General features: G+C 39.0%; 44 protein-coding genes, 1 rRNA gene, 1 other RNA gene and 4 pseudogenes (1 of these 50 running past the window's edge). 35 read left to right on the top strand and 15 right to left on the bottom strand.

All coding sequences use genetic code 11. The annotated features are described in order from the left end of the window. The 9 genes and pseudogenes from GG9_RS0108850 to GG9_RS02445 all read left to right on the top strand — a co-directional run. Positions 1-326, top strand: a pseudogene (locus GG9_RS0108850) (Eco57I restriction-modification methylase domain-containing protein); its annotated part reaches 29 nt to the left of the window's first position; the annotation flags it as partial. A gap of 14 nt (positions 327-340) precedes the next feature. Further along, positions 341-2,626 carry a sensor histidine kinase gene (locus GG9_RS02410; protein WP_005632182.1) on the top strand — a complete coding sequence of 762 codons (2,286 nt, stop codon included), beginning with the start codon at positions 341-343 and terminating at the stop codon, positions 2,624-2,626. Positions 2,627-2,641: 15 nt separating this feature from the next. Continuing rightward, complete coding sequence (locus GG9_RS02415; protein WP_005632180.1) at positions 2,642-3,259, top strand: hypothetical protein; 618 nt, start codon at positions 2,642-2,644, stop codon at positions 3,257-3,259. A 5-nt stretch (positions 3,260-3,264) separates the two neighbouring features. Then, positions 3,265-3,846 (top strand): HNH endonuclease, encoded by a 582-nt coding sequence (locus GG9_RS02420; protein WP_005632178.1) that lies wholly within the window; start codon positions 3,265-3,267, stop codon positions 3,844-3,846. Between the two features lie 220 nt (positions 3,847-4,066). Continuing rightward, positions 4,067-6,298, top strand: coding sequence for a GTP diphosphokinase (relA, locus tag GG9_RS02425; protein WP_005632176.1), 2,232 nt, complete (start codon positions 4,067-4,069; stop codon positions 6,296-6,298). Between the two features lie 14 nt (positions 6,299-6,312). Beyond that, positions 6,313-6,669, top strand: coding sequence for a diacylglycerol kinase (locus GG9_RS02430; protein ID WP_005632174.1), 357 nt, complete (start codon positions 6,313-6,315; stop codon positions 6,667-6,669). A gap of 82 nt (positions 6,670-6,751) precedes the next feature. Continuing rightward, positions 6,752-7,345, top strand: a complete 594-nt coding sequence (mog, locus tag GG9_RS02435) for a molybdopterin adenylyltransferase (protein ID WP_005632173.1) — start codon at positions 6,752-6,754, stop codon at positions 7,343-7,345. Between the two features lies 1 nt (position 7,346). Beyond that, complete coding sequence (glnB, locus tag GG9_RS02440; RefSeq protein ID WP_005632171.1) at positions 7,347-7,685, top strand: nitrogen regulatory protein P-II; 339 nt, start codon at positions 7,347-7,349, stop codon at positions 7,683-7,685. After that, positions 7,685-8,731, top strand: a complete 1,047-nt coding sequence (locus GG9_RS02445; protein ID WP_005632169.1) for an AI-2E family transporter — start codon at positions 7,685-7,687, stop codon at positions 8,729-8,731. Before glnB ends, GG9_RS02445 begins: the two co-directional genes overlap by 1 nt. Before the next feature lie 39 nt (positions 8,732-8,770). Here the strand turns inward: GG9_RS02445 and priA are convergent, their stop codons facing one another. Further along, a complete protein-coding gene (priA, locus tag GG9_RS02450) occupies positions 8,771-10,963 on the bottom strand; it encodes a primosomal protein N' (protein ID WP_005632164.1) in 2,193 nt (730 codons plus the stop codon). A gap of 84 nt (positions 10,964-11,047) precedes the next feature. On the opposite strand from priA, the gene trmB reads away from it, so the two are divergent. The 10 genes from trmB to ftsN all read left to right on the top strand — a co-directional run bounded on the left by trmB (position 11,048) and on the right by ftsN (position 19,664). Beyond that, a complete protein-coding gene (gene trmB / locus GG9_RS02455; protein ID WP_005632161.1) occupies positions 11,048-11,788 on the top strand; it encodes a tRNA (guanosine(46)-N7)-methyltransferase TrmB in 741 nt (246 codons plus the stop codon). An 84-nt stretch (positions 11,789-11,872) separates the two neighbouring features. Continuing rightward, a complete protein-coding gene (locus GG9_RS02460; protein WP_005632159.1) occupies positions 11,873-12,217 on the top strand; it encodes a YggL family protein in 345 nt (114 codons plus the stop codon). Between the two features lie 214 nt (positions 12,218-12,431). Next, positions 12,432-12,962: a ferredoxin-type protein NapF gene (gene napF / locus GG9_RS02465; RefSeq protein WP_005632156.1), complete on the top strand. Its 531-nt coding sequence runs from the start codon at positions 12,432-12,434 to the stop codon at positions 12,960-12,962. Next, positions 12,955-13,236, top strand: a complete 282-nt coding sequence (locus GG9_RS02470) for a chaperone NapD (RefSeq protein WP_005627031.1) — start codon at positions 12,955-12,957, stop codon at positions 13,234-13,236. The genes napF and GG9_RS02470 overlap by 8 nt, the downstream gene beginning before the upstream one ends. Positions 13,237-13,393: 157 nt before the next feature. Beyond that, positions 13,394-15,877, top strand: coding sequence for a nitrate reductase catalytic subunit NapA (gene napA, locus GG9_RS02475; protein WP_005632153.1), 2,484 nt, complete (start codon positions 13,394-13,396; stop codon positions 15,875-15,877). 54 nt (positions 15,878-15,931) lie between these two features. Beyond that, positions 15,932-16,771 carry a ferredoxin-type protein NapG gene (napG, locus tag GG9_RS02480; RefSeq protein ID WP_005632149.1) on the top strand — a complete coding sequence of 280 codons (840 nt, stop codon included), beginning with the start codon at positions 15,932-15,934 and terminating at the stop codon, positions 16,769-16,771. Next, complete coding sequence (gene napH, locus GG9_RS02485) at positions 16,771-17,634, top strand: quinol dehydrogenase ferredoxin subunit NapH (protein WP_005632147.1); 864 nt, start codon at positions 16,771-16,773, stop codon at positions 17,632-17,634. Before napG ends, napH begins: the two co-directional genes overlap by 1 nt. A 5-nt stretch (positions 17,635-17,639) precedes the next feature. Next, entirely contained in the window at positions 17,640-18,083 is a 444-nt protein-coding gene (locus GG9_RS02490; RefSeq protein ID WP_005632144.1) for a nitrate reductase cytochrome c-type subunit, read from the top strand. Positions 18,084-18,097: 14 nt separating this feature from the next. Continuing rightward, the gene (locus GG9_RS02495; protein ID WP_005632140.1) at positions 18,098-18,700 is read left to right on the top strand and encodes a cytochrome c3 family protein; all 603 of its coding nucleotides are present in this window, start codon (positions 18,098-18,100) and stop codon (positions 18,698-18,700) included. 175 nt (positions 18,701-18,875) lie between these two features. Then, a complete protein-coding gene (ftsN, locus tag GG9_RS02500) occupies positions 18,876-19,664 on the top strand; it encodes a cell division protein FtsN (protein ID WP_005632138.1) in 789 nt (262 codons plus the stop codon). Between the two features lie 113 nt (positions 19,665-19,777). Here the strand turns inward: ftsN and proB are convergent, their stop codons facing one another. Continuing rightward, positions 19,778-20,881, bottom strand: coding sequence for a glutamate 5-kinase (gene proB / locus GG9_RS02505; RefSeq protein WP_005632136.1), 1,104 nt, complete (start codon positions 20,879-20,881; stop codon positions 19,778-19,780). A gap of 101 nt (positions 20,882-20,982) precedes the next feature. Between proB and folA the strand changes: the two genes are divergently transcribed. The 4 genes from folA (at position 20,983) to GG9_RS02525 (ending at position 25,512) form a co-directional block, all read left to right on the top strand. Beyond that, positions 20,983-21,465 (top strand): type 3 dihydrofolate reductase, encoded by a 483-nt coding sequence (gene folA / locus GG9_RS02510; RefSeq protein WP_005632134.1) that lies wholly within the window; start codon positions 20,983-20,985, stop codon positions 21,463-21,465. A gap of 170 nt (positions 21,466-21,635) precedes the next feature. Beyond that, entirely contained in the window at positions 21,636-22,808 is a 1,173-nt protein-coding gene (locus tag GG9_RS02515) for an EmrA/EmrK family multidrug efflux transporter periplasmic adaptor subunit (RefSeq protein WP_005632132.1), read from the top strand. Between the two features lie 9 nt (positions 22,809-22,817). Continuing rightward, the gene (locus GG9_RS02520) at positions 22,818-24,350 is read left to right on the top strand and encodes a DHA2 family efflux MFS transporter permease subunit (RefSeq protein ID WP_005632131.1); all 1,533 of its coding nucleotides are present in this window, start codon (positions 22,818-22,820) and stop codon (positions 24,348-24,350) included. Positions 24,351-24,750: 400 nt separating this feature from the next. Next, on the top strand, positions 24,751-25,512 hold the full coding sequence (locus GG9_RS02525) for a HugZ family heme oxygenase (RefSeq protein WP_005632130.1): 762 nt from the start codon (positions 24,751-24,753) through the stop codon (positions 25,510-25,512). A gap of 116 nt (positions 25,513-25,628) precedes the next feature. Here GG9_RS02525 and GG9_RS02530 read toward each other — a convergent pair whose 3' ends face one another. The 3 genes from GG9_RS02530 to polA are packed head-to-tail and all read right to left on the bottom strand — an operon-like array spanning position 25,629 to position 30,085. Then, a complete protein-coding gene (locus tag GG9_RS02530; protein WP_005632129.1) occupies positions 25,629-26,933 on the bottom strand; it encodes an L-cysteine desulfidase family protein in 1,305 nt (434 codons plus the stop codon). A gap of 18 nt (positions 26,934-26,951) precedes the next feature. Further along, positions 26,952-27,266, bottom strand: a complete 315-nt coding sequence (locus GG9_RS02535; protein ID WP_005632128.1) for a cupin domain-containing protein — start codon at positions 27,264-27,266, stop codon at positions 26,952-26,954. An 11-nt stretch (positions 27,267-27,277) separates the two neighbouring features. Then, positions 27,278-30,085, bottom strand: a complete 2,808-nt coding sequence (polA, locus tag GG9_RS02540) for a DNA polymerase I (RefSeq protein WP_005632127.1) — start codon at positions 30,083-30,085, stop codon at positions 27,278-27,280. 148 nt (positions 30,086-30,233) lie between these two features. Here polA and GG9_RS02545 point away from each other — a divergent pair, with 148 nt between their 5' ends. From GG9_RS02545 to clpB, 4 genes are all read left to right on the top strand, one after another. Further along, a complete protein-coding gene (locus GG9_RS02545; RefSeq protein WP_005632126.1) occupies positions 30,234-30,536 on the top strand; it encodes a cell division protein ZapA in 303 nt (100 codons plus the stop codon). A 235-nt stretch (positions 30,537-30,771) separates the two neighbouring features. After that, a non-coding RNA gene (gene ssrS / locus GG9_RS09355) (6S RNA) lies at positions 30,772-30,969 on the top strand. A 17-nt stretch (positions 30,970-30,986) separates the two neighbouring features. Next, positions 30,987-31,550: a 5-formyltetrahydrofolate cyclo-ligase gene (locus GG9_RS02550; RefSeq protein ID WP_005632124.1), complete on the top strand. Its 564-nt coding sequence runs from the start codon at positions 30,987-30,989 to the stop codon at positions 31,548-31,550. Between the two features lie 128 nt (positions 31,551-31,678). Next, entirely contained in the window at positions 31,679-34,249 is a 2,571-nt protein-coding gene (gene clpB, locus GG9_RS02555) for an ATP-dependent chaperone ClpB (protein ID WP_005632122.1), read from the top strand. A 36-nt stretch (positions 34,250-34,285) separates the two neighbouring features. Here the strand turns inward: clpB and rlmB are convergent, their stop codons facing one another. Together rlmB and rnr are read right to left on the bottom strand one after the other, a co-directional pair. Beyond that, on the bottom strand, positions 34,286-35,026 hold the full coding sequence (gene rlmB, locus GG9_RS02560; protein WP_005632121.1) for a 23S rRNA (guanosine(2251)-2'-O)-methyltransferase RlmB: 741 nt from the start codon (positions 35,024-35,026) through the stop codon (positions 34,286-34,288). A gap of 55 nt (positions 35,027-35,081) precedes the next feature. Continuing rightward, positions 35,082-37,430 carry a ribonuclease R gene (gene rnr / locus GG9_RS02565; protein WP_005632120.1) on the bottom strand — a complete coding sequence of 783 codons (2,349 nt, stop codon included), beginning with the start codon at positions 37,428-37,430 and terminating at the stop codon, positions 35,082-35,084. Positions 37,431-37,615: 185 nt separating this feature from the next. On the opposite strand from rnr, the gene GG9_RS09745 reads away from it, so the two are divergent. Continuing rightward, a complete protein-coding gene (locus GG9_RS09745) occupies positions 37,616-37,750 on the top strand; it encodes a hypothetical protein (protein ID WP_272941226.1) in 135 nt (44 codons plus the stop codon). Positions 37,751-37,832: 82 nt separating this feature from the next. Continuing rightward, complete coding sequence (locus GG9_RS09720) at positions 37,833-39,419, top strand: YadA-like family protein (RefSeq protein ID WP_005632119.1); 1,587 nt, start codon at positions 37,833-37,835, stop codon at positions 39,417-39,419. Positions 39,420-39,569: 150 nt separating this feature from the next. Here the strand turns inward: GG9_RS09720 and yedE are convergent, their stop codons facing one another. Beyond that, positions 39,570-40,628: a YedE family putative selenium transporter gene (gene yedE / locus GG9_RS02570; RefSeq protein ID WP_005632118.1), complete on the bottom strand. Its 1,059-nt coding sequence runs from the start codon at positions 40,626-40,628 to the stop codon at positions 39,570-39,572. Between the two features lie 228 nt (positions 40,629-40,856). Here yedE and gss point away from each other — a divergent pair, with 228 nt between their 5' ends. Next, complete coding sequence (gene gss, locus GG9_RS02575) at positions 40,857-42,731, top strand: bifunctional glutathionylspermidine amidase/synthase (RefSeq protein WP_005632116.1); 1,875 nt, start codon at positions 40,857-40,859, stop codon at positions 42,729-42,731. 14 nt (positions 42,732-42,745) lie between these two features. Here the strand turns inward: gss and brnQ are convergent, their stop codons facing one another. Further along, complete coding sequence (gene brnQ, locus GG9_RS02580) at positions 42,746-44,056, bottom strand: branched-chain amino acid transport system II carrier protein (protein WP_005632113.1); 1,311 nt, start codon at positions 44,054-44,056, stop codon at positions 42,746-42,748. Positions 44,057-44,282: 226 nt separating this feature from the next. Between brnQ and nhaA the strand changes: the two genes are divergently transcribed. Next, positions 44,283-45,449 carry a Na+/H+ antiporter NhaA gene (gene nhaA / locus GG9_RS02585; RefSeq protein ID WP_005632112.1) on the top strand — a complete coding sequence of 389 codons (1,167 nt, stop codon included), beginning with the start codon at positions 44,283-44,285 and terminating at the stop codon, positions 45,447-45,449. Between the two features lie 38 nt (positions 45,450-45,487). Here nhaA and GG9_RS02590 read toward each other — a convergent pair whose 3' ends face one another. Further along, positions 45,488-45,949, bottom strand: coding sequence for an Lrp/AsnC family transcriptional regulator (locus tag GG9_RS02590; protein WP_005632111.1), 462 nt, complete (start codon positions 45,947-45,949; stop codon positions 45,488-45,490). A 119-nt stretch (positions 45,950-46,068) separates the two neighbouring features. On the opposite strand from GG9_RS02590, the pseudogene rarD reads away from it, so the two are divergent. After that, positions 46,069-46,958: pseudogene (rarD, locus tag GG9_RS02595) on the top strand (EamA family transporter RarD). A gap of 61 nt (positions 46,959-47,019) precedes the next feature. Here rarD and guaA (GG9_RS0108835) read toward each other — a convergent pair. Further along, a pseudogene (gene guaA / locus GG9_RS0108835) lies at positions 47,020-48,579 on the bottom strand (glutamine-hydrolyzing GMP synthase). Here guaA (GG9_RS0108835) and GG9_RS0108830 point away from each other — a divergent pair. Continuing rightward, a pseudogene (locus tag GG9_RS0108830) lies at positions 48,528-48,960 on the top strand (Na+/H+ antiporter NhaA); the annotation flags it as partial. The pseudogenes guaA (GG9_RS0108835) and GG9_RS0108830 sit on opposite strands and share 52 nt — an antisense overlap. A gap of 234 nt (positions 48,961-49,194) precedes the next feature. On the opposite strand, the gene GG9_RS02600 reads toward GG9_RS0108830, so the two are convergent. The 4 genes from GG9_RS02600 to guaB form a co-directional block, all read right to left on the bottom strand. After that, positions 49,195-51,948 carry a YadA C-terminal domain-containing protein gene (locus tag GG9_RS02600; RefSeq protein WP_005632104.1) on the bottom strand — a complete coding sequence of 918 codons (2,754 nt, stop codon included), beginning with the start codon at positions 51,946-51,948 and terminating at the stop codon, positions 49,195-49,197. A 461-nt stretch (positions 51,949-52,409) separates the two neighbouring features. Then, on the bottom strand, positions 52,410-53,981 hold the full coding sequence (gene guaA, locus GG9_RS02605) for a glutamine-hydrolyzing GMP synthase (RefSeq protein ID WP_005632103.1): 1,572 nt from the start codon (positions 53,979-53,981) through the stop codon (positions 52,410-52,412). Between the two features lie 13 nt (positions 53,982-53,994). Further along, entirely contained in the window at positions 53,995-54,324 is a 330-nt protein-coding gene (locus tag GG9_RS02610) for a hypothetical protein (protein WP_005632102.1), read from the bottom strand. Between the two features lie 68 nt (positions 54,325-54,392). Then, on the bottom strand, positions 54,393-55,859 hold the full coding sequence (gene guaB, locus GG9_RS02615; protein WP_005632100.1) for an IMP dehydrogenase: 1,467 nt from the start codon (positions 55,857-55,859) through the stop codon (positions 54,393-54,395). A 129-nt stretch (positions 55,860-55,988) separates the two neighbouring features. On the opposite strand from guaB, the gene birA reads away from it, so the two are divergent. Both birA and GG9_RS0108825 read left to right on the top strand, forming a co-directional pair. Further along, a complete protein-coding gene (gene birA / locus GG9_RS02620; RefSeq protein ID WP_032825118.1) occupies positions 55,989-56,897 on the top strand; it encodes a bifunctional biotin--[acetyl-CoA-carboxylase] ligase/biotin operon repressor BirA in 909 nt (302 codons plus the stop codon). A 354-nt stretch (positions 56,898-57,251) separates the two neighbouring features. Next, positions 57,252-57,671: ribosomal RNA gene (locus GG9_RS0108825) — 16S ribosomal RNA — on the top strand; the annotation flags it as partial.

The following is a 57,671-nucleotide window of genomic DNA, read 5'->3' as shown; positions in this document are numbered from 1 at the left end:
AATTAAATAAGCGTGATAAAGATGAAAATGCAAAATGGTTTGAGTTTGGAAGATCACAGGCATTAAGTCGTCTTAATCAAGAAAAGTTATTGTTATCTACTTTGATAACAGAAGAAGTTAAAATACATCACATTTCTCGAAATCAAGTTCCATATTCTGGGATATGTATATATCAAAAAGGAGATTTGTCATTAGAAATTGCAGAAAAGATTTTGAAAAGTGATGATTTTTTAAATTATGTTTATGATATAGGGATTAATGCTAGTGGAACAACAATGAGGATTACAGCAAGAGATGTTATGAATTTTGAATATACTTTGGATTAGGAAGGGAAATAACCATGGCGAAGATATCATTCAATGTAGATGCTTATACAGCTCGTTTAATAGGACGAGAAAATGTATCAAAATTAAACGGTGCCATAATTGAATTAGTTAAAAACACATATGATGCAGATGCTACGATTTGTGTCTTGTATTATGAAAAAACAACTAATTCGTTATATATCACAGACAATGGCTGCGGTATGACAAAGGATGTCATTATAAAACATTGGATGACTATTGGAAGATCGACAAAAAAGAAACAATTTATTAGTAAATCAGGTCGAGTACAAACTGGAGCAAAAGGAATTGGAAGGTTTGCTTTAGACAGGATATCTGATACATGTGAAATGTTTACTGTTTCTGCGGAAGGAAAGTTAATTTGGAAGGTTGATTGGGAGGATTTTTCAAAGAGTGATAATATTACAGATGTAACAGCAGATTTATATGAACCAACTTTATCAATAGATGGGTTTCTTGATGAAGTTATAAATTACGAAGTAAAAAATATAATATTAAATAACTTAAAAAACACGGGAACTATTTTTAGGTTAACTTCTTTAAGAGACTCATGGAATGATAATGTTATAAAAAAAATCAAGGACGATTTAATAACATTAATACCATATGAAATGAAAAATGAATTTCAAGTATATTTTTTTGATGAAAAAAGTTCTGCCGAAGATGCGGAGGTATTAAATATTACAAATGCTTTTTCTTATGATTATAAAATCAGATTTAATGTTCTAAGTGATGGAGACACTCATATTGAGATACATAGAAATGAATTTGACTTTGGAGATAGATTTGATGAAATAATTACACAAGCTGAATTCACCTCAGAAGATGAACAGTATTTTAAAGGAAAATGTATTTGTATAGAAACAAACTTTGCGCAGATGTTACCAAAACGTGGGGAGCAGTTGAAAAATACGATAGGAGAATTTTCTGGAGTTTTGTATTTTGAAAAGGTGACTTATTCCAAAACAGATGCAGAAAGATATTTCTACAAAACATCTAATAATCGTAATATTAAAAGCGATATTTTTGGAGGAATTAAAATATATAGAGATGGTTTTAGGGTGAGGCCTTATGGAGAACCTAAAACATCTGATTATGATTGGCTACTGATAGCGGGTAGAAAAAACAAATCCCCTGCTGCACCTTCCCACCAAACAGGCGCATGGCGTGTTAATACTGATCAAATAATTGGATCAATTTTTATTTCTCGTATGAATATTACATTACCAGATCAATCCAACAGAGAAGGTATTGTAGAAACAAAGGAATTCATATTGTTAAAAGAATTTTTAATTAATGTGATTCAGGAATTTGAAAAAGACAGACAATATGTTTTTCGTAAGTTAGATGCTCGCTATGATAAAATAATGGAAGCTGCAAGGATACAAGATGAAATTAATAAGAAGGCAGAAGAAGCAAAAGCAGCAAGAGAAGAGAAGAAATTTTTAAGTGATAGCAAGGATTTTAATCAAGAGCTACAATTATCTAAAATCTCAATAAATCCAGAAGAGGCTAAAATTGTTTTAGATCATAAAGATACAGTTATTAGAAACTTAGAAGATGAGAATAGATTGCTAAGAACATTAGCTACAACGGGTATAGTCACTAACACTTATGTCCACGAAATTAAAGATATAACTCATAAGCTAAGCAGAAAGATTGTTATGGCTAAAGAAGCTTTGGAATTAGATAGTGACTTGCAAGCTGGGTTAAAATATGTAACTGAAGCTAATGTAATGAGAGAATCATTAAATTCATGGTTCAAGGTAACAATAGGTTCTGTAACACGTGATAAAAGAACTATGAAAAAAACAGATTTAAATCTTCTGATATCACAGACTGTAAAGTTATGGAAAGAAACACTTAAAAACGTTTCAATAGATTTAGAATTTCAAGGATCAGAAATACAATTAAAATGTTTTCCTTATGATATTGAAAGCATTTTTAGTAATCTGATTGCTAATAGTGTTAGTTCTTTTGAATCCTATTTTTCAGACAATAAGAGTATAAAAATTGTAGTATCTGACTTAGAAAAAGAAATTATTATCAAATACAGCGATTCTGGACGAGGGTTATCTCTTGCCTATAAAAATAATCCAAGGAAAATATTAGAACCTATGGAAAGTGATAGAAGAAATGAAATGGGAGAAACTATTGGCACTGGTATGGGGATGTGGATTATAAATAGAACTGTTGCTGACTATAATGGAAGTATAGATTTATCCGATAATTCGAAATATACTTCTGGATTCTATGCCACTATAAAATTAATAAAGAAATAGAAGTGGAGGACTGACATGTATAGAATAGGATTTATTGATGATGATCAAGATTCATATGAGGATTATCGAGTACGTTTAGCAAGAAAAGATATTGAATTACTATATCCAAATGGCATTACTGAAATGCCAGAAATGATAGAGTGGCTTTTATCTAATGGTATTAAATGTTTTATTATAGACTATAAACTTAACAATAAATTTAAGTTTTTGGGAACTGAATTAATTGCTTACATAAATGCGAAAGTCCCTGATTTACCATGCTTAATATTAACTAATTACCCTGAAGAATCAATACGTGAGAATTTAGTAATTATAAATTTGATTGAAGATAGAAATGTTTTAGCTGCAGATGATATAGAAGAATTTGTAAAAAAAATCAAACAGGCTGTTGATGTTTTTGAAAATAGGTTACGTAAATATCATATCGACTATGAGGAACTGCTCAAAGCAAAGAAAAATGGTTCTATATCAGCAATAGAAGAGGAACAATTTATAGATCTGTATAAATTATTACGCGCATATGGTGAAGTAGATGACTTGCCAATTCAGCTTTTAAGTAGCGAAGTTAATCAGAAAATTGATGAAATACTTGGAAGAGTAAATATTTTGGTAGAGAAAGTCGAAAACAGGTAAAAGTTATGCGAATACATGGAGAAAATGAAATTAGTAGAAGCATTGGTGTAAATCAAGAAAATGACTATAAAAAATATGTTCCTCAGTTGAGAGAAGACTTTAAACATATATGCGGTTATTGTGGTAAACCTGAAGAGGTTACAACAAAAGGTTTTGAACCAGATCATTTCGTTCCAGATAGAATAGATTCAAGTAGAAAACTTGATTATTCAAATTTAGTATATTCTTGTTTCACATGCAATAGAAAGAAACTTGGCAAATGGCCAACAAAAAATAAAGATAAACCCAATGATGGAAATGTTGGATTTGTAGATCCGGCATTAAAAGAGTATGACTTACATTTAGGCAGAGATAAAGATGGTAATATTGAATTCTATACAAATGTTGGAGAATATATGTATAAGAATGCGTTTAGGTTTGATATACGGCCGATGAAGGAAATATGGAAAATTAGTCAATTGATTAATGCAAAGGAAAATTTACTTAAAATCAAGGATAAGCTCACATCAGAGGAATTGATAAAATATTTAGAATTAGATAAGGCTATAGAGGAGTTGAAGAAAATATTATTCGAAAAAAAAGAGTAATCAGATATGATTGCTAGTTTTGACTAGCCATTAAAGCTATGAAATTGATGATGTATCATGATATAAATTTATATAAAAACAAATGTTGATATATTAGTGTATATACGATATGTGGAATCGATAACGTTATTCACTACAAAATAACTCGGTTATTCGGTACAATCTCAACCCAAAATAAAAGTGGCAGGAAGCGACTTCTTTTCATTAACAAGGGGGTGTTATGGTTGCTGTTCGTGGTTCTCATTTGTTAAATCCGCAGGATTTTGTGATTGAACAATGGTGCGCTGGCTTAAAACTGGCAGAACAAACAGAAAAAAGTTTGATCGATGCGTGGTATTACGCACGTGACTTAATGAGCACACATCCCGATGAAATGAAGAATGCTACCTTGATGCTCCAGTCTGGCGTGGAAATGGTAGAAATTTTGCACGAACTTAATATGGATGCGGAAACCTTGCTTACTGCAATGTTGTTTCCTATCGTTGCAAATAAATTAACAGACTGGGAAAGTCTAAAAGAAAAGTTTGGTGCGAAAATCACTAAATTGCTTAAAGGCGTGTTGGAGATGGATAACATCCGCCAACTCAATGCCAGCCATTCCGCTAATGCCTTACAAGTGGATAATGTTCGCCGTATGTTGCTGGCGATGGTGGATGATTTCCGCTGCGTGATTATTAAACTTGCCGAACGTATTACTTTCTTGCGTGATGCAGAGCATCGTTGTGCAGAGGAAGACAAAGTTCTTGCCGCCAAAGAATGTTCTAATATTTACGCCCCTCTTGCCAATCGTCTTGGGATTGGTCAGTTGAAATGGGAGTTAGAGGATTACTGCTTCCGTTATCTCCATCCGGAACAATATCGCGCTATTGCTAAATTATTGCAGGAACGTCGTCTCGATCGTGAACATTACATTGCTGATTTCGTCAGTGAGTTGAGCGGTTATTTACGTGAAAATATCGAGCAAGTGGAAGTCTATGGTCGTCCGAAACATATTTATAGCATTTGGCGCAAAATGCAGAAAAAGCATCTTGAGTTCAGTGGTTTATATGATGTAAGAGCGGTCAGAATTATCGTGCAAAAATTGCAAGATTGTTATACCGCACTTGGGATTGTTCATACTCAATTTAAACACTTACCCAAAGAATTTGACGATTATGTCGCGAATCCTAAACCGAATGGTTATCAATCTATTCATACTGTTGTTTTAGGTAAAGGCGGCAAGCCAATTGAAGTGCAAATTCGAACTCAACAAATGCATGATGATGCAGAGTTAGGGGTGGCGGCTCACTGGAAATATAAAGAAGGCAATACAGGCAGTATGTCTGCCTACGAAGAAAAAATTGCATGGTTACGCAAATTGCTAGCTTGGCAAGATGATATTACGGATTCAGGCGAAGTGATGGCAGAGTTGCGTAGCCAAGTGTTTGATGACCGCGTGTATGTGTTTACGCCAAAAGGCGAAGTAGTGGATTTGCCAACGGGATCTACACCATTAGATTTTGCTTATGCAATTCATAGTGAAATTGGTCATCGCTGCATCGGGGCAAAAGTAGCGGGACGTATTGTGCCATTTACCTATCAGCTACAAATGGGTGATCAAATCGATATTATTACCCAGAAAAATCCGAACCCGAGCCGTGACTGGCTAAACCCAAATTTAGGATTTACTCACACTGCAAAATCTCGCGCCAAAATTCAAGCATGGTTTAAAAAACAAGATCGTGATAAAAATATTCCAGCGGGTAAAGAATTACTCGATAATGAATTAGCGCGTTTAAATTTAAGTATTAAGCAAGTGGAACCTTATGTGTTACCGCGCTATAACTTGAAAAATTTGGACGATCTTTATGCTGGCATTGGCAGTGGCGATATTCGTTTAAATAACTTAATCAATTTCTTGCAAAGTAAATTGATTAAAGTGACCGCTGAAGAGGCTGATCAAGAGATTTTGCGTCATGTTGCTAACAAAAGTGCGGTGAATTCTCAGCAGAAATCTGAGAAAAAAAATGGCTATGTGATTGTGGAGGGTGTGGGCAATCTTATGCATCATATTGCGCGTTGCTGTCAGCCGATACCAGGCGATGCGATTGTTGGCTATATTACAATGGGACGTGGTATTTCTATTCACCGAGCGGATTGTGAACAATTCTTAGATTTGCAAGCGGCTCATCCAGAACGCGTAGTGGAATCAATTTGGGGCGAAAATTACGCAAGTGGTTTCCATATTAATATCCGTATTGTGGCAGGCGATCGCAATGGCTTATTACGTGATATTACGACGGTTCTGGCAAATGAAAAAATTAGCGTATTAGGGGTCTCAAGCCGTGCTGATACCAAAAAACAGCTTGCTACCATTGATATGGAAATTGAACTTCATAATGTTGAAAGTTTGAGTAAAATATTGGCTCGATTAGCAAAATTAGATGATGTTATCGAAGCGAAGCGTTTATAAAAATAGGAAAATTTATGTATAAAACGACGGGGCTAACCCATTTAATCAATTCCACGAAATATTCATTACAAGGCTTAAAAAGTGCGTTTAAAAATGAAACGGCTTTTCGCCACGAATGTTTTTTAGCCTGCATTTTAATTCCTCTTACTTTCTTTTTAGGCGAAACAAAAATTGAAATTATATTGATGATTTCTTCTGTTTTGCTTGTGATGGCGTTAGAACTTTTAAACAGTGCGGTAGAGGCAGTTGTTGATCGCATTGGTACAGAACGCCACGAACTTTCAGGGCGTGCGAAAGATCAAGGCTCTGCATCGGTATTTATTGCCCTTTGTATTGTCGGTATCGTTTGGGGCGGAATTTTATTCTTCTAGCCCTTCCAAAGTGCGGTAAGTTTTTACCGTATTTTTGATTTATCCAATCACGTCAAAATCATTTATAAAAATAAGGAAAAATATGACCGCACTTTTAAAAATTGGTCTTGTGTCTGTTTCTGATCGTGCATCTGCAGGCGTATATCAAGATCAAGGTATCCCAGAATTACAGGCTTGGTTAGAACAAGCACTTGTCGATCCTTTCCATTTGGAAACAAGATTAATCCCCGATGAGCAGCCAGTTATTGAACAAACATTAAAAGAGCTAGTGGATGAACAAGGTTGCCATTTAGTGCTGACAACTGGTGGAACAGGGCCAGCAAAACGCGATGTGACGCCTGATGCCACCCTTGCTGTAGCGGATCGAGAAATGCCAGGTTTTGGCGAACAAATGCGTCAAGTGAGTTTGCAGTTTGTGCCCACCGCAATTTTATCCCGTCAAGTGGGCGTGATTCGTAAGGAAAGCTTGATTTTAAATCTTCCGGGTCAGCCTAAAGCGATTAAAGAAACCTTAGAGGGCGTGAAAGATAAAGAAGGAAATGTGCTTGTAAAAGGCATTTTTAGTGCGGTGCCTTATTGTTTGCAACTGATTAACGGCTTATATATTGATACCAAGCCTGAAATCATTGAAAGTTTCCGTCCTAAATCCGCAAGACGTGAAAATCTGGAGAAATAGCATGAAAAAAATCGAAGCAATGATCAAACCGTTTAAATTAGACGATGTGCGAGAAAGTCTTTCAGATATGGGTATTTCAGGTATGACAATCACGGAAGTGCGTGGATTTGGTCGCCAAAAAGGTCATACAGAACTTTATCGTGGTGCGGAATATATGGTGGACTTTCTGCCGAAAGTGAAATTGGAAGTGGTAGTTCCCGATGAGCTTGTGGAACAATGTATTGAAGCGATTATTGAAACGGCACAAACAGGTAAAATCGGTGACGGCAAAATTTTTGTTTATAACGTTGAACGAGCGATCCGCATTCGCACGGGCGAAGAAAACGAGGAGGCGATTTAGTGCAAAATAATTTAAATTTACACCGCACTTTGCGTGGCATTGCTTCGGTGATTATTATCTTAGCTGGCGTTGCATTGGCGGCAGAAATTGTGGTGCCATTCTTGCTATCGCTATTTATCGCGATAATTTGTTCACCGATGATTAAGGCGATGACGCAACGCCGAATTCCTCATTGGTTGGCCATTACTTTGCTTTTCGTCTTGATTTCTTTGGTGTTTTTCTTATTAGTCGGGCTGATTAACAGCACTGCAAGAGAATTTACCCAATCTATTCCACAATATAAAGTTTTGCTTTCACAACGCGTGAGTGATTTAACTGAATTGTTGCAAGGTTTCAATCTGCCTTTCACGCTTTCGCGTGAAACCATCCAAGAAAATTTTGACCCAAGCATCATTATGAATTTTGTGAGCCGAGTATTGTTGAATTTCTCTGGTGTGGTGAGTAATGTGTTTGTTTTGGTGTTGGTCGTGATTTTTATGCTTGCTGAAGCACCAACGATGAAACATAAATTTGCTATGGTGATTAGTTCCACCCCTCATGATGCCGCCAAAGAAGAACGCCATATTGACCGCGTTTTACAAGGCGTAATTGGTTATCTTGGCATTAAAAGTATCACGAGTTTGCTTACTGGCGTTGGTATTTTTATTTTGTTGGAAGCCTGTGGGGTTCAATATGCCATTTTGTGGGCAACCTTGAGTTTCTTGCTGAATTATATTCCGAATATTGGTTCAATCATCGCAGCTATTCCAATTATTGTGCAAGCCTTATTACTAAATGGTTTTGGTGTTGGCTTTGGCGTGGCAATCGGTGTTATTGCGATCAATATGGTTGTCGGTAACATTATTGAGCCTAAAATGATGGGGAAACGATTAGGGCTTTCAACCTTAGTGGTGTTTCTTTCATTATTGTTTTGGGGATGGCTGCTTGGAACCGTGGGAATGCTACTGTCTGTTCCTTTGACGATGGCATTAAAAATTGCCTTGGAGTCGAGCCCCAATACGGCGAAATATGCCTGTCTATTGGGGGATGTCGAAGATTTTAAATAGATTTTATAGAGAAAGTGCGGTGAATTTTCACCGCATTTTTTATGATAAGTCTTGCGGATCGACATCCAAAATTAACCGCACTTGGCTGTTTCTTTCAAGTTCGGCGTGTTGATATTCTCTTAATGCTTTTTGCAACGTCATTCTTGAAGGATGCTGCAATAATAACTGCCAGCGATATTGCCCTGCTTTTTTGCTGAACGGTGCAGGCATTGGGCCAAGCATTTGTAATCCCGTGATTTGCTTCGATTGAAAAAAATCTGCAACCTGGCTTAAGCAATTTTCTGCAAGCTCAGAATGGCGAGCCTGTGCTTTAAATAATGCCTGAAAAGTGAAAGGTGGCAATCCCATTGAATGGCGTAATTGTAAGGTTTCTTTTGCAAAAGCTTGGTAGCCATTCGCTAATAACGTGGTAAGCAAAGGGTGATCAGGATAATGTGTTTGTAGCACGACTTCGCCTTGTTTATCGGCACGTCCAGCTCGTCCAGCAACTTGAATATAAAGTTGAGCTAAACGTTCTTCTGCACGAAAATCTAGTGAAAATAATGCGCTATCTACATTCACTAAGGCAACGAGGGTAACATTCGGAAAATGATGTCCTTTCGCCAGCATTTGTGTGCCAATCAAAATTTGACTTTTGCCTTGTTGAATATCTTCTAAATAACCTTCCAATTTTCCTTTACGCGCAGTGCTATCGCGGTCGATTCGAGCCACAGAATAATTAGGAAATAGCATTTTCAAGGTTTCTTCTAATTGTTCCGTGCCGAGACCTGTGGTGACTAAATGAGTCGATCCGCAATCACCACATTGTCGAGGAATAGTTTTCTGAGCGCCACAATGATGACAACGCAATACATTTTGATGCTGATGATAGGTATAAGGTTTTTCACAATGAGGGCATTGTGCAATCCAACCACATTCATGGCAAAGCAATACGGGCGCAAAGCCACGACGATTCAAGAAAAGCAATACTTGATTGCCTTTTTCGAGGTGAGCTTTCATTCGTTCTAATAAGGGTTTTGAAAGCCCGTTTTGTATGTTTTGATTTTTCAAATCAATGACGAAATGACGAAGTGCGGTAGAATTTCCCGCTCTTTTTGATAAAACTAAATGTTGGTATTTGCCGTTTTGTACATTATTAATACTTTCTAAACTTGGCGTGGCAGAACCTATTAATACCGCAATATTTAGTTTTTGAGCCAGTACAATCGCCAAGTCCCTTGCGTGATAACGCCAGCTGTCTTGCTGTTTGTAAGACGCGTCCTGTTCTTCGTCCAAAATAATTGCACCAAGATTAGAAAATTGTGTGAACAATGCCGATCTTGTGCCAATCACAATGGCACTTTGTCCCGAACGCGCGCGATCCCATACATAAAGCCGTTGCGTATCGGTTAAATTAGAATGTAGCACATCAATTTCTACGTTGAAACGCGCTTTGAAACGGTGCACCGTTTGTGGAGTTAGACCGATTTCGGGTACAAGCACTAATACTTGCTTACCCGATTTTAAAATTTCTTCAATATATTGCAGATAAATTTCTGTTTTACCTGAACCCGTCACCCCATCGAGCAGCCATACATTGAAACCAGAATGAAAGAGCAATTGACTAAACGCTAAGGCTTGCTGCTTATTTAAGGTTAAACGATTTTCAGCATTGATAATTGGGTTATCGCCTAAGTTTTGTTGCCAGCTTAGGGGCTTTGTTTGGATGGTAATTTCCTCAATAAACCCTTTGGCTTTTAAGGCTGACCAAATAGCAGAAGAAAAATTATTATTGCCTTTTTCAAGATCAGCTTCAGATAAGCATTGTAGGGCTTCAACTTGCTTTTTCGAGCGTTTTAACAGGCCTTGTTCAAGCGCATTTTTCCCCTCATCCATAATTCGCCAAAAAGTGCGGTCATTTTTCACCGTACTTTCGCCGTTACGCAATTTCACAGGCAAGGCTTGAAATAACACATCGCCTAATCCCGCATGATAATAATTTGCAGCCCAATGAAGCCAATCCCAATAAATTGGGGTAAAGAGCGGTGCTAAATCTAATGGTTGAAGAATGGCTTTGAGCTTATCCTCTGGCACGTCCGATTTTGTCGGAAAATCAGCCACAATCGCTACGCGTTTTTGCGTACCAAAAGGTACAAGAACACGCATCCCGATTTGTAATGAAACATCATCGGGGACGAAATAATCAAATAAACGAGGAAGCGGCACAGCCAGTGCCACTCGGACAATTTTCATAATCAACCTTGGGAAAAAATTTGCCCTATTATACGAGAAAAATTGGTATAATCGCCGCCAATTTTTTTCACGAACAAGATTTTTATGACACAAACTTTTGCCGATCAAAAACGTAAAACCGTTGAAACCGCAGAATTTACCGAAGATGGCCGCTATAAACGCAAAGTCCGTAGTTTTGTTCTCCGCACTGGTCGTTTGAGCGAATTTCAGAAAAACATGATGAATGATAACTGGGGAACACTTGGTTTAGATTATCAAACGGAACCTTTTGATTTTGCGAAGATTTATGACAATGATAATCCAGTTGTATTAGAAATTGGCTTTGGGATGGGAAAATCGCTCGTGGATATGGCTTTCGCTAATCCCGACAAAAATTACCTTGGTATTGAAGTTCATACTCCAGGTGTTGGTGCTTGTATTGCTTATGCAGTGGAAAAAGGCGTAACGAATTTACGCGTGATCTGTCATGATGCAACGGAAATTTTACGTGACAGTATTGCTGATGGTGCGCTTGGCGGTTTGCAATTATTTTTTCCTGATCCTTGGCATAAAGCAAAACATTATAAACGTCGTATTGTTCAACCGCACTTTGTGGCACAAGTTGTGCAAAAATTAGCTGGAAATGGTTTTATCCATATGGCAACAGACTGGGAAAATTATGCAGAGCAAATGCTAGAAGTATTAAGCGCGAATACCGATTTAGTGAATACCTCGAAAAATGGCGATTATATTCCAAGACCAGATTTTAGACCTTTAACTAAATTTGAAGCCAGAGGTTACAAACTTGGACACGGTGTTTGGGATTTATATTTTGTGAAGAAATAAGCGGATTTTAACTAAACCCAATACCTAATTTATGAATTTAATATAAAATATGCGTTTGAATATAACCTTAATAGGAGAAATACAATGTCTAAATCTTACAATCAACGCCAACGCAAAAAACTTCATCTCGCGGAATTTCAAGAACTGGGTTTTCTTGTAAATTTCCAATTTGCAGAAGGTACTGCGATTGAAACTGTAGATGAAATCGTTGATCGTTTTATTAACGAAGTGATTCAACCAAATGGATTAGCTTATGAAGGTAGCGGGTATTTACATTGGGAAGGTTTAGTTTGCCTAGAAAAAATTGGCAAATGCGATGAAAGTCACCGTGAAACAGTGAAAAAATGGTTAGAAACCAATGGCTTGCAACAAATTGAAGTAAGCGAATTATTTGATATTTGGTGGGAATATCCAGCAAAAGCAGAGTAATTTGATTTAAAAACAGCATGGCATAAATCGCTGTGCTGTTTTATTAAAAATATTAGCGAAATTCACCGCACTTTCGATTTTTTGATCTATCACAAATAAAGCTCAATAATTTAACGATCTACCCATTTTGGGTGGTTTATATTGTAACTGTTGCGTCGCATAATCCTACGCCTTAAAAAAGCATTTGTTTATTTATTCACAAAAGGCACGCTCGATGACCGTTGAAAACTTACCCCGCAGACAGTTTTTACGAGGTAAATTCTTAACGTCTTTACATTCAGAAAATGAGCAAAAACAAGGCGTTGATGGAATTCGCCCACCTTGGGCTGTTGAAAATTCCATTTTTGTGGAGCAATGTACGCGCTGTGGTGATTGTCTTTCTGTCTGTGAAACCAATATTTTGGTGAAAGGCGATGGAGGCTTTCCTGAAGTTCGTTTTGATAATGGCGAATGTACTTTTTGTGGAAAATGCGTAGATGTGTGTAAACAACCTATTTTTCATTCTCGCGATGAAAAACCTTGGTTACACAAAATCGAAATTGGCATGGCTTGTTTAAGCCAACATCGCATTGAGTGCCGTTCTTGCCAAGACAGTTGCCCGATGAGAGCAATTAGTTTTCGTCTGCAAATGGGCGGAGTGGCGCAGCCTTTAGTGAATACGGATGTTTGTAACGGCTGTGGGGCTTGTTTACAGGGCTGTCCGGTGAATGCGATTAAAATTAGTTATCTAAAACAAAATGAGTAATACAAATTTATCTCCGGAAAGCGCAAAAGATTGGCATGTTGTTGGGCTAATTGTTCAAGGTAATCCGGAAAAATTTGCGGCAATTCGAACCGCACTTTTAGCGATTGAGCATACTGAAATTCCAACTTTTGATGAAAAATTTGGAAAGATGGTCGTAGTGATGCAATCGCATGATCAACATATTCTGCTAGATAATATGGAAAGCGTGAAAGACATTGATGGTGTTATTAATGTGTCATTGGTGTATCACGAGCAAGACGAGCAGAAGAAATAAATTACTATAACAATACCTTTATTCTCTTGTAAGCAAGGGAAATGCTTAAAAGATAAAAGAAAAGTTTTTGTCTTTTATCGCAAGGCTACTGCCTTATAGGTGTGTAAAAAAAGTTTACATTTAATAATAAATCAGTGTTTAACGTGGGGGAAACGCGATGAGTTTAAGTCGTCGAGACTTTATGAAAGCCAACGCAGCTGTAGCTGCGGCAACGGCTGCGGGGCTAACCATCCCAGTCAAAAATGTGGTTGCGGCTGAATCCGAAATTAAATGGGACAAAGCAGTATGTCGTTTCTGTGGTACCGGTTGTGCAGTATTAGTGGGTACTAAAGATGGACGTGTTGTGGCATCTCAAGGCGATCCAGATGCAGAAGTAAACCGTGGTTTAAACTGTATTAAAGGTTACTTCTTACCGAAAATTATGTACGGTAAAGACCGTTTAACGCAGCCGCTTTTACGTATGACAAACGGAAAATTTGATAAGAACGGCGATTTTGCGCCTGTTTCTTGGGATTTTGCGTTCAAAACAATGGCTGAGAAATTCAAAGACGCGTTCAAAAAGAACGGGCAAAATGCAGTGGGTATGTTCACTTCTGGACAATCAACCATTTGGGAGGGCTATGCGAAGAACAAACTTTGGAAAGCAGGTTTTCGTTCTAACAACGTAGACCCGAATGCGCGTCACTGTATGGCATCTGCAGCGGTTGCATTTATGCGTACTTTTGGTATGGATGAACCAATGGGTTGTTATAATGATATTGAACAGGCAGATGCTTTTGTTCTTTGGGGATCAAATATGGCGGAAATGCACCCAATTTTGTGGTCGCGTATTACTGATCGCCGTATTTCTAATCCTGATGTTCGTGTTACTGTGCTTTCTACTTACGAACATCGTAGTTTTGAACTTGCTGATCACGGTTTGATATTTACACCGCAAACTGATTTGGCAATTATGAACTACATCATCAATTATCTTATTCAAAATAATGCGATTAATTGGGATTTTGTTAATAAACATACTAAATTTAAACGCGGAGAAACGAATATTGGCTATGGTTTACGTCCAGAGCATCCGTTAGAAAAAGACACGAATCGTAAAACAGCTGGGAAAATGCACGATTCTTCTTTTGAAGAATTAAAGCAACTTGTCTCAGAATATACAGTGGAAAAAGTATCGAAAATGTCTGGGTTAGATAAAGTTCAGCTAGAAACTTTAGCGAAACTTTATGCTGATCCAACGAAGAAAGTGGTTTCCTACTGGACAATGGGCTTTAACCAACATACACGTGGTGTGTGGGTAAACCAATTAATCTACAATATTCATTTACTTACTGGAAAAATCTCAATTCCAGGTTGTGGACCATTCTCATTAACTGGTCAGCCGTCTGCTTGTGGTACTGCGCGTGAAGTAGGTTCATTCCCTCATCGTTTACCAGCAGACTTAGTGGTAACTAATCCTAAACACCGTGAAACAGCGGAACGTATTTGGAAATTACCAAAAGGTACTATTTCTGAAAAAGTTGGTTTGCACACAATTGCACAAGACCGTGCAATGAACGACGGCAAAATGAATGTGCTATGGCAAATGTGTAACAACAATATGCAAGCTGGTCCAAACATTAATCAAGATCGTTTACCAGGCTGGCGTAAAGAAGGCAACTTTGTTGTTGTATCCGATCCTTACCCAACTGTATCCGCACTTTCTGCTGACTTAATTCTTCCAACTGCAATGTGGGTAGAAAAAGAAGGTGCTTACGGTAATGCGGAACGTCGTACTCAATTCTGGCGTCAACAAGTAAAAGCACCAGGTGAAGCAAAATCAGACTTATGGCAATTAATGGAGTTTGCAAAATACTTCACGACTGATGAAATGTGGGCAGAAGAATTACTTGCACAAATGCCTGAATATAGAGGTAAAACTTTATATGATGTGCTCTTCAGAAATGGTCAAGTAGATAAATTCCCGTTAAGCGAACTTGCTGAAGGTCAATTAAACGACGAATCAGAACACTTCGGTTACTATGTACACAAAGGTTTATTTGAAGAATATGCTGAATTTGGTCGTGGTCATGGTCATGACTTGGCTCCGTTTGAAATGTATCACAAAGCGCGTGGTTTACGCTGGCCGGTTGTCGAAGGTAAAGAAACCTTATGGCGTTACCGTGAAGGCTACGATCCGTACGTTAAAGAAGGTGAAGGTGTGGCATTCTACGGTTATCCAGACAAGAAAGCGATTATTCTTGCGGTACCTTATGAGCCTGCAGCTGAGTCTCCAGATAAAGAATATGACTTGTGGTTATCTACCGGTCGTGTTCTAGAGCATTGGCATACTGGTACTATGACTCGCCGTGTGCCTGAATTACACCGTGCTATGCCAAACAACCTTGTTTGGATGCACCCATTGGATGCTGAAGCTCGTGGTTTACGCCATGGCGATAAAATTAAGATTTCATCCCGTCGAGGCGAAATGATTTCTTACTTAGATACTCGCGGACGTAATAAACCACCTCGTGGCTTAGTATTTACCACTTTCTTTGATGCAGGTCAGCTTGCAAATAGCTTAACGCTAGATGCGACAGACCCAATCTCAAAAGAAACCGACTTCAAAAAATGTGCGGTAAAAGTGGAAAAGGCTGCGTAAAAACCATGTAAAAATCAACCGCACTTTATTTTCCCCTATCAATAAAAGAGGAAGATGAAAGTGCGGTTAAAATCTAAAAAGAAAATGAAGAAACCAGCTCTCAATCCTGAACGTAGAAAATTTCTCAAAGAAGCAACCCGTACTGCGGGTGGTTTAGCTGGTGTTGGGATTTTGTTGGGATTGCAGCAAAATCAAAGTCTTGCTCGTGAAGGTGTGCCATTACGCCCGCCGTTTGCTTTGCAAGATGCGAAAGCGTTTTCTGCCGCTTGTATTCGTTGTGGGCAATGTGTTCAAGCCTGTCCTTATGACATGCTGCATTTAGCATCTTTATTATCGTCAGTAGAAGCGGGAACACCGTATTTTATTGCGCGTGATAAACCTTGCGAAATGTGCCCTGACATTCCTTGTGCTCATGCTTGTCCAACTGGTGCGCTTGATCGCAATGCGACAAATATTAATGAGTCGCGTATGGGGCTGTCAGTACTGTTAGACCACGAAACTTGCTTGAACTGGCAAGGATTACGTTGTGATGTTTGTTATCGAGTTTGTCCATTAATCGATAAAGCGATTACATTGGAAAAACAACATAATCCACGTTCTGATAAGCATGCGTTATTTATTCCAACAGTACATTCTGATGCCTGTACCGGATGTGGGAAATGTGAGCAAGCTTGTGTGTTAGAAGAAGCAGCGATTAAAATTTTACCAATGGATCTTGCAAAAGGTATGTTAGGTAAACATTATCGTTTAGGTTGGGAAGAAAAAGCGAAAGCTGGTCATTCTCTTGCGCCTAAAGATATGATTTCGTTGCCAACTCGAACGCCAGAGGGAACTACAATAATGCCTGAACCAGCAGAACCCGTGCTTGCGCCTATTTTAGGGAGTGGCAAATAATGGCAAATGCACCAAAATTTGCAGGGAAAGAGGCTCAAGAAAAATGGGGCTGGTGGTATGCAAACCGCTTTTTGTTTTGGCGTCGATTAAGCCAACTTAGCATTCTTGCCATGTTTTTAAGCGGACCTTATTTTGGCGTGTGGATTTTAAAAGGTAATTATAGTGGAAGCTTATTGCTCGATACTATTCCATTAAGTGACCCGTTAATTACCGCTGAAAGCTTGGCTGCAAGACATTTACCAGATGCTCTAACCTTAATTGGTTCTGCAATTATTGTGTTATTTTACGCAGTACTCGGCAGTAAAGTGTTTTGTGGTTGGGTATGCCCACTAAATGTTGTGACGGACTGTGCTGCGTGGCTACGCCGTAAGTTAGGCATTCGCCAAACGGCAAAAATTTCGCGCGGTTTACGTTATGGCATTCTTGCGCTTATTTTACTAGGCAGTTGCGTAAGCGGAATGTTGCTTTGGGAGTGGGTTAATCCAGTGGCTGCACTTGGCCGTGCCTTTATATTTGGCTTTGGTGCAACAGGCTGGCTATTGCTTATTATTTTTCTTTTTGATTTATTGATTGCAGAACATGGCTGGTGTGGACACCTTTGCCCAATTGGTGCTGCTTATGGTGTGATTGGCGCAAAAAGTTTAATCCGTATCAAAGTGATTGATCGTGCTAAATGCGATAATTGTATGGATTGTTACAATGTTTGTCCCGAAGCCCAAGTGTTACGTTCACCTTTACATGGAAAAAAAGATGAAAGCCTACTTGTGCTTTCCAAAGATTGCATCAGCTGCGGACGTTGTATTGACGTTTGCGCTGAAAAAGTTTTTAAATTTTCGACCAGATTCGATCATTCAGGGGAGTGATTAATATGACTAAACAGGTATCTAAAATTTTAGCGGGATTATTTACCGCACTTTTTGCTGGCTCACTGATGGCATCTGATGCACCAGCAGTGGGAAAAGATTTAACTCAAGCGGCAGAAAATATTGCTCCAGCATTTCATAATGCACCGCGTCAAAGTGAATTACCAGCATTAAACTATGTAAACCAGCCTCCAATGGTTCCACATAGTGTTGCAAATTATCAAGTGACAAAAAATGCGAACCAATGTTTAAATTGTCACAGCCCAGAAAATTCTCGTTTGAGTGGTGCAACTCGAATCAGCCCAACTCATTTTATGGATCGTGATGGTAAAGTGGGTTCAAGCTCATCGCCACGTCGTTATTTCTGTTTACAATGTCACGTTTCTCAATCAAACGTAGATCCGATTGTTCCAAATGATTTCAAACCGATGAAAGGTTACGGAAACTAATTTAAGAGGTCTATATGTCTGAGAAAAAACCAAATATCTTAAAGCGTTTCTGGCAATGGTTTAGAAAACCAAGCCGTATGGCGATAGGTACGATTATTATCTTATCGGCTATTGGCGGTATCCTTTCTTGGGTGGGTTTTAACTATGGTCTAGAGAAAACTAACACTGAGCAGTTCTGTGCGAGCTGCCATACCCAAGATGCTTATCCAGAATATTTGCATAGCGTGCATTATCAAACTCGTACTGGTGTGGGGGCAAGTTGTCCAGATTGTCACGTACCACACGAATTTGGTGCAAAAATGAAACGTAAAATTGTTGCGGCGAAGGAAGTATTTGCTCACTATACTGGAAAAGTGGATACCTTAGAAAAATTCAACGCACATCGTTTAGAAATGGCTGAAAACGAATGGGCTCGTATGAAAGCTAACGATTCTAAAGAATGCCGTAACTGTCATAAAGTAGATCGTATGAACTTCAACGATCAACGTTCTGTGGCTGCACGTATGCATGAAAAAATGAAGACTGAAGGTAAAACTTGTATCGACTGTCACAAAGGTATTGCACACCAACTACCAGATATGAGTGGCGTTGAGTCAGGATTCAAAGACGAGAAATAATTTTTTCAAAATATTGTGAAAAAATACCGCGCTTAGCTAATAAGTGCGGTATTTTTATTTTGTGTTTATACACGATAATCTATTGATGTTAGTCTTTATTTAAAGCCTATTTTTCAGTAAACTTAGCAAGTTTTGTTGAATTACTAAAATATTACTTAAAATTTAGGAATTTATTGTGGCTCACCGAGATTTTGCCGCACGTCGCGGTTCAAATAATAAGAAAAAAACAAAAAAGAATAAGAATATTCTGATCATCCTCGCTTTAGTCATTGTGTTGGCTTTTGGCGTAGGGCTTTATTTGTTGAAAAATAAAAATAGCGAAGCTGTAGTGCAACAGGTTGCTACACAACAAGAAAAAACGCAACCTAAAAGTGTCTTACCTAATCGCCCGGAGGAAGTTTGGAGTTATATCAAAGCCTTAGAAACTCGAACTGTTCCTGTTGATAATAAACCTACAAGCGTAGAGCAAAATATGCGCTTAACCGAAGAACAACGCCAAGTTCTAGTTCAAATGGAAAAAGAACAACAAGCAGCGGAAGAGGCGCGTAAATTAGCGGAGCAACAACGTGCGGTAGAAACAGCGAAAGCTCAACAAGTGCAAGCTACGCCAAAAGTAGAGCAAGCGAAAAAGCCTGAAGCAGTAAAAACAGAAACAGTGCAACCTGAATCTACACAAAAACAAGAACAACCAAAAATTGAGGCAGCTAAAAAGGTTGAACAATCTAAAACTACAGATAATTTGAACGGTGGTAAAAAATTCGGTTTACAATGTGGCGCTTTCAAAAACAGAGCGCAAGCTGAAAATTTGCAAGGACGCTTATCAATGACTGGGTTAAATGCACAAGTACAAGTGAATGGTGAATGGAACCGTGTTCGTGTAGGTGGCTTTGCTAGTCGAGATGCTGCAGTGCAAGCGCAAAGTAAAGCCAAAAGTGTGGCAGATTGCGTTGTGATTGGTATGTAATGCTGATCTAACGTTGTTGAGTTATCTTGATACGTTAAATCTCTATTATTGAAATAAAAAAATCCCAACTAAAAGTGCGGTGCAATTAGTTGGGATTTTTTCATTAAGGATTATTACAAAATAATCATATCATCACGATGCATTGCCACCGCGCCATATTCATAGCCTAAAACATTTTCAATGTCTGCTGATTTTCGACCCTTAATTAATTGTAGGGCATCGCTGTTATAGCGTGGCATACCTAGTGCAATATCTTTACCCGATTGAGTGCGTATTTTGACTACTTCACCACGCGAAAAACGTCCTTCCACGTTAACAATGCCCGCGGGTAATAAGGATTTATTTTGTTCAAGAATAGCGTTTTGGGCCCCCTCATCAACAGTGATAATACCTGCAGATGGCGCAGCGAAAAGCCATTGTTTACGACTTTCTAATCGATCAGATTGGTGAGCAATAAATTTTGTACCAATATTTTGTTCATAAGCAAGATCAGCGATCACATTTGGGCGATTACCTGGTGCAATAATTGTTTCAATTCCAGAGCGAGTAGCAACATCGGCTGCAATGATTTTAGTCATCATTCCACCAGTGCCAAGATTCGTCCCACTGCCACCAGCGATTGATCGAATGTGATCCGTGATTTGTTCTACAACTGGAATTAATTTCGCTTCAGGATTTTTACGCGGGTCACTATCAAATAAACCTTGTTGATCAGTCAATAAATAAAGTTGTTCCGCTTGAACAAGAATAGCGACTAAGGCAGATAAATTGTCATTATCGCCTACTTTAATTTCTGCGGTCGCCACCGCATCATTTTCATTAATTACAGGAATAATGTGGTTATCTAAAAGTGCGTGTAAAGTATCTCGCGCATTTAAAAAACGTTCGCGATCTTCAATATCGGCACGAGTTAATAAAAGTTGTCCGATATGAATATCATAAATAGCAAATAATTTTTCCCAAGCCTGAATTAATTGGCTTTGACCAACCGCTGCAAGTAGTTGCTTTGAGGCAATAGTGGGTGGTAATTGAGGATGATTCAGATAATGGCGACCCGCTGCAATAGCGCCAGAAGTAACGATCACTATACGAAATCCATCATTATGCAGTTTTGCAATTTGACGAACGATTTCCATCATATGTGGCGAATTCAGTTTTGGCGAACCCTGAGTTAGCGTGCTTGTACCGAATTTCACAACAATTGTTTTTTTGTTCATAGTCCTTTCCCAAGTTCTTAAAATTGGTATTAACGTTATCACTAAATCAATGACAAATCACTTAATATCAGGTATAGTAACGGCAAATTTTAGGGGGACTTATGACATTTAGTTTAATTGTAGCGACGACATTAAATAGTGTAATTGGTAAAGATAACCAAATACCTTGGCACTTGCCTGCAGATTTAGCTTGGTTTCGTCAGAACACCACTGGTAAACCTGTCATCATGGGACGTAAAACGTTTGAAAGTATTGGTCGCCCGCTACCTAAACGCACTAATATCGTACTTTCTCGTCAGCCCTTTGAACGAGAAGGCGTGGTATGGAAAGATAGCCTTGAAAGTGCGGTCTATTTTGTCAGAGATTTTGATGAAATTATGCTGCTTGGTGGGGGAGAGTTATTCAAACAATATTTGCCACAAGCGGACAAGTTATACCTTACTCAAATTCAAACAGAACTAGATGGCGATACTTTTTTCCCTCAATTAAATTGGGAGGAGTGGGAAATTGAATTTGATGAATATCGTAAGGCAGATGAACAAAATCGCTATGATTGCCGATTTTTAATTCTTACCCGAAAATAAATCAGATAAATGAAACAATACTTCTAGAACATTCATTAATCTAGCAAACAAAGAGATGATGATTTCCCCTTGAGTTCCCCTTTTTAAAGTTTCATAATGACCTTTCATTTTATTTTTGATAGTTTTAAATATCCCATTTTTAAACATTATCCCAAATCAGGGAAGGCATTATGACGCAAACTGCAACTGAAAACCCATCAACTAAATCTGTATCAAATAAAACTAACCGTAAAAAAAGCTTAAGCATTTTTATTCTTGTCCTGCTTATTATTAGTATTGCTTGTGCTTTGTATTGGTTTTTCTTCTTGAAAGATTTTGAAGAAACAGAAGATGCTTATGTGGAGGGGAATCAAGTGATGGTGTCATCACAAGTTGCGGGTAATGTAGCGAAGATTCATGCTGACAATATGGATAAAGTCCATGCAGGTGATATTCTAGTTGAATTGGATGATACGAATGCGAAACTTAGTTTCGAACAGGCAAAAAGCAATCTCGCCAATGCTGTACGTCAGGTAGAACAACTCGGTTTCACTGTGCAACAATTGCAATCAGCTGTGCACGCCAATGAAATTTCTTTAGCTCAAGCACAAGGCAATTTGGCGCGCCGAGTTCAACTTGAAAAAATGGGCGCGATTGATAAAGAATCTTTCCAACACGCAAAAGAAGCCGTCGAGCTTTCCAAAGCAAATTTAAATTCTTCTAGAAATCAATTAGCAGCCAATCAGGCTTTATTGAGTAACGTTCCATTACGTCAACAACCGCAAATACAGAACGCAATGAGTTCACTCAAACAGGCTTGGTTGAATTTACAACGTACAAAAATTAGAAGTCCAATTGATGGCTATGTGGCGCGTCGTAATGCTCAGGTTGGGCAAGCCGTTTCAGTGGGTGGCGCGTTAATGGCGGTGGTATCTAATGAGCAAATGTGGTTGGAAGCTAACTTCAAAGAAACCCAATTAACGAATATGCGTATTGGCCAGCCGGTGAAAATTCATTTTGATTTATACGGTAAAAATAAAGAATTTGATGGCGTGATAAATGGTATTGAAATGGGGACAGGCAATGCGTTTTCTCTTTTGCCTTCACAAAATGCCACTGGTAACTGGATTAAGGTGGTGCAACGTGTACCTGTGCGAATTAAATTAGATCCACAACAATTTGCTGAGACACCATTACGAATTGGTCTTTCTGCAACGGCAAAAGTAAGAATTGCAGATTCATCTGGCCCAATGTTGCGAGAAAAATCAGAACCAAAAACGTTATTTGCGACTGATACACTTAAATATGATGAAAGTGCGGTAGAAGATTTGATTGAATCTATCATTCAGCAAAACAGCCATTAAGGCGGCGTTATGGACAGTTCCGCAAAAAAATTCCCGCCTATTCAAGGTGGCGCCCTGATTTTATTGACGCTGGCTTTATCTCTTGCCACCTTTATGCAAGTATTAGATTCTACCATTGCAAATGTGGCAATTCCTACTATTGCGGGCGATCTTGGCGCATCTTTTAGTCAAGGTACGTGGGTAATCACTTCTTTTGGTGTGGCAAACGCGATTTCTATTCCAATAACAGGTTGGTTAGCAAAACGTTTTGGCGAAGTGCGGTTATTTTTAGTCTCAACTTTTTTATTCGTTGTCTCTTCTTGGCTTTGTGGGATTGCAGATAGTCTTGAGGCATTAATTATTTTTCGCGTCATTCAAGGTGCTGTCGCAGGCCCCGTGATCCCTCTTTCGCAAAGTTTATTATTAAATAATTATCCACCCGAAAAACGAGGAATGGCTTTAGCCTTTTGGTCGATGACCATTGTGGTAGCGCCTATTTTTGGCCCAATTTTAGGCGGATGGATTAGTGATAATATCCACTGGGGATGGATTTTCTTTATCAATGTTCCGATTGGTTTACTAGTTGTGCTAATCAGTTGGAAGATTTTGGGTAGCAGAGAAAGTGAAATTGTTCATCAACCTATTGATAAAGTCGGTTTAGTTTTACTTGTCTTAGGCGTGGGATGTTTGCAATTAATGCTTGATCAGGGGCGTGAGCAAGATTGGTTTAATTCTAATGAAATCATTATATTAGCTGTTGTTGCTGTTGTTTGTCTGATTGCTTTGGTTATTTGGGAATTGACAGATGATAATCCTGTAGTAGATATTTCGCTTTTCCATTCTCGTAATTTTAGCGTAGGGTGTTTATGTACCAGTTTAGCCTTTTTGATTTATTTAGGTTCTGTGGTATTAATTCCGCTCTTGCTACAACAAGTCTTCCATTACACCGCGACGTGGGCTGGGCTTGCGGCTTCCCCAGTTGGATTATTCCCAATTTTGCTTTCACCGATTATTGGGCGTTTCGGCTATAAGATCGATATGCGAATTTTAGTGACGATAAGTTTTATTGTATATGCAATAACATTTTATTGGCGAGCGGTGACTTTCGAGCCATCAATGACTTTTGCTGATGTGGCTTTACCACAATTAGTGCAAGGTTTAGCGGTAGCCTGTTTCTTTATGCCTCTTACCACGATAACCTTGTCTGGTTTACCTGCGCATAAAATGGCTTCAGCCTCTAGCTTATTTAACTTCTTGAGAACTTTAGCGGGTTCTGTAGGGACATCTTTAACCACATTTATGTGGTATAACCGTGAAGCTGTTCATCATACTCAATTAACAGAACACATTAATCCTTATAACCCAATTTCCCAAAGTTTTTACCATCAAATGAATCAATTTGGTTTAAGTGATACCCAAATTTCAGCTTACATTGCTCAACAAATAACATCGCAAGGATTTATTATTGGCGCAAATGAAATATTTTGGTTATCAGCTATGGGATTTTTAGGATTGTTTATTGTGATTTGGTTTGCAAAACCACCTTTTGGTGGGCGTCATTAGTATCATATTATTCAAAATTTGAATGATTTAGCCTCAAAATGTATCAATGTAAACGTTGTTGACATTACGAATATTGGCAAACCTTGCAAAGTCATTCGGTCAATGTTGGGTGGAATAGCGGCGGAGTTTACTCGGGTATTCGGTGTGCAGGAAATTGCTTGTCAGATGGGAAGCAGCCGCCTCCGCGCGGCTGTGTGTTGGAACTCTCACACTTTAAGCCAAGGGCAACCCTTACAACGCAGCTGTTTCAGCCAGCATATGTTAAAGTAGTTCTGTTTTTTATTCTTTAAATGTTATTTTTTTGTTAAATATATTTTACTTGAGTATAATACTCAACATTATTCCTCACGGAAGAGAATCCGTAGAATAATGAGATTAATTGTAAATATAAGGAACAAAAATGGATTTCAATAGAATTATCACTCACATGAATGATCATCACCAAGATGATATGGCTGCCCTTTGTAAAAAATTTGGGGGCGTAAATGAAATCACGGATGTGACATTAGTTAATGTAGATTTTGGTGGTTTAGATTTTAAATATAATGGCGACAAAACATTACGCGTAGAATTTCCGCAACAAGCTGACGAAGGTTCAATTAAACAAGCGATCATCAATCTTTGTGTAGAAAATAAACCAGTTGCAAATTACGATCGTATCAAAGCTAAAATTGATGAATTTCGTCAAGAATTTAAAAGCTGTGTGCTTGCCACTTTAGATAAAGATGGCTTACCGATGGCATCTTATGCGCCAATTATTTCGCTTGATGGAAAATATTATATTTATATCAGTGCCATTGCAGAGCATTATGACAATTTAAAACGTAATCCTAATCAAGTAGAAGTGATGTTTTTAGAAGATGAAAGCAAAGCTAAATCAATTATTGTGCGTACTCGCTTACGTTATAAAGCAAGTGCACGTTTTATTCCTCGTGAAGATCCAATTGTTGAAAAAGTCTTAGATAAATTAGCAGAAACTATGAATGATGTAGGCGGAATTAAAACAATTCGTGAATTTACTGATTTTGATTTAGTTGAACTTACATTTGGAACAGGTCGTTTTGTAAGAGGTTTTGGCCAAGCTTATTTGATTGATGCTAATGGGGAAATTTCTCATATTGGTGTCAAAGGCAATCCACACGAAAAAGAAAGCGATAAATAATATCGTCTCTTAATGAAGATAAAGGGTTGAGTGTAAATTTATACTCAACCCTTTTGTTTACGATAAATTTGAGTGAAATTGAAATTTCTTTATTTTTTCACCGCACTTTATTTTCATTAAGGACAAGGTTTACTCACCATGATTTCAATAACCTGTCTGTCGATATGTTGCATACTTTTTGATGCAATAGCGCAGAGATTATCAATGGTTCGATCAAGATCGTGTTCAACAATACCTTCATTACCAGTAACGTGGGTTTCATCCATTGCCATAAGTACCGATTTATAGCCTGAAGCAACGCTGGTGGAGACTTTCATTGCACAGCTATTGGCGGCACCATCACAGATGATGCCACTAATATCGCCAATCATACTGCAAATGCCCATACTGGCTGTTTCAAATTTGCCTGTGAGTAAATAAGCAATACCAGCACAGCTTCCCATTGATGCCGTAGTCACAGCGCAAAGTGCGGAGAGTTTTGGTAATTTACTATGAATATAAATGGCCATTAAATGTGATAAGAAAAGTGCGCGGATTCGTTTTTCTTCACTCACCTTGAGATAATCTGCAACGACGACAACGGGCATCGTTGCAGCGATCCCTTGATTGCCCGAACCAGAATTGCTCATCGCTGGCAAAGTTGCTCCGCCCATTCTTGCATCTGATGCGGCGGTGGTTTCAATCATAATTTTGCTTAACAAATCATCAGAAATTAAACCGCTACCCACTTGTTTTCTCAATGTGCGGCCAATATGCAAGCCATAATTTTCTCGTAAACCTTCATCTGAAAGTGCTCGATTAAGCTCTGCAGCTTGGCTAATAAAACGAATTTTTTCTAATTCAACCGCATTGGAAAATCCAAAAATCTCGCGTGCACTAATTTGTTTAAAAACCTCATAAGGATCGCAATTAGTACATTCATCTTCCACTTTCTGAAAAATGATTTCACCATTTTTTTCGATCAAAATAACATTGGTATGCTGATCTTGAATGACTACTTTCACGTAATCATTATCGGCAAACAATGTTGATTCTGAATATAAAATATGCTCGGTTTGATGAATATCTACACTCACTAATTTTTGTTCAAGCATAGATTTAGCGGCAATAACTTGCTCTGGCGTAATATGTTTTAATACTTCTAAACCGCCATCTGGATTACCGCCTAATGCGCCAATTGCCGCAGCAATGGGTAATCCCACCATGCCCGTTCCCGGTACTGCAACGCCCAATCCATTTTTCATTAAGTTTGGCGACACCTTGGCTTCAATACGTTCAGGTGTTTTGCCTAAATATTTAGCCGCTGTAGCAGATGCGAGCGCAAGAGAAATGGGTTCAGTACAGCCTAGGGCTGGCACAACATCATGTTTAACGATGTGGAGTAATGGTTTTTCAATTTCGTTAAGTCTTTCTTGATTCATAAAATTCTTTTTAATTTGTTAAATACTGTCTTCTTTCTCTATGACTAATATACGCGCTTCACCTTGTGGATGAGCAACATGTTCGGTACCGATACCCGCATAAAAAATATCACCCGTATGGAGCAATACGGCTTTCTCTTGACCATCTTCTTTGTAGCGCATTTCCACCGTACCATCCATGACAGCAAAGACTTCTTCACCGTCATTGATATGCCATTTGTAAGGTTTATCTGTCCAGTGCAGACGCACCGAAATACCATTCATATTGGTAATATCGAGGGCTCCCCAAGCACGTTCTGCCGTAAAGTGGCGACTTTTAATAACTTTATTCATGATTAAATTCCTTAGTGCGCTTCATCCCAATTTTGTCCAACACCCACTTCCACAATCAACGGAACAACTAATTTCGCAGCGGCTTCCATGTGTTGTTTAATTTGCTCACGGAAAAACGCGACTTTTTCTGACCGCACTTCAAACACTAATTCATCATGTACTTGCATAATCATTTCAATATTTGGATCGTGACGGATTACTTCATCAAGTTTAATCATCGCTCGTTTAATAATATCCGCAGCAGTGCCTTGCATCGGTGCATTTATCGCTACACGTTCAGCCCCTTTACGACGCATTGCATTGCTAGAATTAATATCAGGTAAATATAAACGGCGACCAAATAGCGTTTCCACATAGCCTTGTGCTTTCGCTTTTTCACGGATATCGGTCATAAATTGCTGTACGCCAGGGTAGCGTTGGAAATATAAATCCATGTATTTTTGTGCATCTGGACGGGAAATACCAAGTTGGCGTGAAAGTCCAAAGGCGGACATTCCATAAATTAAGCCGAAATTAATCGCTTTAGCATTGCGACGTTGCTCACTGGTGACTTCATCTAATGATACACCGAAGATTTCAGCTGCCGTAGAGCGATGGATATCCTTGCCTTGCGAGAACGCATTAATTAAGCCTTGATCGCCTGATAGGTGCGCCATAATACGTAACTCAATTTGAGAATAGTCAGCGGCGACAATCGAATAACCTTCACGCGCGATAAATGCTTGTCGAATACGACGACCTTCTTCATTCCGAATTGGAATATTTTGTAGGTTGGGATCGCTTGATGATAAACGCCCTGTCGCCGTGACCGCTTGATGATAAGAGGTATGCACTCGCCCCGTTTGTGAATTGACCATTTGAGGCAGTTTATCCGTATAAGTGGATTTGAGTTTACTCAAGCCACGATGTTCGACCAAAATTTTTGGTAATTCGTGGCTATAGGCTAATTCTTCCAATACTTCTTCATTCGTTGATGGCGCACCTTTGGGAGTTTTTTGTAAAACTGGTAGCCCAAGTTTATCGAACAAAATTTCTTGTAATTGTTTGGTGGAGGCTAAATTAAATGGCTGCCCCGCTAATGCGTAAGCTTGTTCTTCAAGTGCGGTTAATCTTGTGGCAATTTCGTTAGATTGCATAAAGAGGGCATCACTATCAATCAAAACCCCCGTACGTTCCATGCGAGAAAGCACATGAAGTAATGGTAATTCCATTGTTTCATACAATTCAACAAGTGTTGGTTCTTCTTGCAGTTTCAACCACAGTGCTTGTTGTAATTTCATTGTCACATCCGCATCTTCTGCTGCGTATTCAGTGGCTTGTTCTAAGGGGATTTGATTAAACGTAAGCTGGCCTTTCCCTTTTCCTGCAATGCTTTCAAATGCGATAGTCTCATGCCCTAAATAACGTTTAGCTAAATCGTCCATATTATGACGACCCGTACTATTTAGCATATAAGAAAGCAACATTGTATCAAATTCAACACCTTGTAATTCAATGCCATGACGGGCAAAAATACTTTCATCAAATTTAATATTTTGTCCAATTTTGTGAATGTCAGGATTTTCTAAAATTGGTTTGATAGCCGCAAGTGCGGTCGATTTTTCGAGTGTTTTTGGTGCATCCAAATAATCTAATTGCAATGGCAAATAAGCGGCTTCGCCATTTTCAAGAGCAAAAGAGATACCTACTAAATTCGCAGACATATAATCAAGACTGTCGGTTTCGGTATCGACTGCAATGAGTTTTTCAGCATTGAGTTTTTCAATCCAGCGCGTTAAATCCGTTTGAGTGAGCAAGGTTTCATATTTTGTACGATCGATTTGAATTTTAGGCGCATTTTCCACCGCACTATTTCCCACCGAATTTTGAGCTGGTGATGTCGCTTGATACTGGTTCATTTTCACAGGCTGTTCAGTGGTTTGAGTAATAGAATCTGAGCCATTCATTACTTCATTAAGCCAGCGTTTAAATTCGTAGCGAGCAAAATATTCGATGAGTTGATCATTTTGACTTTCTCCAAGCAACAATTGATCTGTTGTCACGTTAAGTTCAACATCTGTTTTGATGGTTGCCAATGTATAAGAAAGATCGGCATTAGTTTTTTCAGCCAATAATTTTTCACCTAGTTTTTTCGCACCACGAATTGGCAATTCTGCTACTTTTTCTAGATTGGCATAAATTTCAGCCATACTTCCGATGCCTTGTAGTAAACCAAGCGCAGTTTTTTCGCCCACGCCAGCAACGCCGGGAATGTTATCTGCACTATCGCCCATGAGCGCTAGATAATCAATGATGAGTTCAGGTGGAATACCGTATTTTTCAATCACACCCTCTCGATCCAATAAGCTATTATTCATGGTGTTGATGAGCATAATATTGTCATCAACTAACTGTGCCATATCTTTATCGCCCGTACTAATGAGCACTTTTTTACCCAAACGAGATGCTTGTAGTGCGAGCGTGCCGATCACATCATCTGCCTCAACACCTTCCACTACTAAAAGCGGAATCCCCAGTGCACGAATCATATCGTGCAAAGGCTGAATTTGTTTGCGTAAATCATCAGGCATTGGCGGTCGATGAGATTTATATTGTTCAAACATTTCATCACGAAATGTTTTCCCTTTTGCATCAAAAACAACAGCTATATGAGTGGGCTGCACTTGTGAGATGAGGCTTTTTAACATATTTAAAACGCCATACATCGCACCTGTTGGCTCACCTGCAGCATTAGTTAAAGGAGGAAAGGCATGAAATGCACGATATAAATAAGAAGAACCATCCACTAGCACAAGCGGATTTGTTGCAATTTGGGCCATAAAAATCTCGTTTTAAACTGAAAAATGCGGGCATTATAGCGTAATTTATGGTGATGAGCGAACGGCGGATTCAATGTAAAATTTGTGACGAACGTTTTTTGCTATGGCATAATATCAGCCACTCAAATATTTAATTTAAGGAAATCAAATGTCGTTAAAATTGGTCGAAATTTTAGTTTTGGGTCAGGTCTTGCGTTTAAACGTGCCCGTTGAACAAGAAGAATTACTGCGCCAAGCTGCGCGTAATCTAGATATATTGGTTTCCGAAATGAAAGAAAAGACAGGCCTTATTCAGCTTGATCGTGTGCTTTCGATAGTGGCGCTCAATTTGAGTTTTGAATTAAGCCAAGAAAAAAATAAAGCGGCTAAAATTGAAGAGGTATTGAGAACGGGTATCCAGCAATTAGACCATTCGTTAGAAAATATCCGTGTCAATAAAGAACAATATTAAATTGGAAAGTGCGGTGGAATTGAGCTGAGATTTTTAAACTAGAAGACACAGTTAATTCGGTTCAGTAATTAAAAAAATCACCGCTATGTCTTTTAGATAGCCCTTCCGAATATCGAGAAATACCTAAAACTAATTTGTGTTATCACACTCTTTTGCCGTTTTATAAGCAACTCGTTAAAATTGATAAATAAATGCTAGTCAATACTGAGAATTTGGGCTAGTATAAACCTATAAGAATTACCTGGAGTGTTCGTCAGTAGGCTATGTCCCTGAGCCGATACTTTAAATCTTATAAATTGGTTTCCTATCGTTGGTGTGTAGGCTTAACCTTTGACTCGTTCATTGGGCTAAGAAACCTGAAAACGGTATCAACTGATTTCCTTGAACCGTCGGGTTCAAGGACTACTGCCCGCAGCGGCACTCTGGGTCCTATCTTCTCCTTTCATTTCTATGAATACTCAAAAACGCCAGCAAATCCGCGCTGAAATTCGAAAAATACGCGCAAATTTAACCGCACTTCAACAGAAAAAAGCTGAACAATCAGTGACTGAACAGGCGTTAAATCTTATCGATCAACGACAAGCCAAAAATATTGCATTATATTTTTCTTTTGATGGCGAAATTTCTACGAAAGCCTTAATCCAATCCCTTTGGGCGCAAAACAAAAATATGTATTTGCCTGTTTTACATCCTTTTACTAAACATCATTTATTGTTCTTACGCTATTTGCCTGATACGCCAATGAAACAAAATCAGTTTGGTATTTGGGAGCCTAAGCTGAATGTTCAAAATATCTTGCCATTAAATGAACTGGATATTTTATTTACGCCGTTAGTGGCTTTTGATAAACAGGGAAATCGCCTTGGCATGGGCGGTGGATTTTATGATCGCACGTTGCAGAATTGGCAAGATAAATCTTTTATTCCAGTAGGTTTAGCGCATCAATGTCAGAAAGTAGAAAATCTTCCCACTGAGCATTGGGATGTCCCACTATTCGATATTTTGGTGGGCTGAAACCTATCATCAGATTTTTATTGATAGATAAAATCAAAAATATTTCATTTTTTCTCTTGAAATCCTTTCAAACGATCTTACTTAATTTGGGCAAACGGCGAAAGCCAAAACCAAATTAAGGAAAGTGTATGAACATTGAAAAATTTACAACAAAATTCCAAGAAGCGTTAAGCGAAGCACAATCACTTGCTATCGGAAAAGACAATCAATTTATTGAACCCGTACATTTATTGACCGCACTTTTAAATCAACAGGGCGGCTCCATTGCACCAATTTTAACTGCAAGTGGCGTAAATGTGACTTTATTACGTAATGAGTTAAAGACTGAACTAAATAAATTGCCACAAGTGATTGGCAATGGTGGTGATGTGCAATTTTCACGCCAGCTCATTAATTTACTCAATCTATGCGATAAATTTGCACAACAAAACCAAGATAAATTTATTTCGAGCGAATTATTTTTGCTTGCAGCTTTAGAAGAACGAGGAACGATCAGCGATATTTTGAAAAAGTGCGGTGCGAAAAAAGAACAAATTTCGCAAGCCATCCAGCAAATTAGAGGGGGACAAAAGGTGAACGATCAAAATGCAGAAGAAAGCAGACAAGCATTAGAAAAATATACGATTGATTTAACTGCTCGTGCAGAAAGTGGCAAACTTGATCCTGTAATTGGACGTGATGAAGAAATTCGTCGAGCCATTCAAGTATTACAACGTCGTACCAAAAATAACCCAGTGTTAATTGGTGAGCCTGGTGTAGGTAAAACCGCTATCGTGGAAGGCTTGGCACAACGCATTGTAAATGGTGAAGTGCCAGAAGGTTTGAAAAATAAACGCGTACTTTCATTAGATATGGGCGCACTGATTGCTGGTGCGAAATATCGTGGTGAATTTGAAGAACGTTTAAAAGCTGTTTTAAATGAGTTATCAAAAGAAGAAGGTCGCATTATCCTCTTTATTGATGAAATTCATACTATGGTCGGCGCGGGTAAAACCGATGGTGCGATGGATGCGGGTAACTTATTAAAACCAAGTTTAGCGCGCGGTGAATTACATTGTGTGGGTGCAACAACGTTAGACGAATATCGTCAATATATCGAAAAAGATGCCGCACTTGAGCGTCGTTTCCAAAAAGTCTTTGTGGACGAACCAAGTGTAGAAGATACTATTGCGATCTTACGTGGTTTGAAAGAACGCTATGAGATCCATCACCATGTAGATATTACTGACCCAGCAATCGTAGCAGCAGCAACGCTTTCACATCGTTATATTTCTGATCGTCAGTTACCAGATAAAGCGATTGATTTGATCGATGAAGCGGCGTCTAGCATTCGTATGGAAATAGATTCTAAACCTGAACCGCTTGATCGTCTTGAACGTCGTATTATCCAATTAAAATTGGAACAGCAGGCGTTACAAAAAGAAGAAGACGAAGCAAGTCGCAAACGTTTAGAAATGTTAGAGAAAGAATTAGCTGAAAAAGAACGTGAATATGCCGAACTTGAAGAAGTGTGGAAATCTGAAAAAGCCACGCTTTCTGGTTCTCAACATATTAAACAAGAATTAGATACTGCAAAAACCGAACTAGAACAAGCTCGCCGTGCGGGGGATTTGGCGAAAATGTCAGAGTTGCAATATGGCCGCATCCCTGCGCTTGAAAAGCAACTCGAGCAAGCTGAAACCAGCGAAGGAAAAGAAATGACGCTTTTACGCTATCGTGTCACGGATGAAGAAATCGCAGAAGTGCTTTCTAAAGCCACAGGCATCCCAGTATCAAAAATGATGGAAGGCGAGAAAGAAAAACTCTTGCGCATGGAAGATGAACTACATAAACGAGTGATTGGCCAAGAAGAAGCGGTTGATGCAGTAGCAAACGCGATTCGTCGTAGCCGTGCTGGTCTTTCCGATCCTAATCGCCCAATTGGTTCTTTCTTGTTCCTAGGGCCGACAGGTGTAGGTAAAACTGAGCTTTGCAAAACTTTGGCGAAATTCTTGTTTGATAGTGAAGATGCGATGGTACGTATTGATATGTCAGAGTTTATGGAAAAACACAGTGTCTCTCGCTTAGTCGGAGCTCCTCCAGGCTATGTAGGCTATGAAGAAGGTGGTTACTTAACTGAAGCTGTTCGTCGTCGTCCTTATTCAGTGATTTTGCTCGATGAAGTGGAAAAAGCACATGCAGACATATTCAATATCTTATTACAAGTATTGGATGATGGTCGTTTAACTGACGGGCAAGGTCGTACTGTAGACTTCCGTAACACTGTGGTAATTATGACCTCTAACTTAGGTTCTGATTTAATCCAAGGTAATAAAGACGAAAGCTATAGCGAAATGAAAGCCTTAGTGATGTCAGTGGTAAGCCAACATTTCCGCCCAGAATTTATCAATCGTATTGACGAAACCGTGGTATTCCATCCACTTGGTAAAGAAAATATCCGTGCGATTGCAAGTATCCAATTAGAACGCTTAGCAAAACGTATGGAAACTCGTGGATACGAATTGGTGTTTACCGATGCTTTATTAGACTTCATTGGCGAAGTGGGATACGACCCAATTTATGGTGCACGTCCATTGAAACGTGCTATTCAACAAGAAATTGAAAACAGCTTGGCACAACAAATTCTATCTGGTGCGTTATTACCTGGTAAGGTTGTTACCATTGATTATGCCAACGCAGAAGTTCAAGCGAGACAATAGGTGTTAAAAAAGTGCGGTAAATTTACCGCACTTTTCTTATGAACCTAAACGCTGACGTGCAATTTCAAATAAACATACCCCTGTTGCGACAGATACATTTAATGATGAAACTGAACCAGCCATTGGAATGCTAATCAGTTGATCGCAATGTTCACGTGTTAAACGACGCATCCCTTCGCCTTCAGCTCCCATAACAAGTGCTAGTGGACCTGTCAGTTTGCTTTGATAAATGGTTTCAGTGGCTTCGCCAGCAGTGCCAACCACCCAAATATTATGGTTTTGTTGTAAATCGCGTAGTGTGCGAGAAAGATTGGTTACACGAATTAACGGCACGGTTTCTGCTGCGCCACAAGCCACTTTACGCGCGATAGATGTTAATTGTGCCGATTTATCTTTTGGTACGATCACGGCCACTGCGCCTGCTGCATCAGCTGTTCGCAAACATGCTCCCAAGTTGTGCGGGTCAGTCACGCCATCTAAAACTAATAAAAGCGGATTTTGTTTATTCGAAAGAATTTCATCAAGATCATTTTCATTAAGTTCTTTTGCCGCTTGTACTCGAGCAATGACCCCCTGATGAACTTCACCATCGGCTTTTTTATCAAGTGTTTGTCGATTAACGAATTGCACACCAATTCCTAGGGAATAAAGCTCATTTAAGAGTGGCTGTAGACGTTTATCTTCACGTCCTTTAAGTACGAAGACTTCAATTAAACGTTCTGGCGAATGGGTTAAAATACTATTAACAGCATGAATGCCGTAGATTTGTTCTGACATAAATTTCTCTTTTTCTTATTTGAATTTTTAATTCATTCTTACAATGGGAAGTGAATTATTTTCGTTTTCTAGATGTTTTCTTCGAAACGTCTTTCTTTTTTACCGCACTTTTTCGTTTTTTGGAGGCTTTAGACGGTAGTTTTTTAAAGGCTTTCTTAGCTTTTTCTTTCGTGGTTTTTCCTGCTCGACGAGGCTTACGTTCACTCCCCATCAGAGAGAAATCGACCATTTTATTTTCTAAATGTACAGCTTCAACTTTGATGCGAACTTTATCGCCTAAGCGATATTGCATTCCGCTATTTTCGCCAATTAAACGCTGTTTTGCTACATCGAATTGGTAATAATCGTTTTCTAAGGTGGAAATATGGACTAAACCATCGATGAATAAATCATCTAAGCGTACAAATAAACCAAATCCCGTCACAGATGAAATAACACCGTTAAATTCACCGCCAACATGATCTTGCATATATTCGCATTTCAGCCAATCTGCCACTTCACGAGTGGCGTCGTCAGCGCGGCGTTCCGTCATTGAACAATGATTGCCAAGTAAATCCATTTCATCAAAAGAGTAATGATAACCGCCAGTATCCGTTGTTTTACGTTTTACGCCTTGTTCTTTAGCAAGCAAATATTTGATACCTCGATGAAGTGTTAAGTCTGGATAACGGCGAATTGGCGAAGTAAAGTGAGCATACTCTTCCAAAGCCAATCCAAAATGCCCAATATTATCAGCGTGATAGACAGCTTGACTTAATGAACGGAGCAACATTGTTTGAATAAGTTCATGATCTGGTCTTTCTTTAACTTTTTCTAAGAGTGCAGCATAGTCTTTTGTGGTTGGTTTTAAGCCACCTTCTAAAGTTAAACCAAACTCACTTAAGAAAGTGCGGAACGATGTTAATTTTTCTTCGCTCGGGATTGCATGAATACGATATAACGCAGGCTCTTTATGTTTTTCCATAAAATTGGCTGCTGCGATATTCGCAAGAATCATACATTCCTCAATGATTTTGTGAGCATCGTTACGAACAACGGGTTCAATGCGTTCAATTCGCCCCATTGCATTGAAAATAAACTTAGTTTCAATGGTTTCAAAATCAATGGCACCACGTTGTTTTCGGGCGTTGAGTAATGCTTGATAGAGATGATGCAATTCTTCTAAATGTGGAACAAGTCCTTGATAACGAGTGCGTAATTCTTCATCGCCTTCAAGCATTTTTGCTACTTTGGTATAAGTAAGTCGGGCGTGAGAATTCATCACTGCTTCATAAAAACGATAATCTGTGAGCTTACCTCTGGCAGAAATTTTCATCTCACACACCATACACAAGCGATCTACTTGTGGGTTAAGAGAGCATAAGCCGTTGGATAAAATTTCAGGGAGCATTGGTACAACTCGGTTCGGGAAATAGACCGAGTTACCACGATTATGCGCTTCTACATCCAAAGCGGAACGTAAACATACGTAATAACTGACATCCGCAATCGCTACCCAAAGTTTCCAGCCTTTGCCATGTTTTTCACAATAAACGGCATCGTCAAAATCCCGCGCATCTTCGCCATCAATAGTCACAAGTGGCAAATTGCGTAAATCCACACGGCCTTTTTTGGCTTCTTCTGGGATTTCTTCAGTGAATTTTTTTACGTATTTTTCCACCGCACTTGGAAACTTATGGGGAATATCGTGGTTACGCAAGGCGATTTCCACTTCCATTCCTTTCGCCATATTATCGCCTAGAATTTCAGTGATTACGCCAATTGGCTGGTTAAAACTAGCAGAGCGTTCTTGCAATTCGACAACCACAACTTGCCCCATTCGTGCGCCATTACGATGTTCATTTGGCACGAGAATATCACGACCAATTCTGCTGTCATCAGGCACCACATAGCTAAAACCGTTTTCTAAGAAAAAGCGACCCACAATTTGTTTTTTACGACTTTCTAATACGCGTACAATTCGCACTTCACGGCGACCACGACGATCTAATCCAGCAGGTTGCGCTAAGACAAAATCTCCATGTATGACTCTTTGCATTTGATGGTTTGGAATGAATAAATCATCTTTTTTGCCATCGACCTGTAAAAAACCAAAACCCTCGCGATGACCAATTACCGTACCTTTAAATAAATCTAATTTTTCTGGTAAGGCATAGCGTTTACGTTTGGTGAACACTAATTGCCCATCATTTTCCATCGCGCGTAATCGGCGACGCATCGCTTCTATTTGATCTTCATTTTGAATGGAAAGTGCGGTCAAAATTTCATCCCGATTCATTGGTGCATTATTGTCTCGAATAACGCTTAAAATAAATTCACGGCTAGGTATTGGATTGCCGTATTTTTCCAATTCTTGTTGGTAATTTGGATCTTGGTTGATTAAGTTTTTACGTTTTTTTGTCATTATTTTTTACAGTTTTAAAAAGTGCGGAGAGTTTGACACTGTAAGGGGGATAATGCAAGATGGGGTATAGGTTTATTTATCGGCAAAACCAATGAATTTTTAACGTACATATAAAACAATGTCTTTCTTTTTATTTTCTGTTAGAATGACTGCCTCAATTATTTTCTTGACAAAGGAGCAAAACAATGAAAATCATTAAGCAAGCAAGCAAGCAAGCAAGCAAGCAAGCAAGCAAGCAAGCAAGCAAGCAAGCAAGCAAGCAAGCAAGCAAGCAAGCAAGCAAGCAAGCAAGCAAGCAAGCAAGCAAGCAAGCAAAATAGTCTAACTCGCCTTTCTTTAATTAGTCTACTTATTTCCACTTCTTTTTATTCTGTTCAGTCTTTTGCGGCTACTGTTCCTAGTGTGAGCGGTCAGGATAAAACCTATAGCTTCCAAGGCGGTCAGGTCATTACCGGTAATGGAAAAGTTAAAAGTCAAAATAATATTGCGATTGGTAAGGATTCTATTGCTCAAGGTTTTAACTCAATTGCACTTGGGGATAGTTCAGCCGTAGTAAGTGAAGGGGGGCATGGTATTGCTATCGGTTATAAAGCAGAAACAAAAGATAAAGACACATATGATAATATTGTCATCGGCTTTGAAACAAAAGCATTATCTAAAGCCAATAGATCTATTGCTATGGGTTATAAGGCAAGTGTTGCAGATGGGGAGAGTACAGCAGCATTTGGTGAAAGTGCTACAGTGTCTAAATTGCCTGAAAATAAAACAACGCCAATCAATGGCACGTCTAAGCAAGTTGTTACCGACAGTAGTGGTAATGTAATAAATGTTATTGGAACCTCTCAAAAGGAAGAAGCTGTAATTAACAGTTATGGTGCAACTTACGGTAGCCAAGCATTTGGTTATAAAGCTTCATCGCACGGACTACTCGCCAATTCATTCGGTGCGTTCAGCACTACAGGGGCAACAGGTGCTAGCGCATACGGTGCGCAAAGTAGTGCATTAGGTAAATACAGTACAGTCATTGGCTTTAATTCAAAGGCAACAAAAGAGAATGCCTCTGCATTCGGGCATTTTGCTGAAGCCAACGAAAAAGATTCATTGGCATTAGGTGCAAATAGCACAGCAGAAAAAGAAAAATCGGTTGCTTTAGGTAATTATTCTATTGCCGACCGTGCCAACACCGTTTCAGTGGGAAGTAAAAAAGCGAACTATCGTCGCCAAATCGTCAATGTCGCTGATGGTACAGAAGATTATGATGCAGTAAATGTTCGTCAGTTAAATGCAGTAGAAGCTAAAATTGGTCAAGTGAATAATCAATTTACACAAGTTGATAATAAATTTACACAAGTCAATAACCGTTTAGATAATACAGACAATAAACTGGGTCAAATTGATAACCAACTTACGCAGGTTGATAGTAAATTTACACAAGTTGATAATAAATTCACTCAAGTCAATAACCGTTTAGATAATACAGATAATAAACTGGGTCAAATTGATAACCAATTTACTCAAGTTAATAATAACTTTACACAAGTTAATAATCGTTTAGATGGTACAGAAACTAAACTTGGACAAATTGATAATCAATTCACTCACGTAAATACGCGTTTAAATCGAACAGATTTACGTATTAGCCGCGTTGGTGCAAGTGCTGCGGCGTTGGCTTCATTAAAACCAGCGCAATTGGGCGAAGATGATAAATTTGCGTTGTCTTTGGGTGTGGGAAGCTATAAAAATGCACAGGCGATGGCAATGGGTGCGGTGTTTAAACCTGCTGAAAACGTACTACTCAATGTAGCAGGTAGTTTTTCAGGCTCAGAAAAAATCATTGGTGCAGGTGTTTCTTGGAAATTCGGTAAAAAATCAAAACCTGCGGTTTCAACACAAAGTGCGGTCAATTCTGCGGAAGTTTTGCAGTTACGACAAGAAATGTTGGCAATGCAAAAAGAATTGGCTGAATTGAAAAAAGCATTAAGAAAATAATCTTTAAACTAAGTGAGTAAGGGCGTGATGTACGCCCTTTTTTATTTATCTATTTATTCAAATATTATAGATATTCAAATGGATAGATATAGTTAACCTTTTGGGGAAGGATAAAATCTGCACTCGTGATGAGTGCAGATAGAAAGTGAATTAAGCCGATTTTTTGGTAAAGCCAATATAGGCGCAGAATATAAATCCAAGCACTAAAGCGTATGGCGTAAATTCACCAATGCCAGAGCCTGAAGCTGCAAGGCTTAAACGATGCGCCGCGGCTGCACCTAAAAGCATACCAAGCACAAAAATAGCGGAGTCATTATCACCTTCACCAAGGTGAACTAAATGTTTGCCTGGGCAACCACCGCCAAGGGCGAAGCATAAGCCGCACAGTGCCATACCGAGGAAGTTCCAAAGATATTGATTATGTGCACCAGGTTGTTGTTCAAACCCTAAATGGAATTGACCAAGTAAAGCATTGGTAATGGCAGCAAATACCACTAAAGCGATGACACCATTCAATAATGAAGAATCACGGAATAGAATGAAATTGCGGAATGCGCCAATTGAGCAGAAACGTGATTTTTGCATTAATACACCTATGATTAACCCGCCTGCTAAAGATAACGCCCAAAATGCATGTTGTGTGCCAGGGCCTTTTTGTGAGAAATAAAGCGGTAAGCCTTCGCCAAAACTAAATTGGGTGATAACGCCAATAAGTAATAAGCCCGCAATAATGACAGAAATCCAGCCAGTAACAGGAGCTTGTTCTTTTGCTTTGCCGAGCGAAAATCCTCGATTGCTAAAGAAAATTCCACCTAGTACGCCGACAAATAAACCGACAATACCAGCAATCGCAGATAAATCGCCGCCGCCTAGACGCAAATATGCGCGCCATGGACAACCTAAGAAAGTTAGAGCACCAATCATGGCAAATGCCCCTAAAATTAAGCGAATGAATGGCGATGAGCCACCACGAGCACGAAATTCTTTCGCAAATAACGCACTCACTAATGCACCGAAAATTAATCCGATGAGTTCGGGGCGAATATATTGAAGTGGAGCGGCTTGATGTAAGCCAATGGAGCCAGCTGTATCGCGTAAGAAACAGGCTGCGCAGAATCCCATGTTGCCGGGATTTCCGCTATAAGTAAGTAGTGGAGCGATGATACCTAGTGCAGCACCTGCAACCACAGGCCATTTTGATCCTTTCATAATGAAACCCTTGTGATATCTAAAGTTAAACTAAATTGTGTACTCTCGAATACTCGAAAAGCACGTTCATTTTAATCCAAGAAGTTAAATGGTAAAGAATGTTTTGATGAAAAGATGAGATAAATCAAAAATTTGGTAGGAAAAAAGTGCGGTAAAATTTTTATTGATTGTCGTAATGAAAATAAAAGATCTATACTAGCTACATTCATTTTTTACTCGGAAGATACGATGACAGAACGTTCAGCCAATATCATTACCCACGATCCTTTTGGTAGCTTGCTTGGATATGCACCTGGTGGCGTGGCAATTTATTCCTCAGATTATAATACTGCAGATGATAAAGAGTTCCCGAATGATGCTGCATTTCGCAGTTATCTAGGGCGAGAATATATGGGCTATAAATGGCAGTGTGTGGAATTTGCACGTCGTTATTTATATCTCAATCATGGCGTTGTGTTTGCCGATGTCGGTATGGCGTACGAGATCTTTTCTTTACGTTTTTTACGCCAAGTAGTGAACGATACCTTGTTGCCTTTGCAGGCATTTGCTAATGGTTGCAAACGTAAACCTCAAGCTGGTTCCTTATTAATTTGGCAAGAAGGGGGAGAGTTTAAACACACGGGGCATGTGGCAATTATCACTGAGGTATTGGCTGATAGAATTCGAATTGCCGAGCAAAATGTGATTCATTCCCGCTTGCCGAGTGGTCAGCAATGGACGCGTGAATTGCCGATGATTGTTTCAGAACAAGGTTATTTTCTACAAGATACTTTTGATGATACTAAAATTCTTGGTTGGATGATTCAAACAAACGATTCTGAATTTTCAGAACCCCAACCTTTTCCAAAATCAACCGCACTTCGGTTACAAGCCCATCATGTCGATAATCACGGTCAATTTAGTGAGAAATGGTTAAATGAAAATGAACCATTTGATGCGGCCTATATTAAGGCAATGAGTGGACATAAAGTGAGTCATTCTGATCAATATCGCTATTTTGCTATGTCTGAAAGTGCTCAACAAGAATTAATTCACGCTACGAATGAACTTCATTTAATGTATTTGCATGCAACAGACAAAGTACTCAAAGATGATAACCTGTTGCAGTATTTCAATATTCCGAAGCTCCTTTGGCCACGCTTAAGACTTTCTTGGCAAAATCGCCGTTATCAGACGATTACTGGTCGTTTAGATTTCTGTATGAGTGAACGAGGTTTGAAAGTCTATGAATATAATGCAGATTCAGCCTCTTGCCATGCTGAGGCAGGCGATATAATGAATCGTTGGGCAAAACAAGCTGGTGGCGTATTGGGGGAAAATCCGTCCGATGGCTTGCGTAATGCGTTAGCTGATTGTTGGCAACATAGTCAAGCCTCAAAATTAGTTCATATTCTGCAAGATCATGATGATGAAGAAGATTATCATGCCATGTTTATGCAACAGGCATTAGTGCAGGCGGGATTTCAAGCCAAAATTATTCACGGAACTGAAGGCTTACATTGGGATAATCGTGGTCGCTTGATTGATGGTGAAAATAACCAAGTTCAAACCGTTTGGAAAACCTGGGCGTGGGAAACCATGCTGGAACAACTTCGTGAAGATGCAACTGGAATGGAAGTCGCTCCGCCTATTCGCACAGGTTATCCTGAAGATAAAGTGCGGTTAATTGACGTACTACTTCGCCCTGAAGTGTTGGTTTATGAACCGCTTTGGACGGCAATTCCAAGCAATAAGGCGATTTTGCCTGTGCTTTGGTCTTTATTTCCTAACCATCGTTATTTGTTAGAGGCAAGTTTTCATCTCACACCAAACTTAATCCAAAACGGCTATGCACAAAAACCAATTGCAGGTCGCCGAGGTGATAATGTTAAATTGATTGGTGAAAATAATTCCATGCTAGACACAACCGATGGACAGTTTGGTCAGCAAGATAGTATTTATCAACAGCTTTGGTGCTTACCACAAGTGGAAGATCAATATTTGCAAATCTGTACTTTTACTGTTGGAGGGCATTATGGCGGCACTTGCCTACGTTCCGATTCGAGTCGAGTGATTGTAGGCAACAGTGATATGCAACCATTGAGAGTGTTGAAGGATAAATAAAACACCTTGTGATATTAAGAATGGGTTTTACGCAATGCTTTTCCAATTAAAATGCTTGCAACTAACATCACTAAAGTCGGAACCAACCAAGCCATACCTTCAGATGAAAGAGGGAAGTGCTCCAATAATGAATTAATGCTTTCTGGTAACATTTTAACGTTATTTAAGCTGTCACATAAACTAAAACAAACAGTTACGATTAATGTGCTGTTGTATGTAAATTTTATTGATGGAAGTTTTTTGCGTAAGAATTGCAATAATACAAGCACAATCGCTACCGGATAAATTAATAACAAAGCTGGGATCGTTATACGAAGTAGATCCGTTAAACCATATTGTGAAACGGTGATTGTCATCGCGGTAAAAAGTGCGGCCCAAAACGGATAAGAAAAACGCACAGAGAATTTTGAAAAATAGTCAGCAGCAGCACTCGTTACACCAACAAGGGTTGTTAAGCTCGCTAATATAATAATACCTGCCATAATCCAAGTGCCAGCAGAACCGAATAAGACATTTACATAACGAGAGAAAATTTGTCCGCCATTAGTTGCACCTTCTGCAACTGCAGCACTAGTCGCGCCTAGATAGAAAAGCGAAAAATATAAACCCGCAAGTAAGATGACTGAAACAAATCCTGCTGAGATAGTGTATTTAACGATGTCTTTAGGTTGAGTTACATTTTTTGTTGCAAGTGCGCGAGCGACGATTCCACCGAAAGCAATAGCAGCGAGTACGTCCATGGTTTGATAACCACTGGTTAAGCCGATTAATAAAGAATGGCCATTTTCATACGCTTTACTTGGCGCTTGAATTTCAGATAAAGGTGAAATAAATACAGTGACGGCTACAGCAACTAATAACACAAGCAATGCCGGTGTCATGAATTTACCAACACTTGAAATAATGGTATTTGGGCGAATCATAAAGCCCATCGCGATTAAGTTAAAAATGAGTGAAAAGAGGAAACGAACACTCGCATTATCTTCCACTAAGCCTAAAGGTAACCACGCCATTTCGTAAGCAACATTCGTGATACGTGGCATTGCAAAAGTGGAACCAATGGTTAGATAAAGTATAACAAGAAAACCTGTGCCCGCCCATTTAGGTAAATCTTTCGTGAGTTCTTCACCACGACCTAAAATAGATACAATAACAAGTGTAATAAAAGGCATTAAAACGCCAGTTAATACAAAACCGAATGATGCGCCTGCCCAATGCTGTCCAGCAGTGAAGCCTTCCATTGGCGGAAAAATGATGTTACCTGCACCTAAAAATAAGGCGAAGATCATCATTCCTAAAACGATAATATCTTTACGTGAAAACATAATTTTTTGACTCTAAAAATAAAAAGGCCTGCATTCTACTACAAAGTGTAGAAAATCCCTATTCTGTAAAACTAAAAATGTGAATTTCGTCACAATATGAAGAATGTTATCGACAATTCGATAAAAATCCCTGCAAAATCGACCGCACTTTTCCCTTTGAGGGCAAAAATATGCTAGGATTCAGCCTTTGTTAATTTTTTGTTATTTATTTTTGGAAGGAGTTTGCGTGGTACAACTGATTCAACGCTTTTTAAAATTAGAATCCGCTGGTGGTATTTTGTTGCTTTTTTCTGCTGCAGTAGCGATGTTGCTGGCTAATTCGCCATTAAGCAGTCAATATAATGATTTCTTGAATTTGCCAGTCAGTTTGCAAATTGGTAGTTTCTCTATTAATAAAACCTTAATCCACTGGATTAACGATGGTTTTATGGCGGTGTTTTTTGTGTTAGTGGGAATGGAAGTTAAAAAAGAATTATTTGAAGGCGCACTTTCTTCCTACCAACAAGCTATTTTCCCTGCCATTGCTGCAGTGGGTGGAATGATCGTGCCCGCGTTAGTTTATTGGTTTATTGCAAAACAGGATCCTAGCCTTGCAAACGGCTGGGCTATTCCTATGGCGACTGATATCGCTTTTGCGCTTGGCATCATGGCATTATTGAGTAAGCAAGTGCCATTGCCTCTCAAGATTTTTTTACTCGCACTCGCTATTATTGATGACTTAGGCGCGATTGTTGTAATTGCGCTGTTCTTCTCTCATGAATTAAGTGTGCAGGCTTTAATTTTCTCAGGTATATCTATTTTGACTTTGGTTTTATTAAACCGCTTTAGAGTTAGTGCGCTTTGTGCCTATATGGTGGTTGGGGCAATTTTATGGGCATCTGTTTTAAAATCTGGTGTTCATGCGACTTTGGCTGGCGTGATTATTGGTTTTTGCATTCCATTAAAGGGTAAAAAAGGTGAACGACCATTACACGATTTTGAGCACATTCTAGCGCCTTGGTCATCCTTCGTTATTTTACCGCTCTTTGCATTTGCCAATGCAGGCGTTAGTTTTGACGGTATTGATGTGAGCATGATTTCATCGCCATTATTATTGGCTATCGCGTGCGGTTTAATTATAGGTAAACCAGTCGGCGTTTTCGGATTTAGTTATATTTCTGTTAAATTGGGATTAGCTAAATTACCGGATGGAATCAATTTTAAACAAATTTTTGCGGTTGCGATTTTATGTGGTATCGGTTTTACGATGTCAATGTTCTTAGCAAGCCTTGCGTTTGATGCTAATGCGGGAGAAAGTGTCAATACGCTTTCTCGTTTAGGAATCTTACTCGGTTCAACGGTTTCGGCAACGCTTGGGTATTTATTCTTAAAACAAACGACAAAACTAAGTTAATCATACACAAAGTGCGGTAAAAATTTACCGCACTTGTTCTATAAGATAATTCCACTATCTGCTTTGGTAAAATTCATTACAAATAAACTTTTATAAGTTCTTACATGAAATTCACCCGTCAATACCCGACGTGTGAATGCGTGATAGCTTTCCATATCTTTTGCATGGAGTAGTAACATAAAATCATAGTCCCCTGAGATTTCGTAACAGCTCACCACTTCGTCTTCTTGACGCATTTTCCGTTCAAATTGCTCTTGATAATAAGAATGTTGATTATCCATTTCGACCATGACAAATACGCTAATGGTACGCCCAACGGCTTTTGGGGAAACGACTGCAACTCGTTTTGTAATAACGCCTGAATCAGTTAATGCTTGTACACGTCGTTGACAGGTTGCAACGGAACTATTCACTTTCTCTGACAGTTCTTTTAATGGAATCATGGCATCTTGTTGTAATACATTCAAAATATTACGATCTAATTTATCCAGTGTTTGCATAAGATAATTTCTCAAAAATGTAACTATTGAGAAAAATATTATCACAATAAAAAATAAAGTTGAGATTTTTTATTGCCTTGGGCTTTTATAATAATCACATTGATGAGATGAGGTTCAAGATGAAAGTAGTCATTCAAGGCGTATTATTGTGCATTTTTTCACAATGTTTATTTGGCATATTGTATTTATTTAGTATATGGCTCCAACCACTTAGCGGAACGGATGTTTTTGCGTGGCGTATGCTGACCATGATCTTTGGGTTACTTTTAATTTTATTCCCGACTATTGGTTGCCGTTCTCTTTTGTCTCTTATCACGACAACTTTAGGAAAAAGTTGGACGCGTTGGGTTTTGTTTTTACTGGGGACACTAGATGCGGGAAGTCAATTCTGGCTCTTTATGTGGGCACCGCTAAATGGCGAAGGGATAAATATTGCGATGGGATACTTTCTTTTCCCTCTGATTATGGCTGTTTTAGGATGGGCTTGGTTAAAAGAACGCTTATCATTTATTCAGAAAATTGCGCTTTTACTGGCTGCCTGCGGTGTTGTACATGAATTATGGCACACTCAAAGTTTTTCATGGACAAGCTTGTGGGTTTGTATGGTTTATCCATTTTATTATCTAAGCCGTAAATGGATGAAAATCCCTGCTCTACAAGGAATTACATTGGATATTATTTTAATTTCGATTCCTTGCTTTATTTATATTCTTTCTCAAAGCGATACGCTTTCTTTGGTTACGCAAGAATATCGTTATTGGTTATTGCTACCAGCACTTGGTATTGTGAGTGCGATTTCGCTTTCAGCCAACTTAAAATCAAGCCAACAAATTCCAGTTAGTATTTTTGCGGTATTGAGTTATATCGAACCCATATTGCTTTTTTAATAGCTGTCTTTGTGCTGGATAACCAAATAACCACAAGCGACTATTTTACTTATGTGCCTATTTGGTTAAGTCTCATTGTGATTGGCATAGAAGGGCTTTTAAACAAAAATAAAGTGCGGTGAAAATTAACCGCACTTATTAAAGTTACTGAAATAATTAGAAATTATTTGAAATAGAGATTTTCTATTCCCACTCGATTGTCGCTGGTGGTTTTCCGCTGATGTCGTATACGACGCGGGAAATGCCATTCACTTCATTGATGATGCGGTTAGACACTTTGCCTAATAAATCATAAGGTAAATGAGCCCAATGTGCGGTCATAAAATCAATGGTTTCTACCGCACGTAGCGAGATAACCCAATCGTATTTACGGCCATCGCCCATCACACCTACAGATTTCACTGGCAGGAACACACTGAACGCTTGGCTGGTTTTTTCATACCAACCGCTGTTGCGTAATTCTTCAATAAAGATCGCATCCGCACGGCGTAATAAATCGCAGTATTCTTTTTTCACTTCGCCTAATACACGCACGCCTAAACCTGGACCTGGGAATGGATGGCGGTTGATCATTTCAGCCGGTAAGCCTAATGCTAAACCGATTTTACGTACTTCATCTTTAAATAATTCACGTAAAGGTTCAACTAAGCCAAGTTTCATATAGTCAGGTAAGCCACCTACGTTGTGGTGTGATTTAATCACATGTGCTTTACCGGTTTTGCTTGCTGCAGATTCGATCACGTCAGGGTAGATCGTACCTTGTGCCAACCATTTTACGTTAGTGAGTTTTTTCGATTCATCATCGAAGACATCAACGAATACTTTACCGATAATTTTACGTTTCGCTTCAGGATCCGATACGCCAGCAAGTTCGCCTAAGAAACGGCTTTCAGCATCAACACGAGTGATGTTTAAACCGAATTTGTAACCGAACATTTCCATGACTTGATCGCCTTCGTGTAATCGGAGTAAACCGTTATCTACGAATACGCAATGTAAGTTTTTGCCGATAGCACGGTGTAAAAGTAATGCAACCACAGAAGAGTCCACACCACCAGATAAGCCTAAAATCACTTCATCATCGCCCACTTGCTCTTTAATACGAGCAACGGCATCTTCGATAATGTTTTCTGCTGTTCATTTAGTTTCGCAACCACAGATATTCACGACAAAATTAGTTAATAATTCTAAACCTTTTTTGGTGTAGGTTACTTCTGGGTGAAATTGTACACCGTAGAAACGACGATTTTCGTCTGACATTGCCGCAATTGGGCAGGTTGGAGTCGTACCCGTTACTTGGAAGTTTTCAGGTAAACGCGTTACTTTATCGCTATGGCTCATCCATACATCTAATTTGCTATCGCCATCATTTAAATGAGCGAAAAGTGCGGTTGGATTATCCATTAAAACAGAAGCATAGCCGAATTCACTATGATCAGAGGTCTCAGTTAAACCACCAAGTTGCATTGCCATCGTTTGCATGCCGTAGCAAATACCTAATACCGGCACACCGGCATGGAATACATATTCTGGGGCGCGCGGGCTGTTTGCTTCGGTGGTACTTTCAGGACCACCTGAAAGAATAATCCCCGTTGGGTTAAATTCACGGATTTGTTCTTCCGTCACATCCCACGCCCAAAGTTCGCAGTACACACCGATTTCACGCACACGACGCGCAATCAGTTGAGTATATTGTGAACCGAAGTCGAGGATCAGGATTTTATGGTTGTGGATGTTTGTCATTAAGCAGTCAATATCATGATTTTTTGAATTTGCCAGTCAGTTTGCAAATTGGCAGTTTCTCTATTAATAAAACCTTAATCCACTGGATTAACGATGGTTTTATGGCGGTGTTTTTTGTGTTAGTGGGAATGGAAGTTAAAAAAGAATTATTTGAAGGCACACTTTCTTCCTACCAACAAGCTATTTTCCCTGCCATTGCTGCAGTGGGTGGAATGATCGTACCCGCGTTGGTTTATTGCAAAACAGGATCCTAGCCTTGCAAACGGCTGGGCTATTCCTATGGCGACAGATATCGCTTTTGCGCTTGGTATTATGGCATTATTGAGTAAGCAAGTGCCATTGCCTCTCAAGATTTTTTTACTCGCACTCGCTATTATTAATGCGGGAGAAAGTATCAATACGCTTTCTCGTTTAGGAATCTTACTCAGTTCAACGGTTTCAGCAACGCTTGGGTATTTATTCTTAAAACAGACGACCAAAATAAGTTAATTCTTCATAAAATTTGCGAAAAAATTGCACTGCAAAGAGAATCATTTCTATTGCAGTGCAGGTATTGAATAAACCTCTCACAATTAACTAGCACACAAGAAAATATGTGCCGTTATTTGTTCGTGATTACCACTTCCAGCCCACGCCACCTGATGTACCAATATCGCCTCGAGAATTGATGGAAGCATTGAATTTTACCACTACTTTCCCTTTTTTCAAGGCAGTAGAGTAGCCTGCAGCCACTGCACTTTCCCCTTTAAATGAACCCACTCCCAAACCAAAAATTGACTCGCCTGCAGCTTGTACGGTTGGCACTCCTGCCATTGCATTACTGCCTGCAATACCACTACGATATTCGGCTGTCATTTTATTCAATCGTTTATCTAATTGACGGAACTGATTATCGACTTTTTCGAATTGAGTTTGATGCTCCATTAATTTTGTGTTTACTTGATTTATTTCTACTTGATGACGATTTACATCAGATTCTACAGTGTTTAAGCGAGTTGAGTGTTTAGTTAATTCTGTATTGACTTGATTAATTGCTTGCTGATGACGATTTACATCGGTTTCTACTGTATTTAATCTATTATTTTGTGATTGGAGCTGCTCTTTTTGAGAATCTAATTGAGAGGTATGTTCGGTTAATTTTGTATTTACCTCATTGAATTGACGAGCAGCATCCACACCACCAGATGCTACTTTAGCTTCTATTGCTTTTAATTGAGCCACGTTTACTGCATCGGTGTCTTTTGTCCCTGCAGCAAGGTTGTTTAACTGGCGAGTAATGCCCTCGTCTTCATTACCAAGAGAAACTGCCGCAGCAGTAGAGAGCCAAGTACTAATCTCTTTACGTTTTTCTTTCAGTTCTGTTTGTTTGGTTTCATAGTTTGCTTTGGCTACATCACGTTCTGCTTTAGCGGTAGCACGATGTTCATCGCTTGCTTGTTCATAAGCCTTGTCTTTGGTTTTATATTCTTCTTCTGCAGCATTTAGTGTAACCAACAATTGTTGTTCAGCTTTTTTAAATGTATCTATTTTATTTTTTATTTCTGAATTTGCTTCTAAGCCATAACCTATTTGTAATTTATCAACATTTGAAACTGAGCTGCTTCCCAATGCTACGCCATTTGAAACACTAACAGATGCAAAATGACCCAGTGCAATCCCTCCAATAGCGTTTTCAGCTTTAGCTTGTGAACCTACTACAATAGCACCTCTTGAGTTTTCAACTTTAGCAAATTCTCCACCAACAAAACTACCATTTGAATTTTTAGAAATTGTATTTACACCTAATGCAACGCCATTCACTGAATTTTCAATTTTAGAGTTAGAGCCAATAGATAAAGCATAAATAGAGTTATTAATGGTTGATTTAAGACCGATTCCTATACTTCCATCCGAATCAGTAACATTAGATTTAGAGCCTACAGCAACTGAGTAGTAAGAGTTATTAAGGGTTGATTCACGACCTATTCCTACACTTTCATTTGAATTCGTTACATTGGATTTAGAACCAACAACAACTGAGTGACTAGAATTATCTGCATTAGCAAATTCTCCACTAACAAAACTACCATTTGAATTTTTGGCATTGGTTTTAACCCCTAAAGCAACACTATTTTCGGAATTTTCTATTTCAGATCTTGCTCCAGCAGCTAAAGCATAATTAGAGTACTTAACGCTTGAGTCGTGACCAATACCTATACCTTGCTCCGAATTAATTATCTTAGAGCCAGAACCGACAGTAACTGAATTATTAGAAGATGTTATTTTTGTAAATGCTCCTCCAGCAAAACTATTTTCTGAATTTTCAGTACTGGCTGTTATCCCTAGCGTGACACTGTTTTTAGAATTATTTACTTTAGAGAATGCCCCGCCGACAAAACTACCACTTGAATTTTCAGAACTTGCTTTAACCCCTAAAGCAACACTGTTTTCAGAGTTTTCTATTTTAGATTGTGCGCCAGAGGCTAAGCTAAATTTAGAATTATTAACTGTAGAGGCATAACCAGTCGCTATGCCTTGTTCAGATTTAGTTACATTAGAATTAGAACCTGCAGCTATAGACCAACCTGAATCTTTAGTTGTTGCAGATGAACCTATAGCAACACTGCTAGTCGAATTTTCTATTTTAGATAGAGTCCCAGCAGCTAAGCTAGAGCTAGAATTATTAACAGTTGAAGCATAACCAATAGCTACACCTTGTTCAGATTTATCCAAATTAGATTTGGAACCAATAGATACAGACCAACCAGAATTATTAACAATAACCTCGTTACCAATAGCGGAACCTTGTATAGAATTAGCCAGTTTAGAATTCGAACCAATGGTAATCGATCTACTTGAATTACTTACATTAGCCAGTATACCTCCGACAAAACTATTTTCTGAGCTTTTAGCTGTTGCTAATACACCCAATGCAACACTGTTCTTAGAATTTTCTACTTTAGACTGTGCACCTGCGGATAAGCTAAAGTTAGAATTATTGATGTTAGAATAAGAACCTATAGTTGTACTTTGGATAGAATTATTGATGTTAGAATAAGAACCTATAGTTGTACTGTTGTGAGAATTAATAGATTTAGAAAATGTACCGCTAACGAAACTGTCAGCTGAGTTTTCTGCGGTTGCCCTTAATCCTAAAGCAACGCTGTTGTTTGAGTTAGTTGCGTTAGCTCCTGCTCCACCAATAAATGTATAGTCTGATTTATTTAAAACAGTATTAATTCCAATAGCTGATGAATAGTTAGAATTTGTAACAGTAGCATTACTTCCCAGTACATAGGAATGTTCGGATTCTGTAAGCTTAGAGTGTGAACCTATAGCAATACTCCCACCTGATTTTGTGAGTGTTGGACCTTGTGTACCGCCGCCCATTCCATCACCATTTCCTGAACCGTTACCAAATTTAATTAGATCGAAAACATCTCGGTTCGTTACATCAGTGGCATATCCTAATGGTGTAACTAATAAAATCGATAATAAAGCTGCGACTTTATTTATTTTAAAATCAAGTGTTTTTGATAATATTGTTTGTTTGTTTGTTTGTTTGTTTGTTTGTTTGTTTGTTTGTTTGTTTGTTTGTTTGTTTGTTTGTTTGTTTGTTTGTTTGTAATGACATAGTTTGGTCTCCTAATAAAGAAGTTGAGATGCTCTTTTAGTTTACGCCTAATATTTTTTTAAAACGAGCGATTTTTGAACTTTTTTGAGCATTTATATCTTTTTAGTAGTAAATTTTCTTCAATGTCAATTTTTAGTGAGATAATCAATCGCTTTAATAGATAAAGGCACGTGAGGAAAACGTGCCTTTAGTCTAGATCAGGATTTAAAAAGCGAATTTATTCCCACTCGATCGTTGCGGGGGGCTTTCCGCTGATGTCGTACACGACGCGGGAAATACCATTCACTTCATTGATGATACGGTTAGACACTTTGCCTAATAAATCATAAGGCAAATGTGCCCAATGTGCGGTCATAAAATCGATGGTTTCTACTGCACGTAGTGAGATAACCCAATCGTATTTACGCCCATCGCCCATCACGCCAACAGATTTCACAGGTAAGAATACGCTGAAGGCTTGGCTGGTTTTTTCATACCAACCGCTATTGCGTAATTCTTCGATAAAGATCGCATCCGCACGGCGTAATAAATCGCAGTATTCTTTTTTCACTTCGCCTAATACACGCACGCCTAAGCCTGGGCCAGGGAATGGGTGACGGTTGATCATTTCAGCTGGTAAGCCCAATGCTAAACCGATTTTACGCACTTCGTCTTTAAATAACTCACGTAGTGGTTCAACTAAGCCAAGTTTCATATAGTCTGGTAAGCCACCTACGTTGTGGTGTGATTTAATCACATGTGCTTTGCCAGTTTTGCTTGCAGCAGATTCGATGACATCAGGGTAGATCGTACCTTGTGCTAACCATTTCACATTAGTGAGTTTTTTCGATTCATCATCGAATACATCAACGAATACTTTACCGATAATTTTACGTTTTGCTTCAGGATCTGATACGCCTGCAAGTTCGCCTAAGAAACGGCTTTCTGCATCAACACGAGTGATGTTTAAACCGAATTTATCGCCAAACATTTCCATGACTTGATCGCCTTCGTGTAAGCGAAGCAAACCATTATCCACAAATACGCAGTGTAGTTTTTTACCAATCGCTTTATGTAATAACAGTGCGACAACAGAGGAATCGACACCACCAGATAAGCCTAAAATCACTTCATCATCGCCTACTTGTTCTTTAATGCGAGCAACGGCATCTTCGATAATGTTTTCAGCTGTCCATTTAGTTTCGCAACCACAGATATTCACGACAAAATTAGTTAATAATTCTAAACCTTTTTTGGTGTGGGTTACTTCTGGGTGGAATTGTACGCCGTAGAAACGACGACTTTCATCAGACATCGCCGCGATAGGGCAAGTTGGTGTTGTGCCAGTAACTTTGAAGTTTTCTGGTAAACGCGTTACTTTATCGCCGTGGCTCATCCAAACGTCTAATTTTGGCTCGGAAGCGGTCGAATTATTATTCAGATTTGCGAAAAGTGCGGTGGAATTTTCAAGAGAAACGGAAGCATAGCCGAACTCTCTGTGATCAGAGGTTTCGGTTAAACCACCAAGTTGCATTGCCATAGTTTGCATTCCATAGCAAACGCCTAATACTGGTACACCAGCATTAAATACATATTCAGGTGCACGAGGGCTATTTTCTTCAGTAGTACTTTCTGGACCACCAGAAAGAATGATACCGTCTGGATTAAATTCACGGATTTGTTCTTCAGTCACATCCCACGCCCAAAGTTCGCAGTACACACCAATTTCACGTACGCGACGTGCAATCAGTTGAGTATATTGTGATCCAAAGTCGAGGATCAGGATTTTATGATTATGGATGTTTGTCATTTTTTGCCTTATGTTAATTTTGTTTTGTCATATTGATGTAAGTTCCACCATGTCCATCGCTGATATATTTGATGTGAAATGTTTCGGTCTTATTACAGCCTTTTACTGTCCAAGTTTCATTCACTAAATCTACAGTGGAAGTTTTGTTGTTTAGTTTTACATCATCGATCTGAGTGTGAATATGTTTAGGCGTACAATTATGGATTGCTCTGAAAAATAGGTTAATGTTACTTGCCGTATCATATTTTAATAAATCGTCTGCTGTTGTTTCCCCAGTATAAGTTGGACCGAGTAATGTGCAGGCCGATAGAATAAATGGAATCAGTAATATAAATTTCTTCATTATAGTTCCTTTTATTACATGAAACAGTTAAAAAGAGCGGGCAAATTTAACCGCTCTTTTATTCATTGTTAGCCCATACGATAGTTTGGCGCTTCTTTAGTTATCGTTACATCGTGAACGTGGCTTTCTTTAATACCCGCACCACTGATGCGAACAAACTCCGCTTTCGTGCGTAATTCTTCGATGGTTGCGCAGCCAGTTAAGCCCATGCAAGAACGTAAGCCACCCATTTGTTGGTGGATTATTTCTTTTAAGTAACCTTTGTATGGAATACGACCTTCGATACCTTCTGGTACGAGTTTATCTGCTGCGTTATCTGATTGGAAGTAGCGATCTGATGAACCTTTCGCCATCGCACCTAATGAGCCCATACCACGGTAAGATTTAAATGCACGACCTTGGTAAAGTTCGATTTCACCTGGTGCTTCTTCAGTACCAGCAAACATAGAACCAACCATTACACAGCTTGCGCCTGCAGCGATGGCTTTTGCAATATCACCAGAGAAACGAATACCACCGTCGGCAATCACTGGAATGCCACGATCTTTTAATGCTGCTGCTGCATCTGAGATAGCAGTGATTTGTGGAACACCTACACCAGTTACGATACGAGTTGTACAAATTGAACCAGGGCCGATACCTACTTTCACTGCGCTTGCGCCTGCGTCTGCAAGTGCGATAGCACCTTCAGCCGTTGCTACGTTACCTGCAACGATTGGTAAGTTTGGATATTTTGCGCGAGTTTCACGAACGCGTTGTAATACGCCTTCTGAATGACCGTGAGAAGAGTCGATTAATAACACATCTACACCAGCTTTCACTAAAGCATCAATACGTTCTTCGTTACCTGGGCCTGCACCTACAGCGGCACCTACGCGTAAACGGCCGAATTCATCTTTACATGCATTCGGTTTTTGTTCTGCTTTTTGGAAGTCTTTAACGGTAATCATGCCTTTAAGTTTGAAACTATCATTAACCACTAATACTTTTTCAACACGGTGTTGATGCATTAATTCCAAAATTTCTTCGCGACTAGCCCCTTCTTTTACTGTCACCAAGTCTTCTTTTTTCGTCATTACTTGTGAAACAGTTTTGCTCAAATCTTTTACGAAACGGGTGTCGCGTCCAGTAATGATACCAATTAGGTTATTTTCACTATCTACAACAGGATAGCCAGCGAAACCGTTTTTCTTCACCATTTCAGCAAGTTCGGCAAGCGTTAAATTTGGTGAAACAGTTACTGGTTCAGAGACGATACCGCTTTCGAATTTTTTCACTTTACGAACACGGTCCGCTTGGCGTTCAATGGTCATATTTTTATGAATAAAGCCGATGCCACCTTCTTGCGCTAAAGAGATCGCAAGTTTGGTTTCGGTTACGGTATCCATTGCTGCTGAAAGCATAGGAATATTCAAATTAATTTCTTTAGTGAGTTTGGTTGAAAGATTGGCTGTATTTGGAAGCACTGTTGAATGTGCTGGGACGAGTAGAACATCGTCAAAAGTAAGGGCTTCTTGTTTAATGCGTAATGACATTGCAATATTCTCGCTAAGTTGAAGTTAAAAAATATTGCGGTGGGATTATACAGATTTTACTTGATTTTGAAAACGAAATTTTTGGATTTGTGCTATGATTTTCGCTCCGTTTACCACAAGGGATAAATGATGAATTTCGCTTTATTGACATATTTAGCTGACTGTCAGCCGAAAGTGCGGTTTGAATTGGAAAAGTTTTCTCTGGATATTGAAGAGGACATTAAACAATTACGTGAGCTAGGCTTGGAAATAGTCGTTGATAGCCAAAATTATTGCTTAGTGCCTAGTCTTCCTTTATTAAATCCTCAGCAAATTTCAACTGCACTTTTTCCTTATAGTATCCATTATCAGCCGATTATTTCCTCTACAAATGAATGGATACTACAAAATATTCCTTCCTTAAAAAAAGGTGATCTTTGTGTGGCAGAATATCAAACTGCTGGGCGCGGTCGGCGTGGTCGCCAATGGTTATCGCCTTTTGCCGGGCAAATCATGTTTAGTTTTTATTGGGCATTTGATCCTAAAAAATCAATTGAGGGTTTAAGTTTAGTCATCGGTTTGGCGATTGCCGAGGTGCTAAATGTGCAAGTGAAATGGCCAAATGATATGTTGTTTGAGGGGCGAAAATTAGGTGGTATTTTGGTAGAAATTGCTAATCATAAGAATGGCTTAATGAATTTAGTTATTGGCGTGGGGATTAATGTTTCATTGCCAAAGCAAACGGAAATTAGTCAGCCTTATGCGCAGTTGAGTGAAATTGATCCCGATATTGATCGTCAGACATTGTTTTCAACATTGATTCAACATTTATATACACGCCTAGAACGTTTTGAAAAAGAAGGCATTAATGCTGAATTTCAACAAGCGTGGAAAAACCATGATGCGTTTTTCAACAGTGAAGTGAATGTAATTACGGAACAACGTGTGATTTCCGGTATTGAACAAGGTATTGATGAACGTGGTTATCTAAAAGTATTACGTGGCAATAAAATCCAGATGTTTAATGGTGGTGAAGTTTCATTACGTAAGAAATTATAGCGATAAAAATTTGAGCATTCTAACCGCACTTTTTGATGAAATGTTTATATTTCCATCAAAAGATCATTTTTTTAAATATTTTTACAAAAAAGTACTTGCAAGGGGTTTGAAAATCCCTATAATGCACCGCACACAACGACGCACTGTTGTGAAGTATTTAAGTTTCCACGTGCGTCGTTGTTTTTTGCTCTTTAACAATATATCAGACAATCTGTGTGGGCACTTGTTGATTGACTTGTTTTAAAACTATTTTTAATTTTGAAGTCTTAATAGGTGCTTAACTGAAAATTCATCATTACTTTTTTAAGTAGTTTTTTTATTTATAGCTAAGCAGTTTATTGAGCGATTGAACTTGAATTGAAGAGTTTGATCATGGCTCAGATTGAACGCTGGCGGCAGGCTTAACACATGCAAGTCGAACGGTAGCAGGAGAAAGCTTGCTTTCTTGCTGACGAGTGGCGGACGGGTGAGTAATGCTTGGGAATCTGGCTTATGGAGGGGGATAACGACGGGAAACTGTCGCTAATACCGCGTAATATCGAAAGATTAAAGTGTGGGACCTTCGGGCCACATGCCATGAGATGAGCCCAAGTGGGATTAGGTAGTTGGTGGGGTAAAGGCCTACCAAGCCTGCGATCTCTAGCTGGTCTGAGAGGATGACCAGCCACACTGGAACTGAGACACGGTCCAGACTCCTACGGGAGGCAGCAGTGGGGAATATTGCACAATGGGGGGAACCCTGATGCAGCCATGCCGCGTGAATGAAGAAGGCCT

The organism is Haemophilus haemolyticus M19501, assembly GCF_000222025.1.
Classification (GTDB): domain Bacteria; phylum Pseudomonadota; class Gammaproteobacteria; order Enterobacterales; family Pasteurellaceae; genus Haemophilus; species Haemophilus haemolyticus_G.
The sequence above is the reverse complement of the archived record's forward strand: the minus strand, read 5'-3'. Positions and strand labels throughout refer to the sequence as shown.

What these genes read in the sequence shown, in the direction of transcription:
- GG9_RS02415 (WP_005632180.1), top strand. Translation starts at nt 2,642, where the DNA reads ATGTATAGAATAGGATTTATTGATGATGATCAAGATTCATATGAGGAT.
- napF (WP_005632156.1), top strand. Translation starts at nt 12,432, where the DNA reads ATGACCGTTGAAAACTTACCCCGCAGACAGTTTTTACGAGGTAAATTC.
- GG9_RS02410 (WP_005632182.1), top strand. Translation starts at nt 341, where the DNA reads ATGGCGAAGATATCATTCAATGTAGATGCTTATACAGCTCGTTTAATA.
- GG9_RS09745 (WP_272941226.1), top strand. Translation starts at nt 37,616, where the DNA reads ATGAAAATCATTAAGCAAGCAAGCAAGCAAGCAAGCAAGCAAGCAAGC.
- GG9_RS02600 (WP_005632104.1), bottom strand. Translation starts at nt 51,948, where the DNA reads ATGGGCGGCGGTACACAAGGTCCAACACTCACAAAATCAGGTGGGAGT.
- birA (WP_032825118.1), top strand. Translation starts at nt 55,989, where the DNA reads ATGAATTTCGCTTTATTGACATATTTAGCTGACTGTCAGCCGAAAGTG.
- napA (WP_005632153.1), top strand. Translation starts at nt 13,394, where the DNA reads ATGAGTTTAAGTCGTCGAGACTTTATGAAAGCCAACGCAGCTGTAGCT.
- brnQ (WP_005632113.1), bottom strand. Translation starts at nt 44,056, where the DNA reads ATGTTTTCACGTAAAGATATTATCGTTTTAGGAATGATGATCTTCGCC.
- napG (WP_005632149.1), top strand. Translation starts at nt 15,932, where the DNA reads ATGAAAGTGCGGTTAAAATCTAAAAAGAAAATGAAGAAACCAGCTCTC.
- glnB (WP_005632171.1), top strand. Translation starts at nt 7,347, where the DNA reads ATGAAAAAAATCGAAGCAATGATCAAACCGTTTAAATTAGACGATGTG.
- gss (WP_005632116.1), top strand. Translation starts at nt 40,857, where the DNA reads ATGACAGAACGTTCAGCCAATATCATTACCCACGATCCTTTTGGTAGC.
- napH (WP_005632147.1), top strand. Translation starts at nt 16,771, where the DNA reads ATGGCAAATGCACCAAAATTTGCAGGGAAAGAGGCTCAAGAAAAATGG.
- mog (WP_005632173.1), top strand. Translation starts at nt 6,752, where the DNA reads ATGACCGCACTTTTAAAAATTGGTCTTGTGTCTGTTTCTGATCGTGCA.
- clpB (WP_005632122.1), top strand. Translation starts at nt 31,679, where the DNA reads ATGAACATTGAAAAATTTACAACAAAATTCCAAGAAGCGTTAAGCGAA.
- yedE (WP_005632118.1), bottom strand. Translation starts at nt 40,628, where the DNA reads ATGAAAGGATCAAAATGGCCTGTGGTTGCAGGTGCTGCACTAGGTATC.
- rlmB (WP_005632121.1), bottom strand. Translation starts at nt 35,026, where the DNA reads ATGTCAGAACAAATCTACGGCATTCATGCTGTTAATAGTATTTTAACC.
- GG9_RS02535 (WP_005632128.1), bottom strand. Translation starts at nt 27,266, where the DNA reads ATGAATAAAGTTATTAAAAGTCGCCACTTTACGGCAGAACGTGCTTGG.
- priA (WP_005632164.1), bottom strand. Translation starts at nt 10,963, where the DNA reads ATGAAAATTGTCCGAGTGGCACTGGCTGTGCCGCTTCCTCGTTTATTT.
- guaA (WP_005632103.1), bottom strand. Translation starts at nt 53,981, where the DNA reads ATGACAAACATCCATAATCATAAAATCCTGATCCTCGACTTTGGATCA.
- trmB (WP_005632161.1), top strand. Translation starts at nt 11,048, where the DNA reads ATGACACAAACTTTTGCCGATCAAAAACGTAAAACCGTTGAAACCGCA.
- GG9_RS02550 (WP_005632124.1), top strand. Translation starts at nt 30,987, where the DNA reads ATGAATACTCAAAAACGCCAGCAAATCCGCGCTGAAATTCGAAAAATA.
- GG9_RS02490 (WP_005632144.1), top strand. Translation starts at nt 17,640, where the DNA reads ATGACTAAACAGGTATCTAAAATTTTAGCGGGATTATTTACCGCACTT.
- GG9_RS02420 (WP_005632178.1), top strand. Translation starts at nt 3,265, where the DNA reads ATGCGAATACATGGAGAAAATGAAATTAGTAGAAGCATTGGTGTAAAT.
- GG9_RS02545 (WP_005632126.1), top strand. Translation starts at nt 30,234, where the DNA reads ATGTCGTTAAAATTGGTCGAAATTTTAGTTTTGGGTCAGGTCTTGCGT.
- GG9_RS02590 (WP_005632111.1), bottom strand. Translation starts at nt 45,949, where the DNA reads ATGCAAACACTGGATAAATTAGATCGTAATATTTTGAATGTATTACAA.
- proB (WP_005632136.1), bottom strand. Translation starts at nt 20,881, where the DNA reads ATGAACAAAAAAACAATTGTTGTGAAATTCGGTACAAGCACGCTAACT.
- GG9_RS02460 (WP_005632159.1), top strand. Translation starts at nt 11,873, where the DNA reads ATGTCTAAATCTTACAATCAACGCCAACGCAAAAAACTTCATCTCGCG.
- polA (WP_005632127.1), bottom strand. Translation starts at nt 30,085, where the DNA reads ATGGCCCAAATTGCAACAAATCCGCTTGTGCTAGTGGATGGTTCTTCT.
- folA (WP_005632134.1), top strand. Translation starts at nt 20,983, where the DNA reads ATGACATTTAGTTTAATTGTAGCGACGACATTAAATAGTGTAATTGGT.
- rnr (WP_005632120.1), bottom strand. Translation starts at nt 37,430, where the DNA reads ATGACAAAAAAACGTAAAAACTTAATCAACCAAGATCCAAATTACCAA.
- GG9_RS02610 (WP_005632102.1), bottom strand. Translation starts at nt 54,324, where the DNA reads ATGAAGAAATTTATATTACTGATTCCATTTATTCTATCGGCCTGCACA.
- GG9_RS02515 (WP_005632132.1), top strand. Translation starts at nt 21,636, where the DNA reads ATGACGCAAACTGCAACTGAAAACCCATCAACTAAATCTGTATCAAAT.
- GG9_RS02525 (WP_005632130.1), top strand. Translation starts at nt 24,751, where the DNA reads ATGGATTTCAATAGAATTATCACTCACATGAATGATCATCACCAAGAT.
- GG9_RS02470 (WP_005627031.1), top strand. Translation starts at nt 12,955, where the DNA reads ATGAGTAATACAAATTTATCTCCGGAAAGCGCAAAAGATTGGCATGTT.
- GG9_RS02530 (WP_005632129.1), bottom strand. Translation starts at nt 26,933, where the DNA reads ATGAATCAAGAAAGACTTAACGAAATTGAAAAACCATTACTCCACATC.
- guaB (WP_005632100.1), bottom strand. Translation starts at nt 55,859, where the DNA reads ATGTCATTACGCATTAAACAAGAAGCCCTTACTTTTGACGATGTTCTA.
- GG9_RS02430 (WP_005632174.1), top strand. Translation starts at nt 6,313, where the DNA reads ATGTATAAAACGACGGGGCTAACCCATTTAATCAATTCCACGAAATAT.
- relA (WP_005632176.1), top strand. Translation starts at nt 4,067, where the DNA reads ATGGTTGCTGTTCGTGGTTCTCATTTGTTAAATCCGCAGGATTTTGTG.
- GG9_RS02520 (WP_005632131.1), top strand. Translation starts at nt 22,818, where the DNA reads ATGGACAGTTCCGCAAAAAAATTCCCGCCTATTCAAGGTGGCGCCCTG.
- GG9_RS02495 (WP_005632140.1), top strand. Translation starts at nt 18,098, where the DNA reads ATGTCTGAGAAAAAACCAAATATCTTAAAGCGTTTCTGGCAATGGTTT.